The sequence below is a fragment of the Pseudomonas sp. PDM10 genome, from assembly GCF_014852295.1.
Lineage (GTDB): Bacteria > Pseudomonadota > Gammaproteobacteria > Pseudomonadales > Pseudomonadaceae > Aquipseudomonas.
The window spans coordinates 1-57,671 of the sequence record NZ_JACVBJ010000007.1 but is presented as its reverse complement, the minus strand read 5'-3'; the positions used below and the strand labels follow the sequence as shown (position 1 = coordinate 57,671).

The window sequence follows — 57,671 nt, the reverse complement described above, 5'->3', positions numbered from 1 at the left end:
GTTACCGCCAACGAAATATCACGAGCAATCGAAGGCAAACGTGATACAGCGCTCCAGGGATTCAAATCATGCATCTGCGCCTGTACTCGTACGTTCTGATCACGTAACAGGCGAATATCCGGAATTCCCTTGCGCAGCATGGTCAGTCGATCCAACCCCATCCCGAGCGCCAGCCCTCCATGACGCAGCGGATCAATCTTCAAACGCTCTAACAAAGAAGTAGCAATACGACCGCACTCCAGCACCTCGACCGGAGTGCCGTCATTCAACACATTCACTTCGATCCCACCCTCCGTGTAGTGATGCGGACTATCGCTGTAGACCCAGCGTTTGTCAGGAACGGCTGTTTTGAGGATATCGCTGACCAGACGCAACAAGTGGTCATGCGTCGACAGTTCCGGATCACCCAGCACCCAAATATCCATTTGATGTGGTTCTGCGCAATGCCAACGGTCCCGACTGTCTCGACGAAAAGTGATACCTGGCGCGGCCAGCAATATCGTCTCCCCCGGTTGCCGCACATGGGCCGCACGCTGAAGTGCCGCCGGAATTTGACTGGTGGTTTGTGTACGCAAAAGAGAACACTCATCGACCCAACGGGTGTGTTCACTCCCAAGAGTGACCTCTGCTGGGTCATAACCCAGCAAACCGTAATTTTCTTCAGCAGACACAATTCGCGGTCCGGTCTGAAGTTGCGCTTGGGGCCAGCCTTTTTCAGCAAGCCCCTGAAGAACTTCATTTAGCAATAGTCGGACGGCGTGATCGGGAGTGCTTGCCTCGGTAAGATCAACCAGTAGCAGGGCTTGATGGACAGATATATCTGTCAGGTATTTCTTTGATGCATGCACTATATAACCCTCTATTATCAGCTGAACATTTGGCTTTCAAAAAACAACCCCCCATAAACCAACCTAACTACATTAGGTCATCAGCCACAACCCCAAAATGAAAAATATTAGATTTTCAGAACAGGACTACAGACACGCCCTACACAAATAACCTGTAGAGCTTTACGAAAACGATAACAGTCAAATTAATTCTAAAAAAACCCCAACAAATCCTTTAACACGTAAAAAAATCCTGTATTAATTAGTCCACTCCCAAACATTTCAGGGAGTACAAACCAACAAAATGAAAAAGGAAGATCAGATGAAAAATAAAAATATCATCACAGAGAAACTCAACCGAATCACTTCTGGCCCGGATAATTTTGGTTGGGCACCTCTGGCGTGGGCCCACACTGGAGAGTAAATAACACCAATGAGCGACAAGAACTCTCTTGCCGCTCATTGAAAATAAACAGGAGGATATTATGCCAAGATCAAAAATGATATCGACGCTCTTTGGTCGGGGGGAGTTATCAATAATTTCAGACTCAGAAGACTTTCTCAGAGAATGTGGCCACCTAGGTTTCAACACGGAAAATATTTCTGAGATTGATAAGCTACCAAAAAATAGTATTATTTTTTCCTTTAGTAATGACGCTGCAAAATTGACGTTTGATATTGCAAAAAATACAAAAAATAAAAAAAGCGTTTTTTGCGCAACGCAAGTATTCGAGCCTTCCTTAGCTAGTGCACTCTACAGCTTGGAGCTCTTGCTGAGCAGCAATTTTGAACATGCCTTATGCACACAGCGATCCGTGTTGAACATGCTCAATTCAAATGAATCCTTTTTCCTGTCTGGTAATGACGCTGATGCGCGCGTGACTATTTTCCCTCACGCACAACCATACGCACTACTTGCCGAAGACATAGAACACGACTTTGTTCAGTCTGTGGCGGAATTTTTTGAAGTTCATTATGCACACATGAATCCACAAGAATCTTGCCCGTTTTCTTTTAGCGGAACTCTGAAAATCGCGGGAATACTGACAGTACTGAGAAAACCTAACCCGACATTGCCAGTAGGATTGAAAACCTCATTAAGATGGCTGAGTGATCGCATATCGGAGGAAGGGGCACTCTTATCAGTTCAAGACAACATCATTACCTCACTGAAAGTAAAAAACGAGGAACATATAAAACTTTTGGACCTTGCGGCTGGTTCTCGCGGGCTTAAGCTGACCGAGTTTGCAATCGGGGTAAACGAGGCTATCGCGTCAAGTATTGACTACAAAATAAACTCACAGATGAATGAAGGTATCAGTGGGGTTCATTTAGCTATTGGTGATGGATCTTCCGGCTATCACATAGACTTCCTTAGCCCAGCCGTGAGCGTAAGCCCAATACACTAGCAGTTCCATTAGTAACTACTGACTAATGGACAGAGCAATCATACCGCAGTTGGTCAATATGCCTGTTCTACAGATCCTGTCGCAAAGACGCCTGCGGCAGTTCCTACATGGAACTGCATCCCCCAGTAGGAGCTGTCGCAGGTTGCGATCTTTTGATGCTGGCGCAACCACTCGATCAACAAGGCAAACAACTCCGACTGTGAACTGACATTCAGCTTCAAATGGAGATTGGCTAATGCTCATTTGGCTGGCTGTTGACGCCACGGACGCTGCTCGCAATGCTCGAGCAGTTGCCACCGGAGCTTCAAGTCCTGGAACAACAGATCGGCGCCAGCGGCCGAACCATCGGGTGAATTTTCCAGCGTGAAGACGGCATTAGCTATCAGCAATGGCGGCTAATGCGCGCCATCGAACTGCTCGCGACCGGGCGGGACATTGGCTACAGCGCCTTCGACCTCGGGTTTGTAAGTGACAGCGCGTTCATCACCTTCTTCCAGAACGTGACCGGCATCACCTCAGGCGCTTGGTAACCACCTGACGACCGGCAACAAAAATCAATTGCCACAAAATATTACCTACGTCATATTACACGCGTAATAAGGACCCGTTTCCCACAGGTAATCTCCATGACCAGCATGCCCACCCTTGAACCCGACCTTGCTGTCTCGGTGAGCACACCCAAGCCTCCCCTGCTCAAACGGTTGATCTTGCTGACTGCGGTCATTGCTGCCCTGGTGTTCGCCGGGCTGTACGGGACTCACTGGTGGACCGCCGGCCGTTTCATCGAAGAGACCGACGACGCCTACATCGGCGGCGATGTGACGGTGATCGGGCCGAAGGTGGCGGGTTATATCGAAGAGGTGTTGGTGACCGACAACCAGAAGGTCAAGGCCGGCGATGTGCTGATTCGTCTCGACTCCCGCGATTACCGCGCCAACCTGGCCAAGGCCGAAGGTGCGGTGGCCGCCGAAGAAGCGCTGCTCGCCAATCTCGATGCCACCGAAGAATTGCAACACGCGGTGATCGGCCAGGCCCGCGCGGGGATCGATGCCGCCGGCGCCGAAACCGCCCGTTCACGGGATGACGATGCTCGCTATAAAAAACTGGTCGGCAGCAACGCCGTCTCGGTGGAAAGCGCCCAACGCGCCAACGCCACCTTCAAGACCGCCCAAGCCCTCAGCGCCCGGGCCCAGGCGGAATTGCTCGCCGCACAACGTCAGTTGAATGTGATCGCAACCCAGAAACAACAAGCCCGCGCCGCGCTGATGCAGGCCCGTGCCGAACGTGATCTGGCGCAGTTGAATGTGGGTTACACCGAACTGAAGGCCCCGGTGGACGGCGTGATCGGCAATCGCCGGGCGCGGGTCGGCGCTTATGCCCAGGCCGGTTCGCAATTGCTGTCAGTGGTACCGGCCAGCGGGCTGTGGGTTGATGCCAACTTCAAGGAAGATCAGCTATCGCGAATGACACCGGGGCAACGGGTGATCATTCATGCCGACGTGCTTTCGGGGCAGGAATTCCACGGTCATCTGGACAGCCTCGCGCCAGCCAGTGGTTCGCAGTTCAGTGTGCTGCCGCCGGAAAACGCCACCGGCAACTTCACTAAAATCGTTCAGCGGGTGCCGGTGCGCATCGTGCTTGATCCGGCCGATGGAGTGCTCGGCCATCTGCGTCCGGGCCTGTCGGTCACCGCTGAAGTGGACACTCGCAAGGAACCTGCAACCCCGGCCGTGGCCAGCGCGCCATGAGCCGCGCCCTCGCCGCCCCCGCGCAACCGTTCAATGCCGCCGACATGGCAACGGCGACCAAGGTGTTCGCCTTCGCCACGATGTGCATCGGCATGTTCATCGCGCTGCTGGATATCCAGATCGTCTCGGCCTCGCTGCGCGACATCGGCGGCGGGCTCTCGGCCGGCACCGATGAAACAGCGTGGGTGCAGACCAGTTACCTGATCGCCGAAATCATTGTGATCCCGCTGTCCGGCTGGCTGTCCCGAGTGTTCTCGACGCGCTGGCTGTTCTGCGCTTCAGCGGTGGGTTTCACCCTGGCCAGCCTGCTGTGTGGCGCGGCCTGGAACATTCAGAGCATGATCGTCTTCCGCGCCCTGCAAGGGTTTCTCGGCGGTTCGATGATCCCGCTGGTGTTCACCACCGCGTTCTTTTTCTTCACCGGCAAACAACGAGTGATCGCGGCTGCAACCATTGGCGCAGTGGCGTCGTTGGCACCGACCCTGGGGCCGGTCATCGGCGGCTGGATTACCGATGTTTCCTCTTGGCACTGGCTGTTCTACATCAATTTGGTGCCGGGGATTTTCGTCGCGGTGGCGGTGCCGATGCTGGTAAAAATCGACCAGCCGGAATTGTCGCTGCTCAAAGGCGCCGACTACTTGAGCATGGTGTTCATGGCGCTGTTTCTCGGTTGCCTGGAATACACCCTCGAAGAAGGCCCGCGCTGGAACTGGTTCAGCGACAGCACGATTCTGACCACGGCATGGATCAGCGGACTGGCCGGCCTGGCGTTCATTGGTCGAACCTTGCACGTCGCCAACCCGATCGTCGACTTGCGCGCCCTGAAAGACCGCAACTTCGCCCTTGGCTGTTTCTTTTCGTTCGTCACCGGCATCGGCCTGTTCGCCACCATTTACCTGACGCCGCTGTTTCTCGGCCGGGTGCGTGGCTATGGCGCGCTGGACATTGGTCTGGCGGTTTTCTCCACCGGGGTGTTCCAGATCATGGCGATTCCGCTGTACGCCTTTCTGGCCAACCGCATCGATCTGCGCTGGATCATGATGATCGGCCTTGGACTGTTCGCGTTGTCGATGTGGGATTTCAGCCCGATCACCCATGACTGGGGGGCCAAGGAATTGATGCTTCCGCAAGCACTGCGCGGGATTGCCCAGCAACTGGCGGTGCCGCCGGCGGTGACGTTGACCTTGGGTGGTCTGGCACCGGCGCGGCTCAAACATGCTTCGGGGTTATTCAACCTGATGCGAAACCTGGGGGGTGCCATCGGCATCGCCGCGTGCGCGACCATTCTGAATGACCGCACCAACCTGCACTTCACCCGGTTGGCGGAAAACCTCAACAGCACCAATGAAGCACTGAATCAGTGGCTGTCCCAGGTCGGCAACAACTTCGCCGCCCTTGGCCAAAGCGGTGACGCGGGTGTCACCGCCAGCCTGCATCAGCTGTGGCTGCTGACCTACCGCGAAGCGCAGACGCAAACCTACGGCGACGCGTTTCTGATGATCATGGTCTGCTTCATCATCGCCACGGCGATGGTGCCCTTGATGCGCAAGGTGCAACCACCGGCCGCGCCGAGTGCCGATGCTCATTGAGCCCAGGTGTCACTCCTGAGGCATTTTGCGGAAGCCTACTGCCAGGCGGTTCCAGCTGTTGATGGTGGAAATTGCCACGGTCAGGTCGACCATTTCCCTAGGCGTGAATTGCGCGGTGGCCAGTTCGTAGTCTTCGTCAGGGGCGTGGGTCTGGCTCAGCAGCGTCAAGGATTCGGTCCAGGCCAGCGCCGCACGTTCACGGGGTGTGAAGAACGGCGTTTCACGCCAGACCGACACCGCGTACAGCCGACGTTCGGTTTCACCGCCCTTGCGGGCATCGGCGGTGTGCATGTCGACACAGAAGGCGCAGCCATTGATCTGGGAGGCGCGCAGCTTGACCAGTTCAATCAAGGTTTTTTCCAGAGGCAGCTTCGAAACAGCGGTTTCCAGCGCGATCATGGCTTTGAGTGCATCGGGGGAAGCGGTGTAGAAATCGATACGCGGCTGCATGGTGGGCTCCAGTCATAAAGGGCGTGGAGCTACGTTAATCCCGCACTGAGATGCAGCAAATAGCCAATTATTGGGAAGTTGAGGATGCCAATGGGGTACCTCCTGCCCATGTCGTCCTCATCCGAAATGCCTTTGCCACACCCGCGCCCATGACCTTCAAGCCCCTACGCTCGATTGCGCAGCCACTGCAAAAACCCCTTCTTCTGCACAACCCTAGGCGCTTCCTGAGTCAACGTCTGCGCCTTGTTCAAGCGGAAATCCAGTAACGCCTTCATCGCTTCGCTGATGTCATGTCGCGCATCCAGACACGGTTTGAGGTATTCCTTCTCGATCCGGTACAAGCTGCAGAACGTCTTGGCGCTGAAGTCCGCCGGTAGCGCCGTATCGGACAAAATACCGCCCTCGCCGATCACCTCACCCGGCCCCATGCGCCCGGACTCGAACTTGACCCCACCACGGCTTAGCTCCACCGACACGACACCGGATTCGATGATGAACAAATGATCGCTGACCTCCCCCGCTGGCAGGATCATTTCACCGGCGCGGAAGTTTTGCAGGGTCATGTTCTGGCTGAAGGTTTCTTTCTCTTCCTGACGCAGGGTCGAGAAAATGTTCGACGCCTCCAGCAATGCCCGTGGCCGCGACAGGTTGGCAGGTGCATTGGGTTCGACGTTCGACAACAGGCTGACACCGCTGGCCTGCAAGTGCCGGAATGCCAGGTCGAACAGCAGATTACGGACCATGCGCTTCTGGTCCATGGAGACCACGAAACCACTGATCTCGTATTCCACGCCGGTGGCGCTGGAGCCTTTCAACGCGACACACGGCGCCGGTTTGCTCAACAGATAACGGCACCCTTGCATCGCCCGTTCCAGCGCGTCGATCACCGTTTGCGGACGCGCGTGCGGGCTCAGTTGCAGGCTGATGGAGACACCAAAAATGTCGCTGGGACGGCTGAAGTTGATGATCTTGGCCTTGGCCGCCAGCGAGTTGGGAATCACCGCCATGCTGCCTTGCGAGGTTTGCAGGCGCGTCGCGCGCCAGTCGATATCGATGACCCGACCTTCGGTGCCGTCGATCGAGATCCAGTCATCCAGTTGATAGGGTTTGGTGGTGTTGAGGACGATGCCGGAGAACACGTCGCTGAGGGTACTTTGCAAGGCCAGGCCGACGATGATCGCCAATGCGCCTGAAGTCGCCAGCACACCCTTGACCGGAAGATCGAGTACGTACGCCAAAGCCGCGATGATCGCGATCAGGAAAATCACCGCGCCGAGCAAATCCTGGAGCAAGCGCCCGGTGTGCCCGACCCGTTGCATCATCACCGCGCCGATCAGCACCGTCAGGGTACGCGCGCCGAACAGCCACCAGCCGATCTGCAATCCGGTGGCGGCCAGGTGCAGCGGCACGTTGTCGGCCCAGGGCGCCGTTTCCATGGGGTTCAGACCTTCGTTGAACAGCAGGACACTGAACAACGAAAAAATCACCAGCCGCACCAACAGTTTCCAGTTGCTGCCATTGGCACTGAGCAGGCGCCACAGCCCCAGATCGATAAGGATCAAAGCCATCGCGCAGATCAATGGGTGATCGGTAAGCAGTGACAGCATCAAGCAACTCCAGCAAGGACCATTGGCGCGAAGATCTCACAGATTGGCCACATTGTAGGAGGATTTAACGCAAAACCAATGTGGGAGCGAGCCTGCTCGCGATGAGGTCATGCCAGTCACCATTGAGGGTGACTGTCAGACCGCTATCGCGAGCAGGCTCGCTCCCACAGGGGATCTAAGTTGTCAGGTTTATTTGCTGTTGGTCAGGGTGTTGTAGCTGGTCATCAGGTTGCGATAGTCCGGGATGTGGTTGGAGAACAACGTGGCCAAGCCTTCCACGTCATTGCGCCAGTCGCGATGCAGCTCACAGGCCAGGCCGAACCAGGTCATCAACTGCGCGCCGGAGGCCGACATGCGGTCCCAGGCCGATTGACGGGTCAGTTCGTTGAAGGTGCCGGAAGCGTCAGTCACCACGAACACCTCGAAGCCTTCAGCCAGTGCCGACAGCGCCGGGAACGCCACGCATACTTCGGTCACTACGCCGGCGATGATCAGTTGTTTCTTGCCGGTGGCCTTGATTGCCTTGACGAAGTCTTCGTTGTCCCAGGCATTGATCTGGCCAGGACGGGCAATGTACGGCGCATCCGGGAACAGCGCTTTGAGCTCGGGCACCAGCGGGCCGTTGGGACCGGTTTCGAAACTGGTGGTGAGGATGGTCGGCAACTTGAAGTACTTGGCCAGGTCAGCCAGGGCCAACACGTTGTTCTTGAAACGGTCCGGCTCGATGTCGCGCACCAGAGAAAGCAGACCCGCCTGGTGATCAACCAACAGAACGGCGGCGTTATCCTTGTCGAGACGTTTGTAAGAGGTAGTCATGGGAGTAATCCTCGCTTTTTATCGATGCCGAACGGGTCGGCGTGAGAGAAACCTGATAGTTCGTTAAAACGCGGCCAAGCAAGGCTAGTCGCCCTCGCCCGACACGCCACAGCGTTACAACATTGAGTTCAACCGCTCATCCGACCGAACCGGCCTGACTGGAAGTCAGCAAAGGCCTGGTGAATCTCTTGCTCGGTGTTCATCACGAACGGACCGTGACCGACAATTGGCTCGTCGATCGGCTCGCCACTGAGCAGCAACACGACAGCGTCGTTATTGGCTTCCAGGCTGAGCTGCTGGCCATTGCGTTCGAACAACGCCAACTGCCCTTCGCGCACCAGTTCCACACCGTTGACCTGAACCGTGCCACGCAACACTACAAGTGCCGTGTTACGACCTTCGTGCAGGTCCAGGGTCAGCAACTTGCCGCCGTTGAGGCGCAGGTCCCAGACGTCAATCGGGGTAAACGTGCGCGCCGGGCCGGTGTGGCCATCGAACTCACCGGCGATCAAGCGCAGGCTGCCGGCCTGGTCCTTGAGCGCGATGCTCGGGATGTCGCCATCGAGAATCGTCTGGTAACCGGCGTCGGCCATTTTGTCCTTGGCCGGCAGGTTGACCCACAGCTGCACCATTTCCAGGGTGCCGCCGGTTTTGGCGAAACCTTCGGAGTGGAATTCTTCGTGGAGAATCCCCGAGGCGGCGGTCATCCATTGCACATCGCCTGGGCCGATCTTGCCGCCACTGCCGGTGGAGTCGCGGTGTTCCAGTTCGCCCTTGTAAACGATAGTCACGGTTTCGAAACCGCGGTGTGGATGCTGACCAACGCCACGACGCTCGGTGGTCGGGGTGAATTCAGCAGGACCGGCGTGATCGAGCAGCAAAAACGGGCTGATGTGTTTGCCCAGGTTGTCGTAGGAAAACAGCGTGCGAACCGGAAAACCGTCGCCGACCCAATGGGTCCGTGGGCTGGTGTAGATACCGATGATGTTTTTCATTCCGCCTCCGAATCTGGTATGTGACGCGATGGACAAAGCTTAAAACTGAACCCTTTGATGCACTAGACTGCAAAAATCAGCCTTAGCGTTCTATATGGAGAACGATGGTGGAAGACCTCAACACCCTCTACTACTTCACCCAAGTGGTGGAACACCACGGCTTCGCCCCGGCCGGCCGGGCGCTGGACATGCCCAAGTCGAAGCTGAGCCGGCGCATAGCCGAGCTCGAAGAGCGCCTCGGCGTACGCCTGCTGCACCGCACCAGCCGGCATTGTTCACTGACGGAAATCGGCCAGGCCTATTACCAGCGTTGCCTGGCCATGCGCGTGGAAGCGGAAAGCGCTGCCGAACTGATCGAACGCAACCGCTCCGAACCCCAGGGCCTGGTGCGCATCAGTTGCCCGACCGCGCTGCTCAACTCCTGGGTCGGGCCGATGCTGACTCGCTACATGCTCAAGTACCCGCTGGTGGAGTTGTTCATCGAGAGCACCAACCGCCGGGTCGACTTGATCCACGAGGGGTTCGACATCGCCCTGCGGGTGCGCTTTCCGCCGCTGGAAAATACCGACATGGTGATGAAGGTGCTGGGCAACAGCACCCAGTGCCTGGTGGGCAGTCCGGCCTTTGTGCCGCGCCTGTCATCACCGGCCTCCCCGGCCGACCTCAGCGGGTTGCCAAGCCTGCACTGGGGCGCGGCGCAGCGTGAGTATCAGTGGGAATTGTTTGGGGCCAATGGCGCCAGCGCGGTGATCCGGCATGCGCCACGAATGGTCACCGATGACCTATTGGCGCTGCGTCATGCCGTGGTAGCCGGGATCGGCATCGCTCACCTGCCCAGTGTGGTGGTGCGCGATGACATTGCCGCGGGCCGACTGGTGGAACTGGTGCCGGGCTGGGCCCCCAAGTGCGGGATCGTCCACGCGATTTTCCCGTCACGCCGTGGGCTGCTGCCGTCGGTGCGCGCATTGATCGACTTTCTGGGCGAGGAATTCAGCCACAGCGATATTGCCTAGAAGCCCGAACACGGGGGTAAGGACCTTAAACCGAGTCGCGGCTATCGCGAGCAGGCTCACTCCCACAGTGAATCTATGGTGTACGCAAATACAATGTGGGAGCGAGCCTGCTCGCGATAGCGTCCGACCAAACACTACCAATCCCCCAGACTGCCCCCCGATTCATGACTTGCGGTAAACATTGCTTTGCCGATCCAGCGGTTTTTCCCATGGGGGCAGACGCGGATACTCGTGCCCATTCCCACTGCAACCCCTGGAGTCATTGATGTCTATTCCCGCATTCGGCCTTGGTACGTTTCGCTTGCAAGGCCAGGTGGTCATCGATTCGGTGAGCACTGGCCTGGAACTGGGCTATCGGGTCATCGATACCGCGCAAATCTACGAGAACGAAGCCGAGGTCGGCGAAGCCATTGCCGCCAGTGGCATCGCCCGTGACGAGTTGTTCATCACCAGCAAGATCTGGGTGGCCAACTTCGCCAGGGATCGCCTGATCGACAGCCTCAAGGAAAGCCTGCAAAAGCTGCAAACCGACTACCTGGACCTGACACTGATCCATTGGCCGTCCCCGGAAGATCAAGTGCCGGTCGAGGAATTCATGGGCGCCCTGCTCGAAGCCAAACAACTGGGCCTGACCCGGCAGATCGGCGTGTCCAACTTCACCGTGGACCTTATGAAACAGGCGATCGCCGCGGTCGGTGCCGAACACATCGCGACCAACCAGATCGAACTGCACCCGTACCTGCAAAACCGCAAGGTCGTCGAATTCGCGCAGAGCCAGGGCATCCAGATCACCTCGTACATGACCCTCGCTTACGGCGAAGTGCTGAAAGACCCGGTGATCCAGCAGATCGCCGATCGCCTGCAGGCGACGCCGGCACACGTCGCGTTGGCCTGGGCCATGCAACTGGGTTACGCAGTGATCCCCTCGTCGACCAAACGCGCCAACCTGCAAAGCAACCTGCACGCCCGCACACTGACCTTGAGCGATGCCGACATGGCGCTGATTGCGGGTCTGGATCGTGGCCAGCGACTGACCAGCCCCAAAGGCATCGCCCCCCAGTGGGATTAAGCGTCAGTCTCGCTTGAGGTTCTGATCCAGGCGTGCCATGGCGTGTTGCAATTGATCGACGGCCTCGTCGATCAACGCCGCGCGCCCCTCGGCGCAGGCACGTTCCAGATGTTCGCAGCACTCGATCAAACGTTTTGCACGAACCATCCGCGCCCCCCCTTTGATGCGGTGCGCCAGGTCTTGCAGCCGGTGACGATTGCCAATGACGTGCGCAGCAAGCAGATCATCGCGATCATCGCGATTGGTCTCGGCCAGTTCGTGCAACAACTGATTGATCAGCGTCCGGTCTTCACCGACGTAGAGCTCCAGGCCGGTCAGGTCGATTTCGAACGTTGATTTTTCTGCAACCGGTGCTGGCGGCTCATTCACAAATCGGGATGCCAGCCACGCACTCAAATCTGCCAGCCGGATCGGTTTGAACAGACAGTCGTCCATGCCCGCTTCAAGGCAACGGATCTTTTCCTCCGGCTGCGCATTGGCGCTAAACCCCAGAATCAGCGTGGGAGGCAAACCATTGGCGCGCTCTTCATCGCGTATTGCACCCGCCAATTCATAACCATTGACCACCGGCATGTTGCAATCGGTGATGACCAAATCGAGCTCATGCTCGCGCCACTTCACAAGACCCTGCTCGCCATTCTCAGCCTCCAGCACCTGATGCCCCAGGTAACTCAGCTGCCGCGACAGCAACAATCGATTGGCCGGGTAATCGTCGACCACCAGAATCGTTAGCAGCCGAGTGGTCACCTGCAATCCGCTATCGGCACACTCGCCGCAGGTCAACGGTTGCAACGCAATCAGATCAACGCTGATGTCGACTTGCGTACCCAGTCCGAGGACGCTGTCGAGCTGCAATCGGCCGCCCATCATTTCGCACAGCGTGCGGCTGATCACCAGTCCCAGACCGGAGCCATTGTGGCCTGACTGCTGGCTGTTACCGGCCTGCACGAACGGGCTGAACAGCCGTTGCTGATCGACCACACTGACACCGATGCCGCTGTCCTCAATACGCACATTGACTGCCAGATGTCCCGCTATACCGGGCTCCACTCGCAGTGTCAGACTCACCTCACCTTCACGGGTGAACTTGATCGCGTTGCTCAGCAGATTGGACAGCACCTGCTTGAAGCGCGTGGGGTCGACTAACACGTCACGATCGCTGTGTTCGGCCAATTCGACCCGCCACTGCAAGTTCTTCTGCCGTGCCAGGCCTTCGAAAACCCGGCACACCGACTCCACCAGCGTGCGTAGATTGACCCGTTCAGGGGTCAGCGACAAATGCCCGGACTCGATGCGGGCGATGTCCAGGATGTCGCCGATCAGCGCCAGCAATTGCTGCGCGGCAGTGGATGCCACTTCGATGGCCGAGCGATCAGTGAAGCCCTCTTGCGCTCGCTTCAGCGCCAGTTCGAGCATGCCGATCAGGGCATTCATCGGAGTGCGGATTTCATGGCTCATGGTCGCCAGAAAGGTGGTTTTGGCGCGGTTGGCATCGTCGGCGGCGTTCTTGGCATCCTGCAATTGCGCGAGCAGTTGTTGGCGTTGAGTGATCTGCCGACGCTGCCAGGCAATCCAGGCCAGTGCGAGCAACAACAAAACGCCCGCCGCGGCAAACGCCTGGAGAATGCGTTGGCGATGACGCAGCCAGTAGCTGTCATCGACCACCACATCGTTGCTCCAGCGGGCTAACAACTCATCCATCTCCCGGGGCGAAATGCTCAGCAGTGCCTTGTTCAGAATCGAGTGCAACTCCAGCGCACCACGGCTGGTGGCCAGAGCGATACGCGCCGGTTCATCCCCCACGGTGCTGCTGATCCGCAGACGCTCGCGGTATTGCCGGGTGACCAGATACCGAGCCACGATCAATGAGCTGACGGCCCCGTCGGCCTGGCCCTTGATCACCCATTCCATACCCTGCGCCGGACTCGCCACTTCGACCAGACGTACAGTGGGCGCCCGAGCGCGGATGAACCCGAGCAACGGATGACCGCGATAAATCGCCAGGCGTTTACCGGCCATATCATCCAGGGTCCTGGGGCTTCCCGGGGTGCTCGCACTGACCAGTACAAACGGATTGTTCAAGTAGGCCCGAGTGAAACGCAGTTCGGCTTCGCGTTCGATACCGGGCGTGACCACAGGTAACACGTCGATCGTGCCGTCCTTGAGTTGCTGGATCTGCTGATCGAGGGAGTTACCCCGCTGCACCTTGAAGGTCAAGCCGCTGCGCTGGCTGATCAGGGTCAGCAATTGCGCGGTCAACCCGCTGAGTTGTCCCTGTGCATCGTAAAAAGTCAGCGGTGCAAAGCTCTCGACGGCACCCACTTGCACCGTCGGATGTTGATCCAGCCAACGTTGCTCGCTGGCGCTCAAACGGACTCGCTCTTGACCCGCCATGTTGGCTCTTCCAGCACTCCAGCGCTGCTCGATGGCCGTGCGTTGATCCATGGAAATTGCCGCCAGAGTCTTATCGACAATGCTCTTCAGACGAGGGTTGCCCCTACTGAAGGCAAAGCCGAACGGATTGGCGTCCAGGCCGGAAGGCCCCACCAGGCGTACGTTGCTGAGGTAGTTGTTATTGATGAGGTAATTGGCGCTGATGAAGTCCCCGAGGTACACATCATCCTGCCCGAACGCCACCGCCCCGATCGCGTCGAGTGCCGAGGGGTAGCGTTGCAAGCTCGCATCGGGATAGAAGGCTTCGACAGTCTGCGCCTGCAGATAGTCATCGACCATGGCGATGCGTTTGCCCGCGAGGTCGGCAGGCATCCAGTCGTCCAGGCGGGTAACCAGCATCGGCTGATCTTCGGCATAGGCACTGGATCGGATCAGCTGCGGGTCAGCCGCCTCAAAGTTGTTGGACGTACCGAGCAGGTCCAGATCATCGCGCTTGAGCGCCTCCATGGCCGCCTCGCGTGTGCGATAACGAAGCACGTCGATTTTGACGTGCAGCAGTTGCCCCAACAGGGCGGCATAGTCTGCGGTGATGCCTTCCAGCTCATCAACGTTTCGCGTGATCTCGAACGGCGGGTAGTCCGGCCCCGACACCCCGAGGCGCAAGACGCGTTTGCCACGCAACCACTGCCAGTCTTTTTCATCCAGCTGGACCTGATAATCCTCCACCGCGGAATGTCCCAGCACATGCAAAAGCTTTGGCTCATCGGCCGCGGTCACCGGTGCTCCCAGTCCACAGAACAGCAACAGAGCCCACAAACAATTGCGCATGATCGGGCTCACTCAGATCAGATGATTACGCTTGGCAAAATCCCTCAAGTACACCGCTGATTCCACGTTGAGTTTTCCAATCAGACGGGTCTTGTAGGTGCTGACGGTCTTGTGACTCAAGTGCATGATTTCAGCGATCGCCTTGTTACTGATGCCCCGGGCCAGATGCTGAAAGATCGTCAGTTCCCGGTCGGAGAGTTTATCGATCATCTGTTTTTCACTCAGTTGTATCGAGTTCAGCGACACCGACGCCGAGGGTAGCTGGGCGAAATAGGTGTAACCGCCCATCACGGCGTGCACGGCTCTGTGCAAGTGCTGCAAGTCATTGGTCTTGGCGATATAGCCTGCGGCGCCGGCGTGCATGCAACGATCCTGATAAAACGTGGGTTCCTGGGACGTGAAGACCAGCACTCGACAGGGCACCCCACTGGTCTTGATCCGCGCCAGTACATCCAGCCCGTCGAGCGAGGGCATCACCAAATCCAGTACCACCAGATCAGGCTTGTGTTCGCGGATCTTCGGCAAAACCTCATTACCACACGCCGCTTCGTATATCTGCTTGAAACCTTCCTGCACCAGTACGATTTTGACTGCGGCGCGAACCACCGGATGATCGTCCACAATCAGCACTGACTTCATGGCAACTCCCTGAGCAACAAAAACGACGATTGAATAATCAATGCCAATGAGCCCGGCCCGGTTGATCGCACCGGCTGCGCAAAGACTTTTGCATGGAAAACCGGGCGCAACTACCTGACAGAAATGACAGAGCCGACGAACGGTAGACGAGGGTCGATGATCGCCATCAGCCGCGTAATGGACGCCAGATCAGGCAATATTGCGTGGCTCACCTCAACCCTCTGTTGAACGCAGGCAGGAATGGGCGGCAGTTGCGCCTGCTGACCGTCATAGATCAAGGCGTGATGAACCTGCTGGTTATCAAGGAAAAAATCGAACAGGTTCAACGCCCCGCCCGCCAGCGAGGCATTGATGACCACCAGATCAAATGGCTCGCCACTGTATTCGACCAGGGTCAACAGCTCTTCAAGGCTGTGCACCGGTGCTATCCGGTAGTAGTCGAGTTGATTGAACAATCGCTCGACCTTCATGCGGTGAAAATGCAACTCGTCGGCGATCAGGATACGTAAGGCTTTGTTCGACAACGTGGGCCCCCAGGAGGGTATCGAATTCGTGAGGCCGCAAGGCTACGGAAGACCCGTCGAGCTTTCTGTAGGACTTTTCCTAAAAACCGGGACGCTTCACTTCAGCCTTAGTACGATTTTCTGTAGGAGCAAGGCTTGCCCGCGATGAACGATGACGCGGTTTAACTGATACACCGCGTCATCGTTCATCGCGGGCAAGCCTTGCTCCTACATTTGGCAGCATTACTGCCAGCCAAACCGGCGAACATAAAATCCTTTCACTGCCTGCGTCAGGCCCATGTACGCCAGCAGAATCACCGGCAGGAACACGAAGTACAGCGACGGCAGCGCCTGCAATTTGAAGTAGTGCGCCAGCGGTCCCATCGGCAGGAAGATGCCGACGGCCATGATGATTCCAGTCATCACCATCAGTGGCATCGCTGCGCGGCTTTGCAGGAACGGGATTTTCGGCGTGCGGATCATGTGCACGATCAGCGTCTGGGTCAGCAGCCCGACCACGAACCAGCCGGACTGGAACAGGGTTTGATGATCCGGGGTATTGGCATCGAAGACGTACCACATCAAGGCAAACGTGGTGATGTCGAAGATCGAGCTGATCGGCCCGAAAAACAGCATGAAACGCCCGACGTCCGCCGGCTGCCAGCGTTGTGGTGTTTTCAGCATGTCCTCGTCGACGTTATCGAACGGGATGGCGATCTGCGAAATGTCATAGAGCAGGTTCTGCACCAGCAGGTGCATCGGCAGCATCGGCAGGAACGGGATAAACGCACTGGCCACCAGCACCGAGAACACGTTGCCGAAGTTCGAGCTGGCAGTCATTTTGATGTACTTGAGCATGTTGGCGAAGGTCCGACGCCCTTCCAGCACGCCCTCCTCCAGCACCATCAGGCTTTTCTCCAGCAGGATGATGTCCGCCGCTTCCTTGGCGATGTCCACGGCGCTGTCCACCGAAATGCCGATGTCGGCGGTGCGTAGCGCTGGCGCGTCGTTGATGCCGTCGCCCATGAAGCCGACCACATGACCGTTGTCCTTGAGCAAACGCACGATGCGTTCCTTGTGCGACGGGGTGAGTTTGGCGAAGACGTTGGTGCTCTCCACCGCCACCGCCAGTTCGGCGTCGCTCATGCGTTCGATGTCGTTGCCCATCAGCAGGCCTTGTTGCTCCAGGCCGACTTCGCGGCAGATCTTCGCGGTCACCAGTTCGTTGTCGCCGGTCAACACTTTCACGGCCACGCCGTGAGCGGCCAATGCCTTGAGCGCCGGCGCGGTGCTTTCCTTGGGTGGATCGAGAAACGCCACGTAACCGATCAGCGTCAGCGCCTGTTCATCCGCCAGGCTGTAGGTATCGCGCCCTTCACTCATTGGCCGTGCGGCAACGGCAACGACACGAAGTCCTTCGGCGTTGAACGATTCGGTGACCTGACGAATCCGCGCCAACAGTTCATCGCTCAGCGCTTCATCGACCTCGCCATGACGCACCCGCGTGCACACCGCCAACACTTCTTCCACCGCGCCCTTGCAGATCAGCAGGTGCGAATGATCGCGCTCGGCGACCACCACCGACATGCGCCGGCGAGTGAAGTCGAACGGGATCTCATCGACCTTGCGAAACGCGGTGCCGACTTTCAGTTCACGGTGGACTTCCACGTGTTCGAGCACCGCCACGTCCAGCAGGTTTTTCAGGCCGGTCTGGTAGTAGCTGTTGAGGTAGGCCATTTCCAATACGTCATCGGAATCGTTGCCCCAGACATCAACGTTACGCGCCAGGAAGATCTTGTCCTGAGTCAGGGTGCCGGTCTTGTCGGTGCACAGCACATCCATGGCGCCGAAGTTCTGGATCGCGTCGAGGCGTTTGACGATGACTTTTTTACGCGACAGGAACACCGCGCCCTTGGCCAGGGTCGAGGTGACGATCATCGGCAGCATTTCCGGGGTCAGGCCCACGGCAATCGACAGCGCGAACAGCAGCGCCTGGGTCCAGTCACCTTTGGTGAAGCCGTTGATGAACAGCACCAGCGGCGCCATGACGAACATGAACCGGATGAGCAGCCAGCTGACTTTGTTGACGCCCGTCTGGAATGAAGTGGGTGCGCGATCGGTAGCGCCGACCCGCTGGGCCAAGGCACCGAAATAGGTGTTATTGCCGGTGGTGAGGATCACCGCCATGGCCGTGCCGGACACCACGTTGGTGCCCATGAACAGGATGTTGTCGAGGTCCAGCGGGTTGCTGGTGTCACTGTCCTGCTGACGGCGGAATTTTTCCACCGGCATTGATTCGCCGGTCATCGCGGCCTGGCTGACGAACAAATCCTTGGCGCCGAGCACCCGGCAATCGGCGGGAATCATGTCGCCAGCCGAGAGCACGATCAGGTCGCCTGGCACCAGTTGCTTGATCGGCAGCTCGGTGCGCGACGCATCCCGACGCAACACCGTGGCGGTGTTGCTCACCATCGCCTTGAGCGCGTCGGCGGCCTGGTTGGATTTGGTCTCCTGCCAGAAGCGCAGCAAGGTCGAGAGCACCACCATGGAGAAAATCACGATGGCGGCTTTCATGTCTTCGGTCAGCCAGGAGATGACCGCAAGCAAGGTCAGCAGCAGGTTGAATGGGTTCTTGTAGCAGTGCCACAAGTGGGTCCACCAGGGCAGAGGCTGTTCGTGCTCGACTTCGTTGAGGCCGTATTGCACGCGCAGTGCATCGGCTTCGAGTTCGCTCAAGCCATCGGTGTGGCTGCCGAGGTTGTTCAGCAGTTGGCCGATGTCGCTGTTGGCGGCGCTCACCAGGGTTTGCGCCAGGGTGGGCGGTACCTCGCGGCTGACCGTGGTGTCGGTAAAGTTTTCCAGCAGCGCCAGGCGACGGAAGTGTCGGGCGATGTGGCGCGTGCGCAGGAATCCGGCGAAGAATTCTTTGAGCAGGGTCAGGTTCATGGCAGTTCCCCCAGGGTCAGCCGGGAAACCGTCGAGCAGGCGTGTCGATACGCCGCGATGGCGACACAAAGTCGAACATCACGCACGGTTCAGCGTCGATGAGAGTGACGTCGGGACACGGACCAGGACTGGCCGCGATCGGGATGCCGCTGCTCGCTTTTTAGGCGAGACAACGGCAAAAAAGGTTGCGCGTTATCTTGCCGGGAAGGTGCCGGTTATCGAAACCGGCCGACTACTGTCACTCGAACAAGTACCCACTGTGGGTCTCCGCTATTGATTGAAAACGCGCGAAGCTTACGCCCCGATTTCTGCAGAGTAAACGATGCAAAGCCGTGTGGAGGGGGAATTGCGGGGTTCTTCAGGAAGGGTTCAGGATTCTAGATTTGTGGCGCTAGTGAGGGCCCCATCGCGAGCAGGCTCGCTCCCACATTTGATCTTTGTCTTACACAATATCTGTGTTCACTGAAGATTTATTGTGGGAGCGAGCCTGCTCGCGATGACGGCCTGTCAGTCACATCTATGTTGAATGTGATGCCGCTATCGTCGGAATGCCGCCCGGAGCAAGCCCGCTCCCACAGGGATTGAGTGACGTCTGGGATTGCGTCAGGCGCTGGCGGCCATGGCATGCCGCCGATGATGAACGTCCAGTTGATCCTTGATCACCCGCAACACCTTGGCTTCGTGTTCATGGATAAAGAAGTGCCCGCCCGCCAGCATGTCCACCGAGAAACTGCCACGGGTTTCCTTGCTCCAGCCGATCAACTGTTCGGTGGTGGTGCGATCAGCTTTGCCGCCGAGCACATGAATCGGGCACTTGAGCAACGGGCGCTGTTGCGGTTCGAAACGTCCGCACAACAGAAAGTCCGCACGCAGCACCGGCAGCGTCAGGCTCATCAGTTCTTCGTTGGCCAGCACCTCTTCACGGGTGCCGTTGAGGGTGCGCAATTGCTCGATCAATTCAGCATCGGTTTTGGGCTCGGCGAAACCCCGGTCGTAGTCAGCCCGCAGTGTCGGTGCAGCCGTCCCCGAAGCAAACAGCGCCACCGGTTCCGGGCAGCCCAGCGAGCGAAACGCGTGGGCCATCTCACAGGCGAGCAACGCGCCAAGGCTGTGACCGAACAGCGCGTACGGCGCCTTGAGCGTGGCTTTTTGTTCCTGCGCGAGTTGCAGCGCCAGACGTCGCATGTCGGTGTGCAAAGGTTCGCCGAACCGGGCGCCACGTCCCGGCAACTCCACGGGTTGCAGCTTGAGCCACTCCGGCAGTTTGCGCCGCCAGCGGCTGTAGACCATGGCACTCGCGCCCGAATAGGGCAGGCAGAGCAATGTCAGCTGGGTCACCGGGTTTACCTCAGAAAGTTGTCTGTTAAGAGAACGGATGAGGCAGGTCTTGAATTAGTCGAAGATCCCATGTGGGAGCGGGCTTGCTCGCGAATGCGGTGGGTCAAACAACATCAACGTTGACTGACACACCGCATTCGCGAGCAAGCCCGCTCCCACATTCGTTCTTTATTTCAAGTGGCGGAAGCTTTGCACTGCGGAACCGAGGACCACGGCGCCCGCGGCGACGGCGACCCAGAATCCGCTCCGGGCTCCAAATGCATCGATAAACCACCCTGAACTGGCCGCGCCAATCGCCACGCCGATACTCAATCCAGTCACCAGCCAGGTCAGGCCCTCAGTGAGTTTGGCCGGCGGCACGATGCGCTCCACCAACGCCATCGCCACAATCAGCGTCGGCGCAAAAAACAGCCCCGCGACGAACACCGCCAGCGACAGCCCGAGAATGTCCGTCGCCAGCAGCAACGGCAGCGTAGTCACCGCCGTCGCCACCCCGCCGTACAGGAACAGTTGCGGCAGCGGCAGTTTCGAGCGCAACGCCCCGAATGCCAAACCGGCCAGGCACGAGCCGATGGCATACACCGACAACACAATGCTCGCCGCCGCCGGCTGGCCCTGCTGCTGGGCGAACGCCACGCTGACCACATCCACCACCCCGACGATGGTGCCCATGGCGACCATCAACAGCATCAGCAGCTGAATCTCGCTGGAACGAATGATCGAGACCTGATGATGGTCTTCATGGGGATGAATCGCCGGCTCGGTGTCACGTTGCAGCACAAACGCCGTCACCCCGATCGCCAGCATCAGCAACGCCGCCAACGGCCCGGCCTCGGGGAACGCCACCACGCACAACCCCACCGACAGTGGCGGCCCGACAATAAAACAGACCTCGTCCAGCACCGACTCCAACGCATAAGCGGTTTGCAGTTCAGGCTGGCCGCGATACACCTCGGTCCAGCGTGCTCGCACCATCGCCGACATGCTCGGCATGCAACCCGCCAGCGCGGCGAACACAAACAACGTCCACTGCGGCGCCTGCAAGCGCGTGCAAAGCAACACCAGCAACAACGCCCCGCCACCGATCAGCGCCGAGACCGGCAAGATCCGACGCTGCCCGAAGCGGTCCACCAGTCGCGAAACCTGCGGCGCACAAAATGCCGTGGCCAGAGCAAACGTCGCCGCCACTGCGCCAGCCAGTCCATACCCGCCCTGCAGTTGCGAGAGCATGGTGATCAGGCCGATGCCGGTCATGGAAATCGGCATGCGCGCGATCATCCCGGCCAGCACAAAAGCGCTGCTGCCTGGGGCTTTGAACAGCTCGCGGTAGGGGTTTGCCATAGGTGCGGGTCTCAACAAGGGCCTGCAAGTTGCCATAAGCTTGATTGAGGGGAAAGCAGGCAATTGTTGGTTGAATGTGAAGGCCTTGATCTGGGCGCTGAACTCCAGGCGCCCCAAACCTGTCAGCTAGTTAGGCCCTCCACTCAACGCTCTGATTTCCCTCGACCAACAAGTCACCCTGGGCCTTTATCCGGAGTTTCGCGGCAATGGCTGATCATCATCCCGAACGACAAAGCGCTATCGATGCCCATGGCATCATCGGCGACATGCGCAGCGTGGCACTGGTCAACGACAAGGGCAGCGTGGACTTTTTCTGCTGGCCGGAATTCGACAGCCCGTCAATCTTCTGCTCGCTGCTGGACACCCCTGAGGCCGGGATTTTCCAACTGTCCCCGGATTTACCCGACGCTCGCCGCGAGCAGATTTACCTGCCCGACACCAATGTGCTGCAAACCCGTTGGCTCAGCGACCGCGCAGTCGTCGAAGTCACCGACCTGCTGCCCATCGGCGACAGCGAAGATGACACGCCGATGCTGATGCGCCGGGTGCGTGTGGTCAGCGGCCAGGCAACGTTTCACATGCGCTGCGCCGTGCGTCATGACTACGCTCGCGCCAAGACCCGCGCACGCATGGATGAAGAAGACGTGACCTTCGAGGCCACCGATCAGCCGTCCCTGCGCCTGTCTTCGGATCAGGCTTTGCGTATAGAGGGCCATGCGGCAGTCGCCGAATTCACCCTCGAACAGGACCAGAGCGCCGAATTCCTGCTCGGCGGTATCGCCGACCCACGGTTCAAGGAAGGCGCCGCCGCGATCTCTCTGGAGCGCACCCTGAAGTTCTGGCGCGACTGGATCGGCCAATCCAACTACCGGGGCCGCTGGCGGGAAATGGTCAATCGCTCGGCCCTGGCGCTGAAGCTGCTGACCTCGCGCAAACACGGCGCAATCCTCGCCGCCGCGACTTTCGGCCTGCCGGAAACACCTGGCGGCGAGCGCAATTGGGATTACCGCTACACATGGATCCGCGATGCCTCGTTCACCGTCTACGCGTTCATGCGCCTGGGCTTCGTCCAGGAGGCCAACGATTACATGCGCTGGCTACGCGGGCGGGTCAGTGATTGCCACGGCAAATCGATGAAGCTCAACATCCTCTATGCCATCGATGGTCGCCAGGAACTGCCGGAAACCGAACTCTCGCACCTCTGCGGCCATGGCGGTGCGACACCGGTGCGCATCGGCAATCAGGCTTACGACCAGGTCCAGCTCGACATCTTCGGCGAACTGATGGACGCGGTGTACCTGGTCAACAAATACGGCGACGCCATCTCCCATGAAGGCTGGAAACACACCGTAGAAGTGGTCGATCAGGTCTGCGAAACCTGGGAGCAAGAGGACGTCGGCATCTGGGAAATGCGCGGCGAGCAGCATCACTTCCTGCACTCGCGGCTGATGTGCTGGGTCGCACTGGACCGGGCCATTCGCCTCGCCTCAAAACGCTCACTGCCCGCCCCGTTCGCCCGCTGGGACCAGACCCGACAAGCGATCTACGCCGACATCTGGGAAAACTTCTGGAACGAAGAATGCGGGCACTTCGTCCAGTACATCGGCGGTACCGCGCTCGATGGCTCAATGCTGCTAATGCCGCTGGTGCGCTTCGTCAGCGCCAAAGACCCGCGCTGGCTCGCGACCCTCGACGCCATCGAAAAGAATCTGGTGCGCGACGGCATGGTTTACCGCTATCGCAATGACGACGCCCGGATCGATGGCCTCGACGGCACCGAAGGCGCCTTCGCCGCATGTTCATTCTGGTACGTCGAATGCCTGGCCCGCGCCGGACGGGTGGAAAAGGCGCATCTGGAATTTGAACAGTTGCTGAGGTATGCGAACCCGCTGGGGTTGTACGCCGAAGAGTTCGACAGCCATGCGCGGCATCTGGGGAATACGCCGCAAGCGCTGACGCATTTGGCCCTGATCAGTGCGGCGTGTTTTCTGGATCGGAAATTGAGTGGGGAGAAGAGTTTCTGGCAGCCTTGAGACCGCGCCACAGGTTTTGTGTAGGCCAAAACCTTACATTTCATAAACAAAACCCGCGTTCACTACCAGAAAATCCTTTGTTGCCAGCCGTAACATCCCCCCCTACCATCGACCGTCAACGGGTACAGCGGAGCTGTCCAACAAAACCCGAATTCAAGGAACCCGAATGACCCAGCGCATCCACCGCAGCATCGACACCCCACTCCGCTCAGGCCTGAACCGCGATGAATTGTGGGAAGGCCAGGACAAGGGCCTGATCAAATGCTGGGAAATCGGCCGCCAACGCGCCGCCCGTTTCCCCGAACTCGTCCAACGCTGCCTTGCCGGCGAACTGCCGGTGCTGGGCTGGAAAGGTGGCGTCAGCCGCAGCCTGAAAAAACTCGAAAAATACGGATCCCTCAAGTACCTCGCCCAGTGGCAAGGGTTGCGCGGGGAAGATCTGGATATCGATTTGAGTGAAGAACGGGCGTTGACCTGTTCGCGGACCAACATGGTGGTGACGTTTACGCCGGATCGGTCGAAATACTTCAATCAGGTGGCGGAAATTGAAGCCTAGGAAAAACAGGCGAAGGCATCGCCCACTTCACCGGCGGGGTCGGGCATAACATTCCCGAAGAAGCGCCCGAGGCAACGGTCAGAGCGTTACTGGATCTGCTGGAGGGCTGACGCTGAAACGTTCTCGATAGGCCTGCGGAGTCACGCCCATGGCCCGCAGAAAACTGCGTCGAAGCGTCTCTTCGCTGCCGAATCCGCATTGCACCGCCACCCGTTTGATCGGCACGCCGGTATCGCTGAGCAAACGTCGGGCGGTCTCGACCCGAATCAGTTCGATGGCCCGGGCCGGAGTCTGGCCAGTGTCGGCGCGGTAATGGCGGACGAAGCTGCGTTCGCTCATGCCGGCCTGCAAGGCCAGGGTCGGGATGCCCAAATCCTTGGTGAGGTTTTCGCTGATCCAGGCATGAAGTTCGTCGAAACGGTTGCCTTCCTTTTGCAAAGAGAGGGTGACGCTGAACTGCGACTGGCCGCCGGGACGTTTCAGGAACACCACCAGTTGCCGGGCGACTTCCAGGGCCATCGTGCGGCCGAGATCCTCTTCCACCATGGCCAGCGCCAGATCGATACCGGCAGTGACCCCGGCCGAGGTCCAGACCGGGCCGTCATTGATGAAAATCGGATTGGGTTCAACCTGCAGCCGCGGATGCTGCTGCGCCAACTGCTCGCAACGGGTCCAGTGAGTGACCACCCGCCGGCCATCGAGCCAGCCGCTGGCCGCCAGCAAAAATGCCCCGGTGCACACCGACGATACCCGCCGACACCCCGTCGCGTGTTCACGTACCCACGCCACCAGCGGTTCATCTCGCGCCGCGTCGTAAACGCCCCAGCCACCGGCAATGATCAACGTGTCACTGGCCACTTCGGGCAATGGCTCGGCCAACAGCGCCAGCCCCGCCGACGACATCACCGCCCCGCCGTCGCTGGCAATCACCGACGGCGCATAAGGTGGTGGAAAACCTTGCTGGCGGGAAATATCGTTGGCCGAAGCGAACACCTGCAACGGCCCGGTGACGTCGAGCAATTGCACATTGGCAAAGGCGAGCACGTGAATGGTTTTCGGCATGATTGGCGTAATTCGTGGGGTTATTGGCGTATACGCCAAATCCTACGAGCCTAAAGTGAAGTCGTCCACCCACTTCATGAGAAAAATGCCATGACGTTGCAGATCGGTTTTCTGTTGTTTCCACAGGTTCAGCAACTGGACCTCACCGGCCCTTACGACGTACTGGCCTCGCTGCCGGACGTGAAGGTGCATTTGATCTGGAAGGACCTGATGCCCGTCACCGCGAGCACCGGCCTGGTGCTGAAACCGACCACCACGTTCGACGATTGCCCGCCGCTGGATGTGATCTGCATTCCTGGCGGCGGTGGCGTCGGGCCGTTGATGGAGGATGAACAGACGCTGGCCTTCATCCAGACGCAAGCCGCTAACGCACGTTATGTCACGTCGGTGTGTACCGGCGCGCTGGTGCTCGGCGCGGCGGGTCTGTTGAAAGGCAAACGCGCCACCACTCACTGGGCCTATCACGAGTTGCTGACGCCTTTGGGAGCGATCCCGGTGAAGGATCGAGTGGTGCGCGACGGCAACCTTCTGACCGGTGGCGGGATCACGGCGGGCATCGATTTTGCCCTGACCCTGGCCGCGGAGTTGTTCGATAAGGACACAGCAGAGCTGGTGCAGTTGCAGCTCGAATACGCACCGGCACCGCCGTTTGCCTCGGGCAGCCCTGAAACAGCTCCGGTCAGCGTTCTGGAGGAAGCCCGTGAACGCGCCGCTGCGTCGTTGAAACTGCGCTCGCAAATCACTGAGCGTGCAGCGGCGAAACTCGATCGGTTGTCAGCACGCTAATCCATCCCGACCGGCAGCCAATGCCTGGCTGCCGGTCACCCGGCCAAAATGATGCACCGAGGATTTTCCATCGCCCATAAAAAAACCCGCCTAAGCGGGTTTCTCAAGACCATTTCGACATCCTGTCGGCAGCCATCCTGGCCAATGGTCGATCATCCTTGATCCTGAGCGCTTCCTGCGACTCAGTTGATGGATCCAGAATAAACACATCGCTTAAGGGTAAACAGAGGACATACCCACCTGTGGGTGTAAGCCATTGACCATTTCAGCCTTGAAGCCCTCTTCTGTAGCAGCTGCCGAAGTCTTTTCGACAGGCGAAAAAAAACCCGCCGAAGCGGGTTTTTCCCAAGACCATTACGACTCCCTGTCGGCAGCGATTCCTTGCTTATGGTCGATCATCCGTGATCCCGAACACTTCCTGTGTTTCGGTTGATGAGGCTAGATTACGCTTCGGATCCAATGTGCAATAGACGACATAGCTACTATCGCGTGTAGGACATTCGCTATAGCCGCCCTTCCGAAAACCCTTAGACGGGTAAGGTTTCAAGCATCGAAGCCGCGCGTTCATGCCGCGATCACTCTTCCTGACGCTCGCGTTGCTTGGCACTGACCTTGAGAAATTCTTCGATATTGCTCATCTGCTCATCCCAGCCGCGACTGTCCATGCGGAACGCCTTGAGCCGGCGCGTCTGAGGGATGTGATCGAAACCGGACTCGGTGACCTTGAGTAACGTGCCTTCATCCATGTCTTCGAGCTCGAACTTCACCAGTGTGGTGGGTTCCTGGGAGTAATCGATATCGGGCTCGATCGCGTACGGGTGCCAGCGAAACGAAAACACCCGTTCCGGCTCAACCCGCTCCACCAGTACATTCCACAGCAAGTGCTCATAACCCGGGTACGTAATCTGCCCCTGGGTCCACTCACCGGCGACAAAACGCTTGCCTTCCAGCGCCACGCCAAACCACTGTCCGAAGGCTTCGGCATTGGCCAGCACGCGCCAGACCTGCGAGCGCGGCGTTTTGAGCAGGATCTTCCTTTCGATGCGATCTGATGCTGGATTCATAAGTCACCTCCTGTACTGAACAGTAGGCCTGTAAGACCACAAGACCAACCCTAAAGTTGTATCAATTGGGTATCGCAATCAACCCTACCTGAAATATTCGGCTGCATTTCAAGACGTAAGTTCTTTCGTGAAGACGAAACTCAGCGCCCGAAACTGCTAACGTTCAGGACGAAGTTGACTCAGACAAGGACGATTCATGCAGCTTCACCCTCACGCAATCAGGAGCACGCGATGAATAGCCTGTATGGCAGCTGCTTGTGCAAAGCCATCGAGTACGAACTCGATAGCCTCGACATGCCCATCAGTCATTGCCACTGCCAAACCTGTCGCAAGGCACACGCGGCGGCATTCGCCTCGACAGCCGGGGTCATGCGCGAACATTTTCGCTGGACCAAAGGCCAGGACCGCCTGAGCAGTTACGAATCGTCACCGGGCAAACTTCGGCATTTCTGTTCAGTCTGCGGTTCACACTTGATGGCTGAACGCTTGGCCCAACCCCACGTCATTGTTCGTGTGGCGACACTGGACGATGACCCGCAAATGACGCCTCAGGCGCATATCTGGACGACACATGACGTGCCGTGGCTTGCTTATGAATCGATTAAAAAATGCCCTGAATGGCAAACATAAAGGGTCGAATACGGCACTAAACTGCATCCCAACTTTCCTGTCTCAGCGAGAATCCCCATGCACCCACGCTTTCTTCTGGCACTGACGCCTCTGCTGTTCGCCACCGCCGCTTATGCTGCGGACTGCGACAACGCCGCCGATCAGGCGACGATGAATGAGTGCGCGGCGCAGCAGCACAAGACGGCGGACAAGGAGTTGAATGCGCTTTACCAGCAGATCAATGAGCGTTTGAAGAGCAACCCCGACAGCAAAAAGCTGCTGATCGGGGCGCAGCGTTCGTGGATTGCGTTTCGGGATGCCGAGTGCAAGTTCTCGAGCGCCGGGGTGGAAGGCGGGAGTGTGTATCCGCTGATCTACAGCAACTGTGTCACTGAGTTGACCAAGGCGCGGGTGGAGACTTTCAAGAACTACTTGAAGTGTCAGGAGGGGGAGTTGAGTTGCCCGGTGCCTGGGGCTTGATGCTTGGGTGCCTTTGAGGGCCTCTTCGCGGGCAAGCCCGCTCCCACAGTGGATCTGCGTCGTACACAAGGTTTGTGTTCAACATAGATCCATGTGGGAGCGGGCTTGCCCGCGAAGGCGGCAGTTCAAGCACCGAGGTTATCGGACAAATATCTGCGCAGTCGTGATCGCCATATCCCCACCCGGCAACTTGATATTGCCGATCTGCTTCATGCTCTCGGGATCAAAAATCGCCACATCGTTAAACGTCCCCGCCAGATAAATCTTGCTGCCGTCCTTGTTGAACGAAATGCAGTAGTAGGAATGATCCAGCGTCGCTGCCTGGAGCATTTTCTTCTCCTTGATGTCGTACTTCGCCAAACGGTTGAGCACGCCGAACATCAGGTTCGGATCCTTCGGCGAGCGCATGCCGCTGAAGTAGATTTCCGTCAGAGGGCCGAAGTCGGTGGTTTCGGTCTTGCCGGTTTTCAGGTCGATGCTGAACAGCCCGTAAAGGTACTCGGCGGTCAAGGGGTCCTGTTTCTTGTCCTTGAATTTCGCCGCGGTGTAGAGCAGCGAGAAGTCATGGCGATAAGTCTGCTGGTTCCACACGTAGAGTACGTCCGGCGCGCTGTAGCCAGGACGCTTCCAGTGACGGCTGGGGATCAGCACGTCGAACTTTCCGGTCTTCACATCGACCTTGTAGACGTCCGCCCCGGCCACGTACAGCGTGCCGTCGTCACCACTCTGCATGATCGTCAGCTGCCGTGGCGCCGGGAAACTGCGCACGGGTTTGGCGTCCATGCCGGCGTCGGTGGCGTACACATCGAGCCGCGGTTGCTGCACTTCATAGCGGTCATTGAGCATCAACGTCGGGTTGGCAATGGTGAACAATTCCTTGCCGTCGTGGCTGAGGGTGAAGGCGAACATGGACCTCGCTTTCTCCCCCGGTTTCTGGGTGATGCTGGCGTGAAACACCTGCTTGCAGCTGTCGATTTCAACGCCGTAGACATCCGCGTAGTGATTGTTCAACACGTAGGCGGTCTTGCGGTCCGGCGACAACTGAACGGTGCCGGGACCGAAGGCATCCGGCATCTTGCAGGTCTTGAACAAGGTGTCGGTGGCCAGGTCGATGACGTGCAGGTTGTTCGGGTAATTGGTGGTCAACATGTACTCGTGACCGTCTTGCAGCGCAGTGTTTTCGTCGGCCAGAACAGTGAGTGAACAGGTACTCAGGACGGCGAATGCGGCCAGGCCGCAGGCTTTGATATTACGCATGCTGGAATCCTTCTCTGTCCGATTACTTGTCTTTTGGAAAGACAGTCCCGAGGTTGCGCCAGTTTTCATTGGACGCCTGGGCATCCTTGTTCCAGTCCGGGTAGGTGCTCATCATGTCGGGCACCTGGGCCGGCCACCAGCAAGGGTCGGAACAACCGTAAAGATCGGCTTCCATCGGCTGGCACAGCGACGACACACCGCCAAAGGCGTCGATTTCCCAACCCGGGTCGGTGGTCGAGGCGCAGCCGGCGACGGAACTCATCGCCACCACTTCTTCGATGCGGTTTTCGGCCGCGGCCTCATCGAGTTTCAGCGCTTTATTATTGATTGCCTTGAGATGTTTCATATCAGTGAGCCTTGCGCGGAGTGATGTAGCTGCTGATAAACGCAGGGTTGTGGGCCATGATCCGGGTGTAGACCTCGATGCCGAAGTCGACCCAGTCACGCATCAGTTCGCAGTAGTGATAGGTCGGGTGGGTCGGGTCGCCGTAACGGGCGTAGCTCTCGTGATAGCAGCCGCCGGAGCAGAGGTTGCGGATCTGGCAGTCCTCGCAACCGGTGTTGGTACGGTCCAGGCGTTGGGACAGGAAGTCGTTCAACTCCACCTGCTTCACACCGCTGTGGACGTTGCCGAAGGTCGGCAGGCTCGAACCGGTAAAGCGGTGGCACAGATTCAATTCGCCCTTGTGATCCACCGCCAGCATCTTCAGGCCCGCGCCGCAAGGCAGGGCTTTTTTGTGGCCTTCGTGGATGTCGGTGATCAGCTGGTGCAGGTTGGAGAAACCGATATTGCGGTGTTCCAGCGCCGCTTCCAGATAACGCCGGCCGAGTTTCTTCATGTTGGCGAAGACTTCGATCAGCTCATCGCTGGACAGGTTGAAGGTGCTGATGTCGCCGGAGGTCACCGGGGCAAAGCCGACTTCGGCAAAACCCAGTTCATTGAACAGGTGATCCCAGATGGTTTCGACGTCGGTGACGCCGGTGGTCAGGGTCACGCGGGCACCGACCGGACGACTGTTGTAGCGCGACAGCAGCATTTCAGCCTTGCGCCGCACCACGTCGTACGTGCCCTGCCCGCCCACGGTAATGCGGTTGCGGTCGTGCACGGTTTTCGGTCCGTCGATACTGACTGACAGGCCGAAACGGTGGGCGTTGAGGTAGTCCACGGTCTCTTCGGTGAGCAGCGTCGCGTTGGTGGTCATGACGAACTCGACGAACTTGCCCGCCTCGCGGAAACGCTTCTCGCAATAGTCGACCATGTACTCGATCAGCTTGCGATTACTCAGCGGTTCACCGCCGAAAAACACCACGGTGAAACGTTCTTCATCCGGGGACTCACGCAGCAGCATTTCCACTGACGCAATAGCCGTTTCGACGTCCATTTTCTTGCCGGCCGACGGTTTGTCCAGGTCTTCCTTGTAGCAGTAGGTGCAGCTCAGATTGCAGCCGGTGTTGACGTTGAGCACCACGGTATTGATCGCCGTGCGCTCGACGCGTTTGGTGCCAATGTCGGGGGTCAGCGGCGAGCCGTCGCTGACCAGCTCCAAGGCCATCAACTCGCGCAGGGTCTCGGTGATTTCTTCACCGTTGAAGCGCGCGGCCAAGCGCTGGATCAGGTCCTCGGATGAACAGCCGGGACCGCGCAAGGTATCGATGATGGTGCCGGTCAGCTCATCGCTGGCGAACAGCGAACTGCTGGGGATGTGAAACAGCATGCGGTCGGCATCGACGTGCACTTCGTGCAGATTCCGCTCGACCAGATTCAAAATAGCGCCCATTGCAACCTCCTGTGCAAACCCCGTTCTACGGGGCCTGCGGTCATTCCGAAAAGTGTCTGAAATCCGACGGGATCGGCCAACTCATGGAATGGGTGGATTGTTCCAGCGTTGCACGGTGACGATCATGTGGCCTTCGCCGCTCAGGGATTTCCCTGCATCGTCGACGGCGGCGATCACCTTGAGATTGCCGGCATTGTTGGTGGACATTTTGCGCTGCGGGTTTGGCCCGGCATCGCCCGGTGTGAACACGCCGCTGTCAGCCTGCATGGTGCCGGCGAACTTGACGTCCTCGTCTTCCTTGGCGCGGTCGTCGAACGCTTCGACCGACCACTGCGCCGGGAACACGCCGATGCGATACGGCTTGCCGTCGGTGCCCTTGCCCCAGGCTTCGGCATCAAAACGGCCCTGGACTTTCGGCGTCGAACCACCGCCCTCGCCGATCCGCGCCACCGAGAACTCGGGCACGACTTTGACTTCGGCGATTTTGCTGTAGACCGACAGGGTCGGGCCTTTCAGCGTGCCGACGGTGACATTGCGCAGACCCGGTTGGGCATTGGCGGCGGCCTTGAGTTTGACCTTGATGCGCTCCGGGCTCTGCTCGATGACTTCGACCACTTCCACGCCTTTGCCGAAGTTCGGTTTGCCGGTGAGACCGCTGCCGACAAGGGTCACTTCAGTTTCAGCGCCAGCCTTCAGATAACCCGGCTGCACCGCCAGCAAACGGCTGCTGCCTTGCTTGGCGGCGACGAAGTCCAGGCCCCGCTCATCGTGCTCGGCCTCGAACATCCGGCCCTGCATGGCATTGCCTTGGGCGGCGAACACCTGGCGCATGGTTACGCCGTCGATGGTCACGTTGCCGCGCCATTCGTAGCCGGTGTAGAGAATCGCACTGCCATCGCCGTTGAATGGGCTGCCGTCGGCGTATTGGCCTTTGACGCTGACCTTGAACGTGTCGCTGCCATCGGCCGTGACGCTCATCACGCCGGCCAATTCACCTTTGCCCGGCAAGTGGCCGCTGAAGCTCCAGTCGCCCACCAGCGCTTCGGCTTTGGGCGCGCTGCTCAGCCATTTTTTCCAGGCCGGGTTGTCCAGCGGATAACGTTTGGCCAGCAGCGGCACCATGTCTTTTCGAGCAAGGTCGAACCAGTCGCGGTCGCGAGCCAGCGCCTGGTATTCCAGGGACGGCCATTGGCCGAGGTGGAAGTTCACCAGACGCTCCCATTCCTGGGCCGGGCGTCGTTGCAGCGCGACCCGCGCACCGGAGTGGCAGCGGCCGCACATCTGGCTGGTCTGGTCGTCGAACTTCTCGACGGTATTGAGTCGACGCTCCAGCGCATAACGCACGCCATCGGTCTCGCTTGGGGCCAGGCCCTGGGTGTCGGCCAGGTATTTGACCAGGGTGCGGCGGTCGTCATCGCTGATCTGCAAACCGTGCATGGTTTGCATGCGGGCGATGCTCATCAGCCAGCCTTCCGGCGTTTTACGCTGGTGACTGATGCGGCTCAGGGCGTTATCGGCTTCAGGGGTATGACAGCCCTGACAGGTTTCCTTGAGGATGGTCTGAGCGTCGCGGGCTGCCAGGCTGTAAGGCGAATGCAGCGCCACACAAGCGGCCACGGCCAGCAGACTGGCACTCAGGCCTGATCGGAGTTTTCTCTTCATCAACGTCGAACCTCGCACGGTGCTTTCTTATTTTTGTGGCTTATCGTTTTTATGGTTTCTGCCGTCGGCGGCGCACCGCTGACGGAGGCAAGAGAAACGTCTGCAATGAGCAATACACGGAGCGTGCCAGCTTGCCGATTAGCTTTTTAATCAATGAGTTACGAGAAAATCAATACGTTGCGACAGCGCTGAACGAGATCACCTGCGTCTAATATCGCGACAGGTGTTGCAGTCTGAGACAAGCATAGATGGCCTGACCGGAACAGCTCATCGGCCGACGATTGACGTCGCTCCCCTGCAAGCGCGAAATGGTTGTTCACCGATTGCCACCAGGGGATAAAAACATGGCAAGCATCACTGTCCTGGCGGGGGACTTTCTGCAGGGTGATGGAGAATACAGAGACGGCGTTTTCACCCTCAGGACGTCGCTTCACCCATGGCCCGGCATTACCCTCCCGCTCTCATCGTTCAAGAGCATGGAAGTGGCCAACGAGGATTCGATCAACAACATCAAGGATGCCATCGGCTTTGGCGTGGCCGGGGCCATGCTGTTGGGGCCCATCGGTGCAATTGCCGGATTCATGCTGGCCGGCAAGGAAACCGAAGTGACCTTTCTGGCGACGCTCAAGGACGACCGAAAGCTGTTGGCTGCCGTGGATGGCGACACGTTCGAGGAAATTACCCGGAAGTTTGCAGCAGCCTGAACAATCGGCGCGGGCCGCACCGTCTTCCAACGGTGCGGCGTGACGCCGGTTCAGATGTCATAGGTGGGGGGAACGCTTTTGTGTACATCGATCTCGTGCTGCATGTCCGCCACCAGCGACGCGATCGCATGGGGACTGTCCAGTGTCCAGAGGGGAACGTGGGTGGCCACTATATCCACTTTGCCGGTCATGCAGTCGCAGACCCGAATCGTCAGGGACTGGTCCGCCGCCATGGTGCAGGTACAAACGGACGGCAGAAAACTGTGTTCAATGATGTTTTGAATTTCCAGGGTTGAAAGGAACATCGTTACCTCCCTCACGCCAGATGTATTGACGGATGAACGGTCCGTCACTTCACCCACCGATCCAGAAAAGTCTAGCCCTCAATAATGGGTACCTCAAGGTCGCAACCCGGTTGCTCGTCGTCTCATAGCTGTCGCAATTTGCAACATTCTCACAGCACCAGCGATTCCCTTGAGTGCCCCAAAACCCCGCCGACCAAGGGCGGTCCTGCCTTTGCGGGCACTTGGCACAGCCATTGCGAAAGCCCTGTTCTCACGAACAACAAGAGGCCTCGCCATGTCGCTCCCTTATCTGCTTCCTGCCACCTCGGCGTTCATCCAGCGCCCCCCACGCATGCTCATCGGCGGCGACTGGGTCGAGGCCGCCGACGGCCAGACCATGTCCCTGCACAACCCGGCCACCGGCGAAGTGCTGTGCGTAGTGCCGCGGGCCACGCCTGAGGATGTCGACCGCGCCGTGCTCGCCGCCCGTCAGGCCTTCGATGATTCGACCTGGACCCGTACCCGACCTCGGGAGCGGCAGAACCTGCTGTGGAAACTCGCCGACCTGATGGAACGCGACGCCGAACTGCTGGCGCAACTGGAATGCCTGAACAACGGCAAAAGTGCGGCGGTGGCCCAGGTGATGGACGTGCAACTGTCCATCGACTTCCTGCGCTACATGGCCGGTTGGGCGACCAAGATCGAAGGTTCCAGCGTTGAAGTGTCGTTGCCGTTGATGCCCAACGATCAATTCCACAGTTTCATCCGTCGCGAAGCGGTGGGCGTGGTCGGCGCCATCGTCGCCTGGAACTTCCCGCTGCTGCTGGCCTGCTGGAAACTCGGCCCGGCCCTGGCCACCGGTTGCACCGTGGTGCTCAAACCCGCCGACGAAACCCCGCTGACCGCGTTGAAACTCGCCGAACTGGTGCTGGAAGCCGGTTATCCCGAAGGCGTATTCAACGTGGTCACCGGCACCGGCATCACTGCCGGTTCCGCCCTGACCCACAATCCGCTGGTGGATAAGCTGACCTTCACCGGCTCCACCGCCGTGGGCAAGCAGATCGGCAAGATCGCCATGGATTCCATGACCCGGGTGACCCTGGAACTGGGCGGTAAATCACCGACCATCGTCATGGCCGACGCCGACTTGAAGACTGCCGCAGCCGGCGCCGCCAGCGCGATTTTCTTCAATCAGGGCCAGGTGTGCTGCGCAGGTTCCAGGCTGTATGTGCAGCGTAAGCATTTCGACAATGTGGTGGCGGACATTGCCGACATCGCCAATGCCATGAAGCTCGGTAACGGCATGGACCCGAGTGTCGACATGGGCCCGCTGATCTCCGCGCGTCAGCAGGAGCGGGTTTACGGGTACATCGAAAAGGGCCGGGAAAGTGGCGCGACGATCGCCTGTGGTGGTGAGCAGTTCGGGCCGGGGTTCTTCGTTAAACCGACGGTGATCGTCGATGTCGATCAGAAACACTCATTAGTGCAGGAAGAGATCTTCGGGCCGGTGCTGGTGGCGATTCCGTTCGATGATGAAGCCGATGCGTTGCGCATGGCCAATGACAGTCCGTATGGGCTTGGGGCGAGTATCTGGTCGAACGATCTGGCGGCGGTGCACCGGATGATTCCGCGGATCAAGTCGGGTTCAGTGTGGGTGAACTGCCACAGCGCGCTGGACCCGGCGTTACCGTTTGGTGGGTACAAGATGTCCGGGGTGGGGCGCGAGATGGGGTATGCGGCGATTGAGCATTACACCGAGTTGAAATCGGTGTTGATCAAGTTGTAATTGCGGCGCCCTCCGGGCCGCCTTCGCGGGCAAGCCCGCTCCCACAGGGTTTTATGGTGAAGCTACCATCTGCGGCACACACCAATCACTGTGGGAGCGGGCTTGCTCGCGAAGGGGCCAGCCCCGTCGCCCCAATCTCAGGGTTTGAAGCCTTGCGACAGTAACCAACTGCGAACCACCCTTCCCTGCTCCACAGTCAACCCCGCCAACGCCCGTTCGGCCGGTTCGGTCCGCAACCGCCGCACCAACGGCGCCAACTCAACCCCTTGCACATGCCAGATCCCCAGCGGCTGATCCGCCGTAATCACCACCTCGGCTTCATCCACAAAACCATCTTTCAACACCGGCGCACGCTCAATCCTCAGTGAGGAAAAATCCGCCTCGGCATGCGCCACTTCAGCATCCGGCCACTGCCGCCGTGCAAGCCAGAATGGCTGCTGCATCCAACGCTGCTCATCGGCATAAAAATCCCGCCCGATCCGCGCAAAACGCAAAAACAACTGCTCCACCCGTTGCTGATGAAAGCGCTGAGCCAACGCCGCTCGCTCGGGTTTACGCAACAACGTGTTGATCACCGTTGGCGCCTGTAACGCCGAGGACAAGGACTGAAAAATCCCATTGCCCGACAGCGGATCCACCGCCATCGCTGCATCGCCTACCCGAATCCAGTGATCGCCACACACCTGCGGGCACAGAATCGCCGTGCTGCTACGGGCATGCAGCTGTAGATCGACCTCAGGCTCGACACCGAAAAACGCCCGGGCCAACGCCGAGCCTTGGCGTCGTTGGCGACAATACTCGAGCAACTGCGCCTTGCCCGGCAATTCAGCACTGGCCACGTCCACGGTCCATTGCCAATAACACTGACCGTCCGCTCGCCGGGCCATCCAGGCCCAGCCGTCCTCAAGACTTTCCACCGCGCTGGCGGTGCTGCCCGGCGTGCCTTGCCAGCGATTGAGCAGGCTGACCGTCTCCGGCCCGCGCAGGCCTTTGCCAAGCGCCGGCGCCTGACGCCCGCGCGCCTCAACCAGAAAATCCGCCAGCAGCGCCTCGCGCCCTTCGACCTCGATCCGATGCCCCGAAGCCGATGACTGCACCGTCAGCACACGGCCTTCGATCAGCTCAACGCCCGCTAGGCGCAAATCTTCACGCAAGCCTCGATCAAAGCTCGGGCGATCCAGTAAAAATTCGATGTTCTGCGCATGCTGCTGGCCGTTCCATGACACCTGTCTTTGGGACGGCAGCGCCGCATCCGCCAAGGCTTGATGAAGCCCGGCGCCACGCAAGGCCTCCAGCACCCGAATCGAAACGCCCTCCAGCGCCGCAAATCGCCGCCATTCGCTGACCAGCGTCACCGGATAACCGAGCCGACGCAAACCCAAGGCAACCGCCGCTCCCGCTGGCCCTGCGCCAAGAATCAAAATCATGCTCCGAAGCGCCGTTCAGGGCCGCGATAGCGGGCGTTTTCTCGCAGCCATTCGATGACCTGTTCGTTGCTCGCCTCAGGATGTTCAACCAGGAAACCCGCGATGTGCCCGCTCAACGCCGCACAGCCGAGACTGGCGCCGGACTGCCCCGGATAGGTGCCATGCACACACGCGGCGAAATCCGCTTGAGCGCTGTTGAGCCACGACCATTCCTGTTCAGCGCAACGTGCATCGCCAGTGACTCGCAGCACCTGTGGATAATTCGCCGGAAACACGCCCTCGCCCTGCGCCGGGCTGGACGCAGACAGCAAAACACCGCGCGCTACCGCCGCGGCACAGGCTTCACGCAACAGGCTGCGATCCTGACGCAGACCGAGGCTCAAATTGATCAGCCGAACGTCCTGCGCCACCAGCCAGTCAATCGCCGTGGCGATCTGCAACGCGCTGGTGACCCCACGCTGGTCGAACACCTGAGCCACGCAAAATACCGCCGAAGGCGCCCGTCGACCGATGGCCTCGATCACCGCGCTGCCGTGGCCCAGCGGATCGTCGCGCAAGTCGCTTTCGGCCAGGCCATCCGCCAGCAACGAAAAGCGCCGCCCGGCGACCACTTGCACCCGCTGTGCCGCCGAGTGACCACTGTCCACCACGCCAATTCGCAGTTCAGGCTTCATGCAGCACCGTTTTTGAAGTGAGCACGCCGTCGAGCAATTCAAAGCGCAAATCGGCATCCGCCAACGTCGAAGGACGGTGGCTGATGAGGATTCGCGTACGCCCGGCAAACAGTCGATCGATGGCTTCGATGACTTCGCGCTCGGTGGCTTCATCCACCGCCGAGGTCGCTTCGTCCAGCACCAGAATCAACGGATCCTGCAACAGCGCCCGGGCGATGGCGATGCGCTGTTTCTGCCCGCCGGACAACTGCTGACCGCGTTCGCCCAACGGGCTGTCGAGGCCTTCGGGCAAGGATTCGATCAGGCTGTCGAGTTGCGCCAGCCGCGCCACTTCGGCAATCGCTTCACGGCTGGCGTCCGGCACCGCGTAGGCGAGGTTGTCGGCGAGGCTGCCGCGAAACAGCACGATGTCCTGACTGACCACCGCAATCCGCCGACGCAGCTGGAACAGATCCAGTTCCCGCAGATCAACCTCTCCCAGCAACACCCGGCCGGACTGCGGATCGTGGTGCCGTTGCAGCAGGTCGATCAGGGTCGATTTACCGACCCCGGAGCCGCCGCTCAGGGCGACTTTCAAACCGTAGGGAATTCGCGCTTCGATGCCGCGCAGGGTCGTCGGGCGACCGGGATGGCTGAAGTGCACATCGTCGAAACGCAGTTCGCCAGAGGTCGGCATCGGTTGCGGCGTAACCGGTGTAAGAACGGTCGGTTCTTCGCCGCGCAATTCCATCACGCGCCCGAGGCTGACGGTCATTCGCTGGACCGCGACATAGAGACCCAGCAAGCTCTGTACCGGTCCGACGGCCATGCCCAGATAGGTGGAAAACGCGATCAGCGCGCCCAGTTGCCAGGTTCCCTGCACCACCCAATATCCGCCGATCAGGAACGCACAGGCACGGGACAGCGACGTCAGTGTGCCCGGCACCGCCTGGGTGAAAAACTCGGTGACTTGCAGGCGCAGCAACTGGCTCATGTAGCCTTGGCCCAGCGCCTCCAGACGCCGCGATTCACGCTGTTGCTGGCCGGCGGACTGGATGAATTTCATCACCGGCAAGGTCTCGACCATGAACGAGGACATGTCCGCCGAGCGCTCGCGCAATTGCCGCACATCGCGCTCGACCTTGCGCCGCATCCAGCGCAGCCAAAGTACGTCGAGGGGAATCAGCACCAGCGCCAGCAGCGAGAGTTTCCACGACAGGGTCAGCAGCATCGCCACGGCGCAGACCAGACCGATCACGCTCGACACCGCCGAGAACAACGAGTCCACGGCAAAACGCTGGATCTCCGCAACGTCGCCATCGAGGCGCGACATCAGGTCACCGATTCGGCGCTGTCCGTAGAAACTCGGCGAGAGGGTTTGCAGATGTCGATAGAGGTCGTCGCGCAGGGCAAACAGAATCCGCCCGGACAGTCGCGTGTGCAGGTAACGGTTGATCCCCGACAGCCCCGTTCCGAGCAGCCCGGCCACGATCATCAACCCGGCGATCAGCACCAGCATCGGAAAATTGCGCGCCAGCAGGCCATCGTCGATCAGTAGTTTGGTCAGCCAAGGCTGGACCAACACCAGCAACGAGGCGCAGACCGATAACCCGAGCAACCCGGCAATCGCCAGACGATGGGGCCGTACGAAGCTGTAGAGCCAGCGCAACGCCGCTTGCAGGGCTTCGGGGTTTTGGCTGTCGATCAGCCGAACGATCAAGCGCTGCATCACGAGCGCAACTGTTTGAGCTTGCGATACAAGGTCGCGCGGCTGATGCCCAAGGCGTCGGCGGCGGCCGAGACGTTGCCCTGGTGAGTGTCCAGGGACTGGCGAATCAGCTCCAGTTCGTTTTCACGAATGCTGCCGGCCTGAGGCCGTTCGGTGGCGCTCAACTCGTCGAGCATGCTGTCGGGCAAGTGGTCGAGGGTGAGTACCGTGTCCCCCGGCTCGCGCATGGCCAGTGCCGTGCGTAAAACCATTTCCAGTTGGCGAATATTGCCCGGCCAGTGATAGCCGCCGAGCAAGCGGTTCAAATCGTCATGCAGGACCATCGTCGGCGCATCCAGTTTGGCCAGCAGTCGAGTGACCAGGCCGCTGAAATCCTCACGTTCGCGCAGAGCCGGGAGCATCACGCTGATGCCGTTGACCCGATAAAACAGGTCCTCGCGGAAGTGTTTTTCTTCGACCAGTCGCTTGAGGTCGCGGTGGGTGGCGCAGATCAGTGCGACGTCGATGTCTTGCTCTTCGCCGGCGCCCAACGGAGCCACTTTACGGTCCTGCAACACCCGCAGCAGACGGGCCTGCAAGGCCAGCGGCATGTCGCCGATTTCATCGAGAAACAAGGTGCCGCCATGGGCCTGTTGCAGCCGACCGATCATGCCGCCGCGACGGGAGCCGGTGAATGCGCCTTCGCGGTAGCCGAACAATTCCGACTCGATCAGGCCTTCGGGGATCGCCGCGCAGTTCACCGCGACGAAGGGCTTATCGCAACGGGCTCCGGCCATATGCAGGGCGCGGGCGATGACTTCCTTACCGGTGCCGGTTTCACCCAGCAGCAACACTGGCAGCTCATTGGCCAGGCCTTGACGGGCCATGCGCAAGGCTCGGGCATAACGGACATTGCTGCCGGCCAGGGATTCGAGATCCGGTTGTGCTTTGGCGGTTTTCGCTGGGCTGCGCGGTGGCGTGCTGACGTTGATCGAACGCTGCGGCGCACGCAGGGTTTTGTAGAAGAACTCGCCTTTGGCCGTTTGCAGACTGCCGACACCGCCCTGATGCAGACGCGACAGAAGTTGCAGGCTATCGACGCCCAGAAACTCTTCACAGCGTCGACCGACCAGCGCCGAGCGCTCGGCGTGGAGCAACTGACAGGCCTGGGCGCTGACCGCGAGAATCTGCCCGCCAAGGCTCACTGCCAACAAGCCCTGCCAAGGGGATTCGAGGTATTGCCGACGGCTGTGGAAGGCCAGGACGATCTCGTCCGGATAACTGGCGTTGAACACCCGGCTTTCGATCTGGCTGACGGCCATGGCCAGCAACGCAGTGCTGTCGTGAACGCGGCCGAGCGGACCTTCGCGGGTCAGATCGAGTACGCCGAGGATGTCGCCCTGCGGACAATGGATCGGCACCGAGGTGCAGGAGAAATCGGTCAGGCGATCGAGGTAATGTTCGCCGCAATCGATCATCGTTGGCCGGGCCTCCACCAGTGCGGTGCCCAGCGCGTTGGTGCCGCGAGCGGCTTCGCTCCAGCAGGCGCCGAGGGTGATGTCTTGCAGGCCGCTGCCCTTGAGGCGATCGGCGCGGCCTTCGACAGCGAGAATGGTGGCGTCGGAATTGGCGAGGATGATCAGCCCTTCCTTGCCCTGACGTTCGGCCAGGTAATCGATGGCCGGCAATGCCGCATCGATCAGCAGCCGATTGCTCGCTAACAGCACGTCGAGGCTCGCGCTCGATTCCAGCGCCAGCTCGTGCTTGGCATTGAAATGCACGCCATGGCTGAGGCTACGCCGCCACGACGCATCGATTTCCGCCCGCAACACGCCATCGGGGACTTCGCCCTCGAGATGGAGTTTTTCCCGGGCCAGCCGGGCTTCGCGGTGCAGCTTGGGAGGAGTTGTTTTTATTAGCGTCATCAAGCGCTCCGGATCGGTCCGCCCTGCGCTTATTCAAGATCAGCGCCCTGCCGCAATCTTTACGTTAACGTCAGGGCGATGGCAAGTGCCTTACAGCGCTTGTGTTCCGTCAGGTGGACCGAGTCATCGTTCTTCGCGAGCAAGCCCGCTCCCACAGTTGACCCGGTTGAACCGCAGATTTGTGAACGACGCCAAACCTGTGGGAGCGAGCCTGCTCGCGATTACGGTATTTCAGACAACCCAAGGCTCAGAGCTGCCACACCTCGGCATTCACAAAAAACGCCCGCGCATTATCCTCCAGACTCTCCAGGTGATACCCACCCTCCTGCACAATCAGGCACGGCAACCCAAGGCTGCGAATCCGCTCGCCCAGCCGCGCAAACCCTTCACGGGTCACCGCCACTTTGCTCTGCGGATCCAGCTCGAAAATATCGAACCCCAAAGACAACACCAGCACCTCGGCGCCGAAGTCTTTCACCGCCGCCAATGCCACGTCCAATTGCCCCAGGAAGTCCGCCTCACTGGCACCATGCGCCATCGGCAAGTTGAGATTGAAGCCCTCACCCTTCCCGACACCCCGCTCGTCAGCGAACCCGGCAACCCCCGGATAGAAGTTGGTCGGATCGCCATGCACCGAGACGTAGAGCACGTCATCGCGGTCGTAGAAAATCTCCTGAATCCCCTGACCGTGGTGCATGTCGGTGTCGAGCACCGCGACGCGCTCAAATCCGGCACGTAATACCTGCGCGGCCACCGCCGCATTGTTCACATAGCAGAAACCCCCGGCCGCCTCGGCCCGGGCGTGGTGACCGGGTGGACGACACAAGGCGTAAGCGGCCGGCTCGCCATCGAGCAACGCCTGAGCGCCGGCAATGGCGCTTTGCGCCGACCAATAGGCCGAACGCCAGGTCAGCTCACCCACCGGGCAACTGCCATCGGCCAGATAGCGCGCGGCCTGGGCGAGAATCCCGCGTAGGGCGTTGGGCTCGCGGACGAAGATGTTCGACATCACCTCGTCGCCCCAATCCTCGGGAATTTCCTTCCAGCGCTGATGCGCTTCCTGCAAAAACGTCAGGTATGGCGCGCCGTGGACCGCCAGCAGCGGATAGAGTCCGGCATCGACCGGTTGCTCGACTTTGAAGCCCAGCGAATGAGAGGCCTGCACCAATCGCTGAGCGCGTTCGGGCACTTCCTGCGGCGCGCGCATCTGCCCGCGGGAGTAGTAGCTGCGTGGATGATGAAGCAATTGTTCGGGGTAGAAAAAACTGCGCATGGATGAATACCTGTCAGTTAACCTGGATCTTGAATCCGTTCGCATTCAACTGTGGGAGCGAGCCTGCTCGCGATGAGGGAGTGTCAGTTGACGGCAACGTGGTCTGACACACCGCTTTCGCGAGCAGGCTCGCTCCCACATTGGGATTGCGTTTTATTCGACTTTACCGGCGCGGGCCAGGACGGCGTTGAGCAGCACATCGGTGCCCTGACGCACATCTTCCGGCAACACATCTTCAGCTTCGTTATGACTCAAGCCGCCAACGCACGGGATGAACACCATCGCCGTCGGGCAGAACCGCGCCAGATGAATCGCATCATGCCCGGCGCCGCTGACAATCGATTGCTGAGCGTAGCCCAGCGCGTCCACCGCCTGCTGCACGGCCGCCACGCATTCGGCATCGAACGGTGTTGCCGGGCTGATCCAGTGCGGCGTAATCGTCAGGTTCAAGCCTCTGCTATCGGCAATCGCCTGAAGCCGCTCGCGGACTTGCTGCTCCATGGACTCAATCGCTTCGTCGCGGTGATGACGCAGGTCGACGGTGAAATTCACCAAGCCCGGAATGGTGTTGCGCGACGATTTATTGATGCTCAACTCGCCGACGGTGGTCAGCCCTTCAGGGGTGAAATCACTGGCCAGGCCTTCGATGGCCTGGATCATTTGTGCCACGCCATACAAGGCGTCTTTGCGCAGCGGCATCGGCGTTGTACCGGCGTGGGCGGCCATGCCTTCGACCCGCACGTCGAGCCAGCGAATCGCCTGGCCACCGCTGACCACGCCGATGCTTTTGGCGTTGTCTTCGAGGATCGGACCTTGCTCGATGTGCGCTTCAAAGTACGCATCCACCGCGCCGCCCAACGGGCGCTCGCCGGCGTAACCGGTGCGTTGCAACGCCTCGGCAACGCTGATGCCGTCGATGTCACGCACCGCCAGCGCCGCGTCCAGTTGCATGATCCCGGTGAACACCGCCGAGCCGAACATCGCCGGGGTGAAGCGTGCGCCTTCTTCGTTGGTCCAGACCGCCACTTCCAGCGGCTTGCGGGTCTGGATACCGAGGTCGTTCAGGCAACGGACCACTTCCAGGCCGGCGAGTACGCCGTAGACGCCATCGAAACGTCCGCCTTCAGGCTGGGTGTCGAGGTGGCTGCCCATCATCACGGGCGCGGCATCGGGGTCGGTGCCGGCGCGGCGGGCGAACAGGTTGCCGATGGCGTCCACGCTCAGGGTCATGCCGGCTTCGCGGCACCAGTGGGAAAACAGTTCGCGACCGGCCTTGTCTTCATCGCTCAGGGCCAGGCGGCAGCTGCCGCCACGGGCGGTGGCGCCGATTTCGGCCATGTCCATCAGACTCGCCCAGAGGCGTTCACCGTTAATTTTCAACATGAGTTACTCCTGGAAATACGTTAATTAAGCGTTAGCCATTTCGAGGCGTTCAGCGCTGGCATGGCGACGGGCAAGGGACAGGACACAGATCAGCGAAGTCGCGGCAATCAGGCTGTAGAACACCGCCATCGGCCACCATTGACCGGCGAATTTGTGCGCCAACAGAGTGCCGATCAGCGGCGTCAGACCACCGGCCACGGCGCCGCAAATCTGATAGGCCAACGAGATCGCGGTGTAGCGCACGCGGGTTTCGAACATGCCGCTGACGTAACCGGCGATCACCGCATAGAACGACGCCATGCACACCACCGCCAGCGCGATGCCGAGGATGATCAGCGGCGCCTGGGCCGAGCTGACCAGCACGAACATCGGGTACGGCGAGGCCATGGCCAGCAACGACACCAGGCACAGGAATCGGGTGGCGCCCATTTTCTCGGCAACCCACGCGGCCAACGGTTGAATGCAGAACTGAATGATCGCCACCACAAACAGGCACTCAAGAATCAGTGAGCGCGGCAGTTCGAGTTGCTGGGTGGTGTAGGCGATCATGAAGGTGTTGGTGAAATACACCCCGGCGATCCCGAGCGTGTTGGCGCCGATGCACAACAGCAGCGGACGCCACGCGGTGCGCAGGACTTCCATGACCGGTGCCTGCTCCTTGCGTGTGCTTTTGCGGGCCAGTTCACGGCTGGCGAGGAACTCCGGCGACTCATTCACCCCCAGACGAATCGCCAGGCCCACCAGCAGCAACAACGAACTGGCGAGGAACGGCAGGCGCCAGCCCCAACTCATCAGGTCTTCTTCCGGCAGACGGGTGACTGCGCTGAAGGCCAGCAGCGACAGGATCAAACCGGCCGGGCTGCCGAGCTGCGCAAAGGAGGCGAAGAAATTGCGTCGACCTTTCGGCGCATGCTCCCCGGCCATCAACACCGCCCCGCCCCACTCGCCACCGACGGCGATGCCCTGGACGATGCGCAGCAGAATCAGCAGCACCGGCGCCGCTGCGCCTATTTGTGCATAGGTCGGCAGCAAGCCGATGCAGACCGTGACCACGCCCATCATCAGCAACGTGATGATCAGCGACTTTTTGCGGCCGATGCGATCGCCGACATGGCCGAAGATAATCCCGCCCAACGGCCGCGCAAAGAAGCCCACGGCGAAGGTGCCGAAGGCGGCCATGGTGCTGAACAGTTTGTCGTCGGAGGGGAAGAACAGCGCGCCGAATACCAATGCGGCGGCGGTCGCGTAGATGTAAAAGTCGTACCACTCGATCATGGTGCCGATAAAGGCTGCGGCTGCCGCACGGCGCGGCTGAGGCGAAGCTTGGGGCTTCATGGGGCGATCTCCTTTGGTTATTTTTTTGGCAGGAGTGAAACTGCAAAATCAAGGCGCTCTGACGGCGCCTGTCTGGAGATGATTTATCGTCTCGGGGCTATGATTAGTCAATTTTCTATTTATTATGCAAACTATTACACCAGCTTATAATCGAGAGCCGCCATGGCCGAACGCGATGTACAACGCCTGCTCAATGACCGTCTGGACTGGAACCTGCTGCGCACCTTTCGAGTGATCGGCCAGGAGCTGAGTATCAGCCGCGCCGCCGCCCGCCTGCACCTGACGCAACCGGCGGTGAGCCAGGCGTTGAAGCGTCTGGAGGAGCAACTGGGCCGACAACTGATCGCCCGTCGCGGGCCGCGGTTTGCCCTGACCGAAGTCGGCGAACAGATCTTCGAACTCGCCGGGGAAATCTACGGGCAGATGTCCCAGGTCAGCAGCGTGCTCGAGCAACCGGCCGACGAAGTGATCGGCAAGGTTCGCTTGCTGATCATCAGCCGGATCTTTTCGGAGCGCTTCGATGACTTCCTCGCGGACTTTCATCGCCAGCATCCGCGAGTGGATCTGGAAGTCGACGTGATGCGCAGTTCCGACATCGTCAGCGCCCTCCAGGAAAAAACCGCGACCCTCGGCCTGAGCCTCAATCGGCGCCCGCAACCGCGCCTGGAACAAAGGCTGTTCCTGCGTCAACGCTATGCATTTTTCTGCGGCAAACACCATGCGCTGTTCGGCCAGCAGAACGTGGCCGAAGGGGATTTGCAGCGGGAGAATTTCGTCAGTTTCACCAGCGATCAGATCGGTGGCATGCTCTCGCCGCTGACGATTTTTCGTGATCAGCAAGGCTTCAGCGGACGGATCGTCGCCTCGTCACCGAGCCTGGAAGAAGTCCGGCGACTGGTGATCGCCGGGTACGGGATCGGCTGTTTGCCCGAGCACGTGGTGGCGGCGGACGTCGACGCCGGATTGCTCTGGCGCCTGCCGCCCCACGAAGGGATTGCCGATGTGGACATTCATTTACTGTGGAACCGCGAGCAGCGCATGAGCCGGGCCGAGATGATTTTTCTCGAGAGCCTGCAACAGTGCTTGCTGGACTGAGTGGCCCGATCAGAACAACGGCAGGCTGTAGCTGACCACCAGGCGGTTCTGGTCCGCATCGCGCGACGCTTCACTGCGCGACATGCCGTTGCGCCAACCCAGTGCGACGTTTTTCAACGGCCCGCTCTGGATCACGTAGTCGAGGCTCAGGTCGCGCTCCCATTCCTCTTGTTCAGGCCCGGCCACCGTTTTGATTCCGCTGCCTGAGAGGTACATCGCCGAAGCCTTGAGCCCCGGCACGCCAAGGGCGGCGAAATCGTAGCTGTACTGGGCGAAACCGGTACGCTCTCCGGCGCGGGTGAAGTTCTGGATGTAGCGGTCGGTCAGCAGGTAGACGCTTGCGCCGCCAGCACCTTTGTCCGGCAAACCACCCTGGTTGAGCTGCACGAATCCGCTGTCACTGGACACCTGCTGATAACCGGCCATCAGCGCGTGAGCGCCGATGCTCCAGGTGAACGCCAGGCTCCAGGTATTGTTGTTGATCTTGCCGTCGCCGTTTTGCGTATAGCCGCTGGTGCGGTAGCCGCTGGCCCGTCCGCTGGACGAGTCATTGGCGCCGTCGGCGGAGGTATTGAAGTAGCGCAGATCGGTTTTCAGCGCGCCGAAATCCCCCAGTGTCAGGTTATGCACCAGACCGGCGAAATGCTGTTGGTAATAGTCTTCGAGATTGGCGTAGTAGTACTGCGCCAAAAGCGCATCGGTGACTTTGTAATCGACACCGGCAAAATTGAACGCGTTGCTTTCCCGAGTGCCGCCGGCCACGGCCAGGCCGGTACTGTCGCTGGAACCACGGCCCGTGGCGTGTTCGAGATGGCCACCGGTCAGCGTTAGATGCTCAAAGTCATTGGAGACGATCTGCCCACCCTCGAACGTCTGCGGCAGCAGCCGTCCGTCATTGGCCTGCAGAATCGGCAACTTCGGCGTCAGCGTGCCGTAACGCATTTCAGTCTGGGCAACGCGCATCTTCGCCGTCGCACCGAAACGCGACCATTGCTCGGCGGCGCCGTTGCCATCGTTGGGGATCATCGAACTGCCGACATGGCGACCATCACCGCTGTCCAGGCGAATACCCAGCAACCCTAGCGCATCGACACCAAAGCCGACGGTGCCTTCGGTGAATCCCGACTGATAGTTGAGCATGAAACCCTGCGCCCATTCTTCGGTTCTGGAAGGGTTCGCGGTGCCATCGCGATTATCGTTATTGAAGTAATAGTTACGCATCCCGAGGGTCGCTTTACTGTCTTTAATAAAGTCCGCCATGCTTAACGGACTGAATAGCGCACTGCCGATCGCAATAAGTGCCAACGGTTGTTTGTTCATTGGTTTTGAAGTTCCTGAGCAGCCAGCTCTGGGGCTGGCTGCCGGTCATTAAGAGAGATTGATACTCAAGACACTGGACACCGGCTCGCCCGCCATTAACCGGGTCAGCAGTTGCGGCTCTGCCCGGTCCGATGCCAGCGCACGCTCGATGACGTTTTGTGCGGTGACGGGATCGAGAAACAGCACGCCGTTGTCGTCCGCCAGCACGAAATCCCCGGGGTGCACCGTGACGCCGGCACAGTGAATCGGCTGATTGATCTGACTGTCGCCACGGCCATGCAACTTGGTGGTCAGCAGGCTGGTGCCGCGAGCGAAGACTGGCAACCCGGCCTCGCGCAGTTCGAGCAAGTCGGTCACCGCACCGTCCACCACGATTCCCACCGCACCGGCGCAGCGCGCCGCGCAACTGGTGACAGCGCCGACTGGAGCGTGTTGCCAGTCCCCGTCGGTGTCGATCACCAACACATCGCCGGGTTTGATCAGTGCCAGAGCCTGGTTGACCGCGATGGCATCGGCGCCCACCAGTTTCAGGGTCAGCGCACGGCCGACCAGTTTCACATTGGGCACCATGGCCCGCAGCTGCGAGTCGGCAAAGCCCTCCTCGAGAAAATGCCCGAGGGTTGGAAAACTCACCGCGTTGAGCTGCTCGATCAGCTGCGATTCATCCATGTTGCGCCTCCTTGGCAATCAACTCGGCGACGCAGTCGATTTCCAGCGACACGCCCCACAACGCCACGCACACCGTGGTGCGTGCCGGCGGTGCATGGCCGAGAAACTCGCGATACACCGCGTTGAACGGCTCCAGTTGTGCGGGATCGGTGAGGTACGCGTTGACCTTGATCACGTGGCTGAAATCGGACCCGGCTTCAATCAGGATCGCTTCCAGGTTGCGCAAGGTTTGTCGCACTTGTTCGGGGAAATCAGCGGGCTGGTCATCGAGCCCGCTCTGGGCCGGGATCTGCCCGGCGGTGAACACCAGGTGGCCACTGACCACCGCTTGGGAGTAAGGGCCGACCGGGCCGATGAAGCCCGGAGCTGACTGAATTCTGCGCATGTTGTTGAACTCCATTAATCAGGCAGCGGCCGATTTGATCGGTTTGCCGAGAGCTGGATCAGCGGCTGGCACTGCCGTTGGGACGTCGCTGATGTCTCGCTTGAAGGTCTCGGTCAGCAACAACAGCGCCACCAACGAAATCAACGCCGCGCCGATCATGTACCAGGCCACCGAAGAGCCTTTGCCGGTCGCCGCCAGTAATGCAGTGGTGACGATGGGCGTCGCCGCACTGCCAAGCAGACCGGACAACATGTAGCTGATCGACAACCCGGAATAACGCACTCGAGTGCCGAACAGTTCGGCAAGGAAAGTTGCGATCGGCCCGTAATTGGCCGCGAATGCGGTCATCAACAGCAAGTAACCGAAGATCACACAGGGCAACTCTTTGGTGTCCATCAACCAGAACATCGGGAACGCGACCAACGCTTCGGCGACGATGCCGGCAACGATGATCGGTTTGCGTCCGTAACGGTCCGACAGCGCGCCGAACACCGGCAACATGACGATGCACCAGGCGCAGGACAGCAACACCACGCCGAGCATCACGCTGCGGCTGAAACCCAGATTCTGCGTGCCGTACGTCAGGCCGAAGGCAACGATGATGTTGAACGACGCCCCGGTCGACATGGTGGCGATCCCGCCCAGCACCACTTGTTTCCAGTACTTGCGGAAGACTTCCGCCAGCGGCATTTTCACCTGCACCTCGGCTTCCTTGACCTTGTTGAAGGCCGGGGTTTCAGAGATGTTCAAGCGGATGTACAAGCCCACGGCGATCAGCAGTACGCTGCCCAGGAACGGAATACGCCAGCCCCAGGCCAACAGGTCTTCAGGGGACAGCCACGCGGCAATCAGCAGGAAAGCCAGGTTGGCAATCATGGTCCCGGCCGGGACGCCGATCTGTACCCACGAGCCGTACAAACCGCGTTTGTTGGCGGGCGCGTGTTCCACCGCCATCAGCACCGCACCGCCCCATTCGCCGCCTAACGCCAGGCCTTGAATCACCCTTAGCAGCAACAACAGGATCGGCGCCCAGATACCAATGGCCGCGTAGTTAGGTAATAACCCAATGGCGAACGTTGCGGCCCCCATGGTCAACAGTGAAACCAACAACATCGACTTGCGTCCCAAGCGGTCACCAAAATGACCGAACAGTGCCGCGCCGACAATCCGGGCCAGATAGGCCGAAGCAAACGTACCGAAAGCCAGTAATGTACCGATCAACGGATCGAAATCCGGAAAGAACACTTTGTTGAACACCAGCGCCGACGCCGTGGCGAACACAAACAGGTCGTACCATTCCACCGTGGTGCCGATCACACTGGCCACGGCAACTTTCTTCATGCTAATTGCAACTTCCGGAGGTGCGCCGGACTTTTCTACAGGCGATAGATCGCTCATTACTGTCTCCAGGAGTTCATCAAGAACTCATATGTAATTGTTTTAACTGGCAGTAAAACGTTTGAGATAAGGGATTGTTGTTATATGTCGCCCAACTCAATGGGCGAGTTTGCAAGGCGCTTTATTATTAATAACCGAGTGTTCGGTCCGCACAATTCAATAACGGTTCTCCGCTATTTAAACGGCGAAAGTTCTCTGCTACTTGTTCAGCGATACAGTCATGGGAGGCTGCGGACGCCATGTGCGGGGTGATGGTGACGCCGGGCATTGCCCAGAGACGGTGATCGACCGGCAACGGTTCTTGTTCGAAAACATCCAGCAAAGCGCCGCGCAGTTTTCCTCGGGCCAGGGCCTGTTCGAGGTCGTCGATATTCAGATGACCGCCGCGACCACAATTGACCAGCGCGGCGCCATTGGCGAGCCGCTCGAACGTTGCACTGCCGAGGATGCCGCGGGTTTCGCTGGTCAGCGGCAACAGGTTGATCAGCAATTCCAATCCATCGAGAAACGGGTTCAGTTTTTCCGCACCGGCGAACGTCTGTACGCCCGGCAAGTCCTTGCTGCGGCGCGCCCAGCCACGCACGTCGTAACCGGCGGCGGCCAGGTCCTGGGCAATCGCACTGCCCAACGACCCAAGCCCCATCACCCCGACCTTGAACTGCCCCGCTGCCCGTTGCAGCGGCCGCTCCCAACGCTGGTCCTGTTGCTGCAACAGCACCTGATCGAAGCCGCGGTGATAGTGAATCGCCGCCCAGCGCACGTACTCAGTCATGCCTTGACGGTGACCGGGATCGACCACTCGGCAGATCGGCAGATCCGGGCACGAAGGGTCGTGATCAAGGTGATCAATGCCGGCGGCCACCGAGTGAATGACTTGCAGGTTCGGCAATGCCGCGAGGCTGCCCGGCAAGGGAAACCAGCACGCGGCAATCTGCGCATTCCTGGCCAACGGATCATCCGCCAGCACGGTTGTGAGCTGCGGCGCACTGCGGGCAAAGGCTGCCTGCAGTTGCTTGAGCAGCAGGTTGTCACGGGACAGCAGAACCACGGTGTTGGTGACGGTTTTCACGATAAGTAAGACTCGCGCTGGGATTCGATCAGGGTCAGGGCGGCCTCCCAGGCCAGGCCGATGATGTTGTCCTGCTCATCTCGGTCAAACTGCTCGGCGGTGTGTGCACAGACTTCCGGGGACGGGTAATGCAACGCCGAACCACCGGACAACGCCGCAACTTGCGCCTGACAGGCACGCTCCAGGAAGTGAATCTCCTGAAACGCCTGGGCCACGCCGGAACCACCGACCAACAGTCCATGATTGCGCAGGATCATCGCCCGGTGCGGCCCCAGATCGGCAATCAACCGCTCGCGCTCATCCAGCGACAGCGCGATGCCTTCATAGGTGTGATACGCCAACTTGCCGTAGAACTTCAGCGCGTGCTGACTGATCGGCAGCAAGCCTTGCTTCTGGGCGGCTACCGCCATGCCGGCAGCCGTGTGAGTGTGAATCACGCAGTTGAGGTCCGGGCGGGCCATGTGGATCGCCGAGTGAATGACGAAGCCGGCGGCGTTGACCCGATGACCTTCATATGCCGGGTCAACGACTCGCCCGTCCTGATCGATACGCACCAGGTCCGAAGCGCGCATGCGGTCGAAAATCACCCCGTAGCGGTTGATCAGGAAGTGATGCTCAGGCCCCGGAATTCGCAGGGTGATGTGGGTGTCGATCAGGTCGGTCATGCGAAAGTGCGCGACCAGGCGATACAGCGCGGCCAGTTCGCAACGGGCTTGCCATTCAACCGGGCCGATGTGTTCAGGTTTACTCACGAATACACCTCTTTAGCAGCGTGGGTGGCGACCGGGTTGGCGCGCAGGCGGGCCAGGCCGCAAACACCGATCAAGGACAGGGCCGAGAGCAAGGTGAAGAACACCGCCAACGGCAACCATTGTCCGGAAAACTTGCTCGCCAGCAGCGTGCCGATCAGCGGCGTGGTGCCGCCGGCCAGCGCGCAGCTGAGTTGGTAGGCGATAGAAATGCCCGAGTAGCGCAGGTGCACCGGGAACGCCTGGGTCATGTAACCGGCGATCACCGCGTACAGCGCTGAGAGAATCACCACCGCCAGTGCAATGCCGACAGTCATCAACACAATGTTCTGTGTGCCCACTAGCATGAACATCGGGTACGGCGTGACCATGCACAGCAACGCGACGAGTTTGAGGAAGCGGCCTTCGCCAATGCGCTCGGACAGCAACGCGGAGAGCGGTTGCGAGAGCAACTGAATGACGGTCACCAGGAACAGGCAATCGAGAATCGTCGAACGTGCGATGCCCTGATATTGGGTGACGTAGGTGATCATGAAGGTGTTGGTAAAGAAGAACCCGGCCGAACCGATGGTCACGGCAGCGGCAGCAAACAGGATCTGCCGCCAGCAGGTACGGATCACGTCCTTCACCGGATACTTGGAAGTCTCGTTGTTGTCCCGGGCCTTGGCGAATTCCGGCGACTCGTGAACCCCTGAACGGATCATCAGGCCGACCATCATCAACACACCGCTGGCGAGAAACGGCAGACGCCAGCCCCAGGCGAGGAAGTCCTCTGGCTCAAGGGAAGTCACCAGACGAAAGGCGATCAACGCCAGCAACAAACCGGCCGGGCTGCCGAGTTGCGCGAATGATGCATAGAACGTCTTGCGCTTGGCCGGTGCATGCTCGCTGGCCATCAACACCGCCCCGCCCCACTCGACACCGACCGAAATGCCCTGGATCAAACGCAGCACAATCAGACCGATCGGCGCCCAGATACCGGCGCTGGCGTAACTCGGCAACAGACCGATGCCGGCGGTCGCCAAACCCATCAAGGCCATGGTCACCAGCAGCATTTTCTTGCGACCGAGGCGATCACCCAGATGACCGAACACCATGCCGGCCATCGGGCGAGCGATGAAGCCGACGGCGAAACTGCCGAACGCTGCCAGGGTGCTCATCACCGGGTCGTGGCTGGGAAAAAACACTTGCCCGAGCACCAGCGCGGCCGCCGTGGCATATATGTAGAAGTCGTAGAACTCGATGGTCGTGCCAATGAAGGCTGCCGCCGCCGCTCGACGCGGTTGAGGGGTAGTGTGCATGCAAGGACCCTGTGTATTTATAGTTTTGGGCAGGTACTGAAGGCTGTTTACGGGTTGCACTCTGTGGCGCTTGTTAGCTTTATCGCTTCCGTGCCAGGATTAGTCAATTTTCAAATTCTTATCTTTACTATTAGCCCTGCTACTACCAGGAGTTTTATGCCCTCCACTTCTAACCCTTGGGTCGGTCGCCGCTTTCTGAATGACCGCCTCGACTGGAACCTGCTGCGCACCTATTTGGTGATCGGCCAGGAAGGCAGCATGAGCCGGGCCGCCGCGCGATTGCACATCACGCAGTCAGCCGTCAGCCAGGCACTGAAACGGCTGGAAGAACAATTGGAATGTGTGTTGATTGCCCGTAGCGGGCGACGGTTTGATCTGACGGAAACCGGGGAGGAAGTCCTGCGCATTGCGGCGGATATTTACGGAGATATTTCACGACTGGGTACGGTGGTGGAAAGTCGTAACGACGACGTGGTCGGCAAGATTCGCATCCTTACCGTCAGCGGCGTGCAAGCACGGCATTACGACGAGTTCCTCGCCGATTTCCACGAAACCCATCCGAAAATCGAGTTTGAAGTCGAAGTGATGGGCAGCTCGAACATCATCAGTTCACTGCTGCAAAAGACGGCGACCGTTGGCGTCGGCCTGTGCCGTTTACCGCAGCCGCGACTGGAGCAGCGAGTACTGTTTCGTGAGACGTATGCGTACTTTTGTGGGCAGCGTCATCGGTTGTTCGGGCAAGAGAATCTGACCCTGGAAGAGCTTGCGGCGGAGAACTTTGTCAGCTTCACCAGTGACCAACTCGGGGGCAATCTTTCACCCCTGACATTGTTCCGCGACCAGCAAGGCTTTACCGGCAAGATCGTCGCTTCATCGACGAGTTTCGAAGAGATTTATCGCTTGATCTGCTCAGGATTCGGCATTGGCTGCCTGCCGACGCACCTGGTACGAAGGGATGTCGAGCAAGGTTTGCTCTGGCGCTTGCCGCCGGAAGATGGGGTGGTGGATTTCGATATCCAGCTGCTGTGGAATCGCGAACAGAAGATGAGTCAGGCCGAAACCGTATTCCTCGAAAGCTTCCAGCACATGCTCAGTATCCGTGAGCCTGTGCTGTGAAGCCTTGATCACTTAGACGTGAGGGTCACCCGGTGCTTTGCTCGGTGTAGCGTATTGCGGCTTCAAGTGACCGTCCTGATCGAGTAACCAGGCATCCATGATCTGCCGCACTACGGGACCGGCGACGCGACCGCCAGCCTCGCCGTTTTCGATCATCACCGAGATGACAATCTTCGGATGTTCGGCCGGGGCAAAACCGACGAACAAGGCGTTGTCGCGGTTACGCTCCAGGGTTTTCGCCCGGTTGTAACGCTCGCCCTGCTTGATCGCCACCACTTGCGCCGTACCACTCTTGCCAGCGATGCGGTACTGAGCGCCCAGCGCTGCCGCCCGCGCAATCCCGCGAGCGTCGTGCATTACCATTTGCATGCCGTGGTTGACCTGCTCCCAGTCACGCGGGTCTTTCAACAGGATGTTTGGAATTGGATGCTCATCCACTGGCGCAACACCGTCCACGGTTTTGGCCAGGTGCGGCCGGTTCCAGACACCTTTGTTGGCGATCAGTGCAGTGGCCTGGGCGAGCTGCAGCGGTGTGACCTGCATGTAACCCTGGCCGATGCCGAGGATCACTGTCTCACCCGGGAACCATGCCTGACGGCGCGTGGCGCGCTTCCAGGCTTGCGATGGCATCAGGCCCGCAGACTCTTCGAACATGTCCAGCGAGACTTTCTCGCCGAGGCCGAACATGGCCATGTAGTCATGCAGTCGGTCGATGCCCAGCTTGTGGGCCAGGTCGTAGAAGTAAGTGTCGTTGGAGCGCATGATCGCCGCGTCCATGTCCACCCAGCCATCGCCGCTGTGGTTCCAGTTGCGGTACTTGTGATCGAAGTCCGGGAGTTGGTAATAACCGGGGTCGAAGACACGGGTCTGCGGGGTAACGACGCCGGCGTCGAGGCCGGCAATGGCCACTTCCGGCTTGATGGTCGAACCCGGTGCGTAGAGACCGCGTAGTACTCGGTTGAACAGCGGCCGGTCGATGGAGTCGTGGAGCGCTGCGTATTCCTTGAAGCTGATCCCGGTAACGAACAGGTTCGGGTCGAAGCTTGGCTTGCTGACCATCGCGAGCACTTCGCCGGTCGACGGATCGAGTGCGACCACCGAACCGCGACGATCACCCAAGGCTTCCTCGGCGGCTTCCTGAAGTTTGACGTCGAGGCTCAGTACGATGTTTTTGCCTGGGATCGGATCAGTGTGCTTGAGCACTCGCAGGACCCGGCCTTGAGCGTTGGTTTCAACCTCTTCGTAACCCACTTGGCCGTGCAACTGCGACTCGTAGAATTTTTCGATGCCGGTTTTGCCGATCGATTGAGTGCCACGGTATTCCACCGTGTCCAAAGCTTTGGATTCTTTCTCGTTGATGCGGCCGACGTAGCCGATCGAATGCGCAAAGTGCGCGCCCATAGGGTAGTGGCGAACGAATTGCGGCTCTACGTCGATCCCTGGCAGACGGAACTCGTTGACCGCCAACACCGCGATTTGTTCTTCGCTGAGCTCGTAGAACAAGGTGACCGGCACGAATGGATGTCGGGTCTGCTTCATTGCCTTGTCGAACAGCGCTCGATCTTCTGTCGGCAAGTGCAGGAGGCTGACAACTTCATCCAGCTCCTCTTTAACATCGGAGGCGCGTTCGCGGGTGATGGTCAGGTTGAAGCTGGGACGGTTGTCCGCCAGAACCACGCCGTTGCGGTCGTAGATCAATCCGCGCGTGGGGGTGATCGGCAGGACGTGGACCCGGTTGTTTTCAGAGATCGTCGAGTGATAATCAAATTCGACCACCTGCAGGACATACATGCGCACGACCAGCGCGCAGGTAATGGCAACAACGAACAGGGCGCAAGCCATCAGTCTTTTGTTGACCAGGCGCGTCTCTTTTTCGTGGTCCTTGATGGGTATCGGTTGGGGCATTTCTGCAGCAGCTCTTTGACCTAAAGGGGGGCGCCAATCCGTAGGCTTGAAATCAGTCCGTTAAAAAAACGAGCTGCACCATACCAAAAACCGGGCGGTCACTTTAGTGCGATTTCCTCTAACGGTTGTCCTTGAAGGCCAAAACGACGGTCGGTTTTTTTTATAACTCGTGCGTTTTGCTCAAGATTGATATTCCAATTCATGCATTTTTCTTGAAGAAAGGCCTGTAGATACTGGGTGCATGTCATTCCGTTTGGCTTTTTTGGAGTCTTTCATGCATCCACGATTTCAGCGTTTACTGGGTTCCAATGGATTTTCCATTGGGTTGGAACTGCCGCTGGATAACGATTGGTCCAGCGATGGGCAGCGACAGCGAATTGCCGAGGAGCGGCCGTTTGGTGTTCCGGACCTGAAGCAGCACGCCGCTATGGCAAGCCTCGCAGACAAGGCTGGTTTCAGTGCTCTGTGGGTACGCGATGTGCCGGTTTATGATCCCGAATTTGGTGATGCGGCACAGGTGTTCGAAACCTTTTCCTATCTTGGCTACCTGGCTGGAATCACCGACAACATCATGCTGGGGACAGCGGCGGTTGTATTACCGCTACGTCAACCTTGGTTAACGCTCAAGGCAGCCAACAGTGTTGATGAACTGAGTGGTGGGCGTCTGCTATTGGGTGTGGCCAGTGGCGACCGACCTATGGAGTATCCGTTATTTGGTGTGGACTACGATCAGCGGGGAGAGATCTTTCGCGATACAGTCGAGTTGTTGCGAAGCCAAGGTGCAGGCCGCCTGCCGGAAGGTGCTCGCCTGTTACCGAAGCGAGATCAGCCGGTGCCATTGCTGGTTGCAGGTCTTAGTCAGCAATCCCCGGCGTGGATTGGCCAACATATGGATGGCTGGCTCGCCTACCCTGGCAATCCGGATGAGCATCGGCGCCGAGCGGGACTGTGGCGGGAGGTCGGTGGCGACAAACCCTACATCAGCTTCGTTCACCTGGATCTGGCGGCCAATCCTCATGCACCGATGCGACGTGTACGTTTTGGCGGCAGCTGCGGGAGGCTGGCATTGATTGATGAGCTTCAGGCTTTGCGTGACGCCGGTGTGCAGCACGTTGGCTTGCATCTGCGTCGTAGCGAACGACCGGTTGCCGAGGTTATTGAAGAGATCGCTGAATACGTTCTGCCAAAGTTTCACTAACGATGCTGCTGGAACCAGGGATAGCCGATGGGCTGTCCCTTTTTTGCCACGACACTTTCTTTCGGGCAAAACAAAACCCCTACCTGCATACGCAGATAGGGGTTTCGGAATTTAATCTTGACGATGACCTACTCTCACATGGGGAAACCCCACACTACCATCGGCGATGCATCGTTTCACTGCTGAGTT

At 59.4% G+C, this 57,671-nt stretch carries 48 protein-coding genes and 3 pseudogenes (1 of these 51 running past the window's edge); 17 read left to right on the top strand and 34 right to left on the bottom strand.

Translation table 11 applies throughout. The features are described 5' to 3' along the window. Positions 1–848, bottom strand: the 5' portion of a protein-coding gene (locus IB252_RS23390) for a hypothetical protein (RefSeq protein ID WP_192410416.1). Its footprint begins 301 nt before the window's first position; 848 of the gene's 1,149 nt are visible here — the first part of the coding sequence; its start codon is at positions 846–848; the stop codon falls past the left edge of the window. A 464-nt stretch (positions 849–1,312) separates the two neighbouring features. Here IB252_RS23390 and IB252_RS23385 point away from each other — a divergent pair, with 464 nt between their 5' ends. Then, positions 1,313–2,236, top strand: a complete 924-nt coding sequence (locus IB252_RS23385) for a hypothetical protein (RefSeq protein WP_192410750.1) — start codon at positions 1,313–1,315, stop codon at positions 2,234–2,236. Between the two features lie 155 nt (positions 2,237–2,391). On the opposite strand, the pseudogene IB252_RS30470 reads toward IB252_RS23385, so the two are convergent. After that, positions 2,392–2,515, bottom strand: a pseudogene (locus IB252_RS30470) (LuxR family transcriptional regulator); the annotation flags it as partial. On the opposite strand from IB252_RS30470, the pseudogene IB252_RS23380 reads away from it, so the two are divergent. The 3 genes and pseudogenes from IB252_RS23380 to IB252_RS23370 all read left to right on the top strand — a co-directional run. After that, a pseudogene (locus IB252_RS23380) lies at positions 2,506–2,766 on the top strand (helix-turn-helix domain-containing protein); the annotation flags it as partial. The pseudogenes IB252_RS30470 and IB252_RS23380 sit on opposite strands and share 10 nt — an antisense overlap. 96 nt (positions 2,767–2,862) lie before the next feature. After that, on the top strand, positions 2,863–3,984 hold the full coding sequence (locus tag IB252_RS23375) for an HlyD family secretion protein (RefSeq protein ID WP_192410415.1): 1,122 nt from the start codon (positions 2,863–2,865) through the stop codon (positions 3,982–3,984). Next, positions 3,981–5,573 carry a DHA2 family efflux MFS transporter permease subunit gene (locus tag IB252_RS23370; protein WP_192410414.1) on the top strand — a complete coding sequence of 531 codons (1,593 nt, stop codon included), beginning with the start codon at positions 3,981–3,983 and terminating at the stop codon, positions 5,571–5,573. Before IB252_RS23375 ends, IB252_RS23370 begins: the two co-directional genes overlap by 4 nt. A 9-nt stretch (positions 5,574–5,582) precedes the next feature. On the opposite strand, the gene IB252_RS23365 is transcribed toward IB252_RS23370, so the two are convergent. From IB252_RS23365 to IB252_RS23350, 4 genes are all read right to left on the bottom strand, one after another. Further along, on the bottom strand, positions 5,583–6,023 hold the full coding sequence (locus IB252_RS23365; protein ID WP_192410413.1) for a carboxymuconolactone decarboxylase family protein: 441 nt from the start codon (positions 6,021–6,023) through the stop codon (positions 5,583–5,585). 164 nt (positions 6,024–6,187) lie between these two features. Beyond that, positions 6,188–7,630 carry a mechanosensitive ion channel family protein gene (locus IB252_RS23360; RefSeq protein ID WP_192410412.1) on the bottom strand — a complete coding sequence of 481 codons (1,443 nt, stop codon included), beginning with the start codon at positions 7,628–7,630 and terminating at the stop codon, positions 6,188–6,190. A gap of 189 nt (positions 7,631–7,819) precedes the next feature. After that, complete coding sequence (gene ycaC / locus IB252_RS23355) at positions 7,820–8,446, bottom strand: isochorismate family cysteine hydrolase YcaC (protein ID WP_074878621.1); 627 nt, start codon at positions 8,444–8,446, stop codon at positions 7,820–7,822. A gap of 128 nt (positions 8,447–8,574) precedes the next feature. Beyond that, positions 8,575–9,441, bottom strand: coding sequence for a pirin family protein (locus IB252_RS23350; protein ID WP_192410411.1), 867 nt, complete (start codon positions 9,439–9,441; stop codon positions 8,575–8,577). Between the two features lie 104 nt (positions 9,442–9,545). On the opposite strand from IB252_RS23350, the gene IB252_RS23345 reads away from it, so the two are divergent. Continuing rightward, the gene (locus IB252_RS23345) at positions 9,546–10,454 is read left to right on the top strand and encodes a LysR substrate-binding domain-containing protein (protein ID WP_008152202.1); all 909 of its coding nucleotides are present in this window, start codon (positions 9,546–9,548) and stop codon (positions 10,452–10,454) included. Positions 10,455–10,719: 265 nt separating this feature from the next. After that, on the top strand, positions 10,720–11,523 hold the full coding sequence (gene dkgB / locus IB252_RS23340) for a 2,5-didehydrogluconate reductase DkgB (RefSeq protein WP_192410410.1): 804 nt from the start codon (positions 10,720–10,722) through the stop codon (positions 11,521–11,523). A 3-nt stretch (positions 11,524–11,526) separates the two neighbouring features. Here dkgB and IB252_RS23335 read toward each other — a convergent pair whose 3' ends face one another. The 6 genes from IB252_RS23335 to IB252_RS23310 all read right to left on the bottom strand — a co-directional run bounded on the left by IB252_RS23335 (position 11,527) and on the right by IB252_RS23310 (position 21,512). After that, a complete protein-coding gene (locus IB252_RS23335) occupies positions 11,527–14,745 on the bottom strand; it encodes a transporter substrate-binding domain-containing protein (protein WP_192410409.1) in 3,219 nt (1,072 codons plus the stop codon). A gap of 12 nt (positions 14,746–14,757) precedes the next feature. After that, entirely contained in the window at positions 14,758–15,384 is a 627-nt protein-coding gene (locus IB252_RS23330) for a response regulator transcription factor (protein ID WP_111452464.1), read from the bottom strand. Between the two features lie 110 nt (positions 15,385–15,494). Continuing rightward, positions 15,495–15,908, bottom strand: coding sequence for a response regulator (locus IB252_RS23325; RefSeq protein WP_192410408.1), 414 nt, complete (start codon positions 15,906–15,908; stop codon positions 15,495–15,497). A 222-nt stretch (positions 15,909–16,130) separates the two neighbouring features. Beyond that, entirely contained in the window at positions 16,131–18,833 is a 2,703-nt protein-coding gene (mgtA, locus tag IB252_RS23320; protein ID WP_192410407.1) for a magnesium-translocating P-type ATPase, read from the bottom strand. A 603-nt stretch (positions 18,834–19,436) separates the two neighbouring features. Then, on the bottom strand, positions 19,437–20,171 hold the full coding sequence (locus IB252_RS23315; RefSeq protein ID WP_192410406.1) for a thioesterase II family protein: 735 nt from the start codon (positions 20,169–20,171) through the stop codon (positions 19,437–19,439). Between the two features lie 168 nt (positions 20,172–20,339). Next, positions 20,340–21,512: an MFS transporter gene (locus tag IB252_RS23310; protein ID WP_192410405.1), complete on the bottom strand. Its 1,173-nt coding sequence runs from the start codon at positions 21,510–21,512 to the stop codon at positions 20,340–20,342. A gap of 206 nt (positions 21,513–21,718) precedes the next feature. Here IB252_RS23310 and IB252_RS23305 point away from each other — a divergent pair, with 206 nt between their 5' ends. From IB252_RS23305 to IB252_RS30655, 3 genes and pseudogenes are all read left to right on the top strand, one after another. Beyond that, positions 21,719–23,545 (top strand): glycoside hydrolase family 15 protein, encoded by a 1,827-nt coding sequence (locus IB252_RS23305; protein ID WP_192410404.1) that lies wholly within the window; start codon positions 21,719–21,721, stop codon positions 23,543–23,545. A 166-nt stretch (positions 23,546–23,711) separates the two neighbouring features. After that, a complete protein-coding gene (locus IB252_RS23300; protein WP_111452470.1) occupies positions 23,712–24,101 on the top strand; it encodes a hypothetical protein in 390 nt (129 codons plus the stop codon). Positions 24,102–24,112: 11 nt separating this feature from the next. Then, positions 24,113–24,211: pseudogene (locus IB252_RS30655) on the top strand (alpha/beta hydrolase); the annotation flags it as partial. Here IB252_RS30655 and IB252_RS23295 read toward each other — a convergent pair. Then, positions 24,180–25,163 carry a GlxA family transcriptional regulator gene (locus tag IB252_RS23295; protein WP_192410403.1) on the bottom strand — a complete coding sequence of 328 codons (984 nt, stop codon included), beginning with the start codon at positions 25,161–25,163 and terminating at the stop codon, positions 24,180–24,182. The pseudogene IB252_RS30655 and the gene IB252_RS23295 sit on opposite strands and share 32 nt — an antisense overlap. A 90-nt stretch (positions 25,164–25,253) precedes the next feature. On the opposite strand from IB252_RS23295, the gene inhA reads away from it, so the two are divergent. Further along, the gene (inhA, locus tag IB252_RS23290; RefSeq protein WP_192410402.1) at positions 25,254–25,949 is read left to right on the top strand and encodes an isonitrile hydratase; all 696 of its coding nucleotides are present in this window, start codon (positions 25,254–25,256) and stop codon (positions 25,947–25,949) included. 575 nt (positions 25,950–26,524) lie between these two features. On the opposite strand, the gene IB252_RS23285 is transcribed toward inhA, so the two are convergent. Then, complete coding sequence (locus tag IB252_RS23285; protein WP_008145327.1) at positions 26,525–27,013, bottom strand: SRPBCC family protein; 489 nt, start codon at positions 27,011–27,013, stop codon at positions 26,525–26,527. A 231-nt stretch (positions 27,014–27,244) separates the two neighbouring features. On the opposite strand from IB252_RS23285, the gene IB252_RS23280 reads away from it, so the two are divergent. Both IB252_RS23280 and IB252_RS23275 read left to right on the top strand, forming a co-directional pair. After that, positions 27,245–27,643 (top strand): GFA family protein, encoded by a 399-nt coding sequence (locus tag IB252_RS23280; RefSeq protein ID WP_111452473.1) that lies wholly within the window; start codon positions 27,245–27,247, stop codon positions 27,641–27,643. A gap of 57 nt (positions 27,644–27,700) precedes the next feature. Beyond that, positions 27,701–28,102: a lysozyme inhibitor LprI family protein gene (locus IB252_RS23275; protein WP_192410401.1), complete on the top strand. Its 402-nt coding sequence runs from the start codon at positions 27,701–27,703 to the stop codon at positions 28,100–28,102. Between the two features lie 138 nt (positions 28,103–28,240). Here IB252_RS23275 and peaD read toward each other — a convergent pair whose 3' ends face one another. The 4 genes from peaD to peaA all read right to left on the bottom strand — a co-directional run bounded on the left by peaD (position 28,241) and on the right by peaA (position 32,799). Continuing rightward, complete coding sequence (gene peaD, locus IB252_RS23270) at positions 28,241–29,359, bottom strand: quinohemoprotein amine dehydrogenase subunit beta (RefSeq protein WP_192410400.1); 1,119 nt, start codon at positions 29,357–29,359, stop codon at positions 28,241–28,243. A 22-nt stretch (positions 29,360–29,381) separates the two neighbouring features. Next, a complete protein-coding gene (gene qhpC / locus IB252_RS23265; protein ID WP_008145336.1) occupies positions 29,382–29,705 on the bottom strand; it encodes a quinohemoprotein amine dehydrogenase subunit gamma in 324 nt (107 codons plus the stop codon). Position 29,706: 1 nt separating this feature from the next. After that, a complete protein-coding gene (gene peaB / locus IB252_RS23260; RefSeq protein ID WP_192410399.1) occupies positions 29,707–31,137 on the bottom strand; it encodes a quinohemoprotein amine dehydrogenase maturation protein in 1,431 nt (476 codons plus the stop codon). An 81-nt stretch (positions 31,138–31,218) separates the two neighbouring features. Continuing rightward, positions 31,219–32,799 (bottom strand): quinohemoprotein amine dehydrogenase subunit alpha, encoded by a 1,581-nt coding sequence (peaA, locus tag IB252_RS23255; RefSeq protein WP_008145339.1) that lies wholly within the window; start codon positions 32,797–32,799, stop codon positions 31,219–31,221. A gap of 344 nt (positions 32,800–33,143) precedes the next feature. Here peaA and IB252_RS23250 point away from each other — a divergent pair, with 344 nt between their 5' ends. Continuing rightward, positions 33,144–33,503, top strand: coding sequence for a hypothetical protein (locus tag IB252_RS23250; RefSeq protein ID WP_192410398.1), 360 nt, complete (start codon positions 33,144–33,146; stop codon positions 33,501–33,503). Positions 33,504–33,553: 50 nt separating this feature from the next. Here the strand turns inward: IB252_RS23250 and IB252_RS23245 are convergent, their stop codons facing one another. Next, positions 33,554–33,808 carry a DUF1652 domain-containing protein gene (locus IB252_RS23245; RefSeq protein ID WP_046048402.1) on the bottom strand — a complete coding sequence of 85 codons (255 nt, stop codon included), beginning with the start codon at positions 33,806–33,808 and terminating at the stop codon, positions 33,554–33,556. A gap of 274 nt (positions 33,809–34,082) precedes the next feature. On the opposite strand from IB252_RS23245, the gene IB252_RS23240 reads away from it, so the two are divergent. Then, complete coding sequence (locus IB252_RS23240) at positions 34,083–35,573, top strand: aldehyde dehydrogenase family protein (RefSeq protein WP_192410397.1); 1,491 nt, start codon at positions 34,083–34,085, stop codon at positions 35,571–35,573. 137 nt (positions 35,574–35,710) lie between these two features. Here the strand turns inward: IB252_RS23240 and IB252_RS23235 are convergent, their stop codons facing one another. The 7 genes from IB252_RS23235 to IB252_RS23205 all read right to left on the bottom strand — a co-directional run bounded on the left by IB252_RS23235 (position 35,711) and on the right by IB252_RS23205 (position 45,277). Continuing rightward, entirely contained in the window at positions 35,711–37,000 is a 1,290-nt protein-coding gene (locus IB252_RS23235; protein ID WP_192410396.1) for an FAD-dependent monooxygenase, read from the bottom strand. Beyond that, positions 36,997–37,674, bottom strand: coding sequence for a S8 family serine peptidase (locus tag IB252_RS23230; RefSeq protein WP_192410395.1), 678 nt, complete (start codon positions 37,672–37,674; stop codon positions 36,997–36,999). The genes IB252_RS23235 and IB252_RS23230 overlap by 4 nt, the downstream gene beginning before the upstream one ends. Next, the gene (locus tag IB252_RS23225) at positions 37,664–39,382 is read right to left on the bottom strand and encodes an ABC transporter ATP-binding protein (protein WP_192410394.1); all 1,719 of its coding nucleotides are present in this window, start codon (positions 39,380–39,382) and stop codon (positions 37,664–37,666) included. The genes IB252_RS23230 and IB252_RS23225 overlap by 11 nt, the downstream gene beginning before the upstream one ends. Then, the gene (locus IB252_RS23220; protein WP_192410393.1) at positions 39,382–41,286 is read right to left on the bottom strand and encodes a sigma-54-dependent Fis family transcriptional regulator; all 1,905 of its coding nucleotides are present in this window, start codon (positions 41,284–41,286) and stop codon (positions 39,382–39,384) included. The genes IB252_RS23225 and IB252_RS23220 overlap by 1 nt, the downstream gene beginning before the upstream one ends. Positions 41,287–41,533: 247 nt before the next feature. After that, positions 41,534–42,559: a histone deacetylase family protein gene (locus IB252_RS23215; protein WP_192410392.1), complete on the bottom strand. Its 1,026-nt coding sequence runs from the start codon at positions 42,557–42,559 to the stop codon at positions 41,534–41,536. Positions 42,560–42,712: 153 nt separating this feature from the next. After that, on the bottom strand, positions 42,713–43,942 hold the full coding sequence (locus IB252_RS23210) for a Zn-dependent hydrolase (RefSeq protein WP_192410391.1): 1,230 nt from the start codon (positions 43,940–43,942) through the stop codon (positions 42,713–42,715). 24 nt (positions 43,943–43,966) lie between these two features. Then, a complete protein-coding gene (locus tag IB252_RS23205) occupies positions 43,967–45,277 on the bottom strand; it encodes an MFS transporter (protein WP_192410390.1) in 1,311 nt (436 codons plus the stop codon). Between the two features lie 162 nt (positions 45,278–45,439). On the opposite strand from IB252_RS23205, the gene IB252_RS23200 reads away from it, so the two are divergent. Further along, positions 45,440–46,372 (top strand): LysR family transcriptional regulator, encoded by a 933-nt coding sequence (locus tag IB252_RS23200; RefSeq protein ID WP_192410389.1) that lies wholly within the window; start codon positions 45,440–45,442, stop codon positions 46,370–46,372. 9 nt (positions 46,373–46,381) lie between these two features. Here IB252_RS23200 and IB252_RS23195 read toward each other — a convergent pair whose 3' ends face one another. The 7 genes from IB252_RS23195 to IB252_RS23165 all read right to left on the bottom strand — a co-directional run bounded on the left by IB252_RS23195 (position 46,382) and on the right by IB252_RS23165 (position 53,263). Further along, positions 46,382–47,692 carry an OprD family porin gene (locus tag IB252_RS23195; protein WP_192410388.1) on the bottom strand — a complete coding sequence of 437 codons (1,311 nt, stop codon included), beginning with the start codon at positions 47,690–47,692 and terminating at the stop codon, positions 46,382–46,384. Positions 47,693–47,740: 48 nt separating this feature from the next. Then, complete coding sequence (locus IB252_RS23190) at positions 47,741–48,361, bottom strand: RraA family protein (protein ID WP_192410387.1); 621 nt, start codon at positions 48,359–48,361, stop codon at positions 47,741–47,743. After that, positions 48,354–48,746, bottom strand: coding sequence for a RidA family protein (locus IB252_RS23185; protein ID WP_008145457.1), 393 nt, complete (start codon positions 48,744–48,746; stop codon positions 48,354–48,356). Before IB252_RS23185 ends, IB252_RS23190 begins: the two co-directional genes overlap by 8 nt. A gap of 18 nt (positions 48,747–48,764) precedes the next feature. Further along, entirely contained in the window at positions 48,765–50,144 is a 1,380-nt protein-coding gene (locus IB252_RS23180) for an MFS transporter (RefSeq protein ID WP_192410386.1), read from the bottom strand. A gap of 127 nt (positions 50,145–50,271) precedes the next feature. Beyond that, complete coding sequence (locus IB252_RS23175; RefSeq protein WP_192410385.1) at positions 50,272–51,213, bottom strand: 2-hydroxyacid dehydrogenase; 942 nt, start codon at positions 51,211–51,213, stop codon at positions 50,272–50,274. After that, on the bottom strand, positions 51,210–51,965 hold the full coding sequence (locus IB252_RS23170) for a class II aldolase/adducin family protein (protein ID WP_192410384.1): 756 nt from the start codon (positions 51,963–51,965) through the stop codon (positions 51,210–51,212). The genes IB252_RS23175 and IB252_RS23170 overlap by 4 nt, the downstream gene beginning before the upstream one ends. Then, positions 51,962–53,263 carry an MFS transporter gene (locus IB252_RS23165; RefSeq protein ID WP_192410383.1) on the bottom strand — a complete coding sequence of 434 codons (1,302 nt, stop codon included), beginning with the start codon at positions 53,261–53,263 and terminating at the stop codon, positions 51,962–51,964. The genes IB252_RS23170 and IB252_RS23165 overlap by 4 nt, the downstream gene beginning before the upstream one ends. 156 nt (positions 53,264–53,419) lie before the next feature. On the opposite strand from IB252_RS23165, the gene IB252_RS23160 reads away from it, so the two are divergent. After that, positions 53,420–54,379, top strand: a complete 960-nt coding sequence (locus tag IB252_RS23160; RefSeq protein ID WP_192410382.1) for a LysR family transcriptional regulator — start codon at positions 53,420–53,422, stop codon at positions 54,377–54,379. A 12-nt stretch (positions 54,380–54,391) separates the two neighbouring features. On the opposite strand, the gene mrdA is transcribed toward IB252_RS23160, so the two are convergent. Then, positions 54,392–56,284 (bottom strand): penicillin-binding protein 2, encoded by a 1,893-nt coding sequence (mrdA, locus tag IB252_RS23155; protein WP_008145469.1) that lies wholly within the window; start codon positions 56,282–56,284, stop codon positions 54,392–54,394. A gap of 274 nt (positions 56,285–56,558) precedes the next feature. Here mrdA and IB252_RS23150 point away from each other — a divergent pair, with 274 nt between their 5' ends. After that, positions 56,559–57,482 (top strand): TIGR03571 family LLM class oxidoreductase, encoded by a 924-nt coding sequence (locus tag IB252_RS23150; RefSeq protein WP_192410381.1) that lies wholly within the window; start codon positions 56,559–56,561, stop codon positions 57,480–57,482. Positions 57,483–57,671: the final 189 nt, after the last annotated feature.

Excerpts from the sequence above, each read along its gene's own strand:
- IB252_RS23225 (WP_192410394.1), bottom strand. The coding sequence starts at position 39,382 with ATGCAGCGCTTGATCGTTCGGCTGATCGACAGCCAAAACCCCGAAGCC.
- inhA (WP_192410402.1), top strand. The coding sequence starts at position 25,254 with ATGACGTTGCAGATCGGTTTTCTGTTGTTTCCACAGGTTCAGCAACTG.
- IB252_RS23230 (WP_192410395.1), bottom strand. The coding sequence starts at position 37,674 with ATGAAGCCTGAACTGCGAATTGGCGTGGTGGACAGTGGTCACTCGGCG.
- peaD (WP_192410400.1), bottom strand. The coding sequence starts at position 29,359 with ATGCGTAATATCAAAGCCTGCGGCCTGGCCGCATTCGCCGTCCTGAGT.
- IB252_RS23295 (WP_192410403.1), bottom strand. The coding sequence starts at position 25,163 with ATGCCGAAAACCATTCACGTGCTCGCCTTTGCCAATGTGCAATTGCTC.
- IB252_RS23160 (WP_192410382.1), top strand. The coding sequence starts at position 53,420 with ATGCCCTCCACTTCTAACCCTTGGGTCGGTCGCCGCTTTCTGAATGAC.
- IB252_RS23275 (WP_192410401.1), top strand. The coding sequence starts at position 27,701 with ATGCACCCACGCTTTCTTCTGGCACTGACGCCTCTGCTGTTCGCCACC.
- peaB (WP_192410399.1), bottom strand. The coding sequence starts at position 31,137 with ATGGGCGCTATTTTGAATCTGGTCGAGCGGAATCTGCACGAAGTGCAC.
- IB252_RS23210 (WP_192410391.1), bottom strand. The coding sequence starts at position 43,942 with ATGTTGAAAATTAACGGTGAACGCCTCTGGGCGAGTCTGATGGACATG.
- IB252_RS23250 (WP_192410398.1), top strand. The coding sequence starts at position 33,144 with ATGGCAAGCATCACTGTCCTGGCGGGGGACTTTCTGCAGGGTGATGGA.
- IB252_RS23200 (WP_192410389.1), top strand. The coding sequence starts at position 45,440 with ATGGCCGAACGCGATGTACAACGCCTGCTCAATGACCGTCTGGACTGG.
- IB252_RS23150 (WP_192410381.1), top strand. The coding sequence starts at position 56,559 with ATGCATCCACGATTTCAGCGTTTACTGGGTTCCAATGGATTTTCCATT.
- IB252_RS23220 (WP_192410393.1), bottom strand. The coding sequence starts at position 41,286 with ATGACGCTAATAAAAACAACTCCTCCCAAGCTGCACCGCGAAGCCCGG.
- IB252_RS23370 (WP_192410414.1), top strand. The coding sequence starts at position 3,981 with ATGAGCCGCGCCCTCGCCGCCCCCGCGCAACCGTTCAATGCCGCCGAC.
- mrdA (WP_008145469.1), bottom strand. The coding sequence starts at position 56,284 with ATGCCCCAACCGATACCCATCAAGGACCACGAAAAAGAGACGCGCCTG.
- IB252_RS23190 (WP_192410387.1), bottom strand. The coding sequence starts at position 48,361 with ATGGATGAATCGCAGCTGATCGAGCAGCTCAACGCGGTGAGTTTTCCA.
- peaA (WP_008145339.1), bottom strand. The coding sequence starts at position 32,799 with ATGAAGAGAAAACTCCGATCAGGCCTGAGTGCCAGTCTGCTGGCCGTG.
- IB252_RS23375 (WP_192410415.1), top strand. The coding sequence starts at position 2,863 with ATGACCAGCATGCCCACCCTTGAACCCGACCTTGCTGTCTCGGTGAGC.
- IB252_RS23360 (WP_192410412.1), bottom strand. The coding sequence starts at position 7,630 with ATGCTGTCACTGCTTACCGATCACCCATTGATCTGCGCGATGGCTTTG.
- IB252_RS23240 (WP_192410397.1), top strand. The coding sequence starts at position 34,083 with ATGTCGCTCCCTTATCTGCTTCCTGCCACCTCGGCGTTCATCCAGCGC.
- IB252_RS23300 (WP_111452470.1), top strand. The coding sequence starts at position 23,712 with ATGACCCAGCGCATCCACCGCAGCATCGACACCCCACTCCGCTCAGGC.
- IB252_RS23245 (WP_046048402.1), bottom strand. The coding sequence starts at position 33,808 with ATGTTCCTTTCAACCCTGGAAATTCAAAACATCATTGAACACAGTTTT.
- IB252_RS23180 (WP_192410386.1), bottom strand. The coding sequence starts at position 50,144 with ATGAGCGATCTATCGCCTGTAGAAAAGTCCGGCGCACCTCCGGAAGTT.
- IB252_RS23365 (WP_192410413.1), bottom strand. The coding sequence starts at position 6,023 with ATGCAGCCGCGTATCGATTTCTACACCGCTTCCCCCGATGCACTCAAA.
- IB252_RS23165 (WP_192410383.1), bottom strand. The coding sequence starts at position 53,263 with ATGCACACTACCCCTCAACCGCGTCGAGCGGCGGCGGCAGCCTTCATT.
- IB252_RS23215 (WP_192410392.1), bottom strand. The coding sequence starts at position 42,559 with ATGCGCAGTTTTTTCTACCCCGAACAATTGCTTCATCATCCACGCAGC.
- IB252_RS23385 (WP_192410750.1), top strand. The coding sequence starts at position 1,313 with ATGCCAAGATCAAAAATGATATCGACGCTCTTTGGTCGGGGGGAGTTA.
- IB252_RS23305 (WP_192410404.1), top strand. The coding sequence starts at position 21,719 with ATGGCTGATCATCATCCCGAACGACAAAGCGCTATCGATGCCCATGGC.
- IB252_RS23195 (WP_192410388.1), bottom strand. The coding sequence starts at position 47,692 with ATGAACAAACAACCGTTGGCACTTATTGCGATCGGCAGTGCGCTATTC.
- IB252_RS23285 (WP_008145327.1), bottom strand. The coding sequence starts at position 27,013 with ATGAATCCAGCATCAGATCGCATCGAAAGGAAGATCCTGCTCAAAACG.
- IB252_RS23280 (WP_111452473.1), top strand. The coding sequence starts at position 27,245 with ATGAATAGCCTGTATGGCAGCTGCTTGTGCAAAGCCATCGAGTACGAA.
- IB252_RS23345 (WP_008152202.1), top strand. The coding sequence starts at position 9,546 with ATGGTGGAAGACCTCAACACCCTCTACTACTTCACCCAAGTGGTGGAA.
- mgtA (WP_192410407.1), bottom strand. The coding sequence starts at position 18,833 with ATGAACCTGACCCTGCTCAAAGAATTCTTCGCCGGATTCCTGCGCACG.
- IB252_RS23350 (WP_192410411.1), bottom strand. The coding sequence starts at position 9,441 with ATGAAAAACATCATCGGTATCTACACCAGCCCACGGACCCATTGGGTC.
- IB252_RS23335 (WP_192410409.1), bottom strand. The coding sequence starts at position 14,745 with ATGCGCAATTGTTTGTGGGCTCTGTTGCTGTTCTGTGGACTGGGAGCA.
- IB252_RS23205 (WP_192410390.1), bottom strand. The coding sequence starts at position 45,277 with ATGAAGCCCCAAGCTTCGCCTCAGCCGCGCCGTGCGGCAGCCGCAGCC.
- ycaC (WP_074878621.1), bottom strand. The coding sequence starts at position 8,446 with ATGACTACCTCTTACAAACGTCTCGACAAGGATAACGCCGCCGTTCTG.
- dkgB (WP_192410410.1), top strand. The coding sequence starts at position 10,720 with ATGTCTATTCCCGCATTCGGCCTTGGTACGTTTCGCTTGCAAGGCCAG.
- IB252_RS23310 (WP_192410405.1), bottom strand. The coding sequence starts at position 21,512 with ATGGCAAACCCCTACCGCGAGCTGTTCAAAGCCCCAGGCAGCAGCGCT.
- IB252_RS23235 (WP_192410396.1), bottom strand. The coding sequence starts at position 37,000 with ATGATTTTGATTCTTGGCGCAGGGCCAGCGGGAGCGGCGGTTGCCTTG.
- IB252_RS23330 (WP_111452464.1), bottom strand. The coding sequence starts at position 15,384 with ATGAAGTCAGTGCTGATTGTGGACGATCATCCGGTGGTTCGCGCCGCA.
- qhpC (WP_008145336.1), bottom strand. The coding sequence starts at position 29,705 with ATGAAACATCTCAAGGCAATCAATAATAAAGCGCTGAAACTCGATGAG.
- IB252_RS23185 (WP_008145457.1), bottom strand. The coding sequence starts at position 48,746 with ATGCGCAGAATTCAGTCAGCTCCGGGCTTCATCGGCCCGGTCGGCCCT.